At 74.8% G+C, this 49,463-nt stretch carries 44 protein-coding genes; 29 read left to right on the top strand and 15 right to left on the bottom strand.

Annotation, left to right across the window (positions count from 1 at the left end):
- Positions 1-240 precede the first annotated feature (240 nt).
- Both ACGFNF_RS25635 and ACGFNF_RS25630 read left to right on the top strand, forming a co-directional pair.
- Positions 241-861 (top strand): TetR family transcriptional regulator, encoded by a 621-nt coding sequence (locus ACGFNF_RS25635; RefSeq protein ID WP_393171226.1) that lies wholly within the window; start codon positions 241-243, stop codon positions 859-861.
- A 66-nt stretch (positions 862-927) separates the two neighbouring features.
- Positions 928-2,523, top strand: a complete 1,596-nt coding sequence (locus ACGFNF_RS25630) for an MDR family MFS transporter (RefSeq protein ID WP_393171224.1) — start codon at positions 928-930, stop codon at positions 2,521-2,523.
- A 92-nt stretch (positions 2,524-2,615) separates the two neighbouring features.
- Here ACGFNF_RS25630 and ACGFNF_RS25625 read toward each other — a convergent pair whose 3' ends face one another.
- From ACGFNF_RS25625 to ACGFNF_RS25580, 10 genes are all read right to left on the bottom strand, one after another.
- Entirely contained in the window at positions 2,616-3,539 is a 924-nt protein-coding gene (locus tag ACGFNF_RS25625) for an STM4011 family radical SAM protein (RefSeq protein WP_393171222.1), read from the bottom strand.
- Positions 3,536-4,858, bottom strand: a complete 1,323-nt coding sequence (locus ACGFNF_RS25620; RefSeq protein WP_393171220.1) for an STM4012 family radical SAM protein — start codon at positions 4,856-4,858, stop codon at positions 3,536-3,538. Before ACGFNF_RS25620 ends, ACGFNF_RS25625 begins: the two co-directional genes overlap by 4 nt.
- A complete protein-coding gene (locus tag ACGFNF_RS25615) occupies positions 4,855-5,658 on the bottom strand; it encodes an STM4013/SEN3800 family hydrolase (protein WP_357580766.1) in 804 nt (267 codons plus the stop codon). Before ACGFNF_RS25615 ends, ACGFNF_RS25620 begins: the two co-directional genes overlap by 4 nt.
- Positions 5,646-6,785 (bottom strand): STM4014 family protein, encoded by a 1,140-nt coding sequence (locus tag ACGFNF_RS25610; RefSeq protein WP_393171218.1) that lies wholly within the window; start codon positions 6,783-6,785, stop codon positions 5,646-5,648. The genes ACGFNF_RS25615 and ACGFNF_RS25610 overlap by 13 nt, the downstream gene beginning before the upstream one ends.
- A gap of 1 nt (position 6,786) precedes the next feature.
- On the bottom strand, positions 6,787-7,737 hold the full coding sequence (locus tag ACGFNF_RS25605; protein ID WP_393171214.1) for an STM4015 family protein: 951 nt from the start codon (positions 7,735-7,737) through the stop codon (positions 6,787-6,789).
- A 6-nt stretch (positions 7,738-7,743) separates the two neighbouring features.
- Complete coding sequence (locus tag ACGFNF_RS25600) at positions 7,744-8,616, bottom strand: STM4015 family protein (protein ID WP_393171212.1); 873 nt, start codon at positions 8,614-8,616, stop codon at positions 7,744-7,746.
- Between the two features lie 195 nt (positions 8,617-8,811).
- Entirely contained in the window at positions 8,812-9,603 is a 792-nt protein-coding gene (locus ACGFNF_RS25595; RefSeq protein WP_393171210.1) for a shikimate dehydrogenase family protein, read from the bottom strand.
- A gap of 146 nt (positions 9,604-9,749) precedes the next feature.
- A complete protein-coding gene (locus tag ACGFNF_RS25590; RefSeq protein ID WP_393171208.1) occupies positions 9,750-10,223 on the bottom strand; it encodes an aromatic ring-opening dioxygenase LigA in 474 nt (157 codons plus the stop codon).
- A gap of 167 nt (positions 10,224-10,390) precedes the next feature.
- On the bottom strand, positions 10,391-10,975 hold the full coding sequence (locus tag ACGFNF_RS25585) for a hemerythrin domain-containing protein (RefSeq protein ID WP_393171206.1): 585 nt from the start codon (positions 10,973-10,975) through the stop codon (positions 10,391-10,393).
- Positions 10,968-12,182: a hypothetical protein gene (locus ACGFNF_RS25580; protein WP_357580772.1), complete on the bottom strand. Its 1,215-nt coding sequence runs from the start codon at positions 12,180-12,182 to the stop codon at positions 10,968-10,970. Before ACGFNF_RS25580 ends, ACGFNF_RS25585 begins: the two co-directional genes overlap by 8 nt.
- 174 nt (positions 12,183-12,356) lie before the next feature.
- Between ACGFNF_RS25580 and ACGFNF_RS25575 the strand changes: the two genes are divergently transcribed.
- The 9 genes from ACGFNF_RS25575 (at position 12,357) to ACGFNF_RS25535 (ending at position 22,452) form a co-directional block, all read left to right on the top strand.
- On the top strand, positions 12,357-13,256 hold the full coding sequence (locus tag ACGFNF_RS25575; RefSeq protein ID WP_393171204.1) for an alpha/beta hydrolase family protein: 900 nt from the start codon (positions 12,357-12,359) through the stop codon (positions 13,254-13,256).
- 194 nt (positions 13,257-13,450) lie between these two features.
- Entirely contained in the window at positions 13,451-14,236 is a 786-nt protein-coding gene (locus tag ACGFNF_RS25570) for an ATP-binding cassette domain-containing protein (protein ID WP_357579259.1), read from the top strand.
- Positions 14,233-14,955, top strand: a complete 723-nt coding sequence (locus ACGFNF_RS25565; protein WP_357579260.1) for an ABC transporter ATP-binding protein — start codon at positions 14,233-14,235, stop codon at positions 14,953-14,955. Before ACGFNF_RS25570 ends, ACGFNF_RS25565 begins: the two co-directional genes overlap by 4 nt.
- 28 nt (positions 14,956-14,983) lie before the next feature.
- A complete protein-coding gene (locus ACGFNF_RS25560; protein WP_357579261.1) occupies positions 14,984-15,862 on the top strand; it encodes a branched-chain amino acid ABC transporter permease in 879 nt (292 codons plus the stop codon).
- The gene (locus ACGFNF_RS25555; protein WP_393171201.1) at positions 15,859-16,974 is read left to right on the top strand and encodes a branched-chain amino acid ABC transporter permease; all 1,116 of its coding nucleotides are present in this window, start codon (positions 15,859-15,861) and stop codon (positions 16,972-16,974) included. The genes ACGFNF_RS25560 and ACGFNF_RS25555 overlap by 4 nt, the downstream gene beginning before the upstream one ends.
- Positions 16,975-17,128: 154 nt before the next feature.
- Entirely contained in the window at positions 17,129-18,409 is a 1,281-nt protein-coding gene (locus ACGFNF_RS25550) for an ABC transporter substrate-binding protein (protein ID WP_393171199.1), read from the top strand.
- A 213-nt stretch (positions 18,410-18,622) separates the two neighbouring features.
- Positions 18,623-18,850 (top strand): hypothetical protein, encoded by a 228-nt coding sequence (locus tag ACGFNF_RS25545; protein WP_357579263.1) that lies wholly within the window; start codon positions 18,623-18,625, stop codon positions 18,848-18,850.
- A 103-nt stretch (positions 18,851-18,953) separates the two neighbouring features.
- Positions 18,954-19,565, top strand: a complete 612-nt coding sequence (locus tag ACGFNF_RS25540) for a TetR/AcrR family transcriptional regulator (RefSeq protein ID WP_357579288.1) — start codon at positions 18,954-18,956, stop codon at positions 19,563-19,565.
- A gap of 85 nt (positions 19,566-19,650) precedes the next feature.
- Positions 19,651-22,452, top strand: a complete 2,802-nt coding sequence (locus ACGFNF_RS25535) for a LuxR C-terminal-related transcriptional regulator (RefSeq protein WP_393171196.1) — start codon at positions 19,651-19,653, stop codon at positions 22,450-22,452.
- A 171-nt stretch (positions 22,453-22,623) separates the two neighbouring features.
- Here the strand turns inward: ACGFNF_RS25535 and ACGFNF_RS25530 are convergent, their stop codons facing one another.
- From ACGFNF_RS25530 to ACGFNF_RS25520, 3 genes are read right to left on the bottom strand one after another with little or no spacing between them, the layout of a single operon-like run.
- Positions 22,624-23,703 carry a Zn-dependent alcohol dehydrogenase gene (locus ACGFNF_RS25530; protein ID WP_357579265.1) on the bottom strand — a complete coding sequence of 360 codons (1,080 nt, stop codon included), beginning with the start codon at positions 23,701-23,703 and terminating at the stop codon, positions 22,624-22,626.
- On the bottom strand, positions 23,700-25,118 hold the full coding sequence (locus ACGFNF_RS25525; RefSeq protein WP_357579266.1) for an aldehyde dehydrogenase family protein: 1,419 nt from the start codon (positions 25,116-25,118) through the stop codon (positions 23,700-23,702). Before ACGFNF_RS25525 ends, ACGFNF_RS25530 begins: the two co-directional genes overlap by 4 nt.
- 48 nt (positions 25,119-25,166) lie before the next feature.
- On the bottom strand, positions 25,167-25,832 hold the full coding sequence (locus tag ACGFNF_RS25520) for a TetR/AcrR family transcriptional regulator C-terminal domain-containing protein (protein ID WP_357579267.1): 666 nt from the start codon (positions 25,830-25,832) through the stop codon (positions 25,167-25,169).
- 89 nt (positions 25,833-25,921) lie between these two features.
- Between ACGFNF_RS25520 and ACGFNF_RS25515 the strand changes: the two genes are divergently transcribed.
- The 15 genes from ACGFNF_RS25515 (at position 25,922) to tpx (ending at position 41,960) form a co-directional block, all read left to right on the top strand.
- Entirely contained in the window at positions 25,922-27,070 is a 1,149-nt protein-coding gene (locus tag ACGFNF_RS25515) for an acyl-CoA dehydrogenase family protein (RefSeq protein ID WP_357579268.1), read from the top strand.
- A gap of 14 nt (positions 27,071-27,084) precedes the next feature.
- Positions 27,085-27,843, top strand: a complete 759-nt coding sequence (gene fabG, locus ACGFNF_RS25510) for a 3-oxoacyl-ACP reductase FabG (RefSeq protein ID WP_357579269.1) — start codon at positions 27,085-27,087, stop codon at positions 27,841-27,843.
- A 34-nt stretch (positions 27,844-27,877) separates the two neighbouring features.
- Positions 27,878-29,050 carry an acyl-CoA dehydrogenase family protein gene (locus ACGFNF_RS25505; protein WP_393171192.1) on the top strand — a complete coding sequence of 391 codons (1,173 nt, stop codon included), beginning with the start codon at positions 27,878-27,880 and terminating at the stop codon, positions 29,048-29,050.
- The gene (locus ACGFNF_RS25500) at positions 29,047-29,514 is read left to right on the top strand and encodes a MaoC family dehydratase (protein WP_151456678.1); all 468 of its coding nucleotides are present in this window, start codon (positions 29,047-29,049) and stop codon (positions 29,512-29,514) included. The genes ACGFNF_RS25505 and ACGFNF_RS25500 overlap by 4 nt, the downstream gene beginning before the upstream one ends.
- 180 nt (positions 29,515-29,694) lie before the next feature.
- The gene (locus ACGFNF_RS25495) at positions 29,695-30,507 is read left to right on the top strand and encodes a SigB/SigF/SigG family RNA polymerase sigma factor (RefSeq protein ID WP_357579271.1); all 813 of its coding nucleotides are present in this window, start codon (positions 29,695-29,697) and stop codon (positions 30,505-30,507) included.
- A gap of 240 nt (positions 30,508-30,747) precedes the next feature.
- The gene (locus tag ACGFNF_RS25490; RefSeq protein ID WP_357579272.1) at positions 30,748-31,944 is read left to right on the top strand and encodes a M20/M25/M40 family metallo-hydrolase; all 1,197 of its coding nucleotides are present in this window, start codon (positions 30,748-30,750) and stop codon (positions 31,942-31,944) included.
- A 192-nt stretch (positions 31,945-32,136) separates the two neighbouring features.
- A complete protein-coding gene (locus ACGFNF_RS25485; RefSeq protein WP_311413408.1) occupies positions 32,137-32,736 on the top strand; it encodes a nitroreductase family protein in 600 nt (199 codons plus the stop codon).
- A gap of 279 nt (positions 32,737-33,015) precedes the next feature.
- The gene (locus tag ACGFNF_RS25480; RefSeq protein ID WP_357579273.1) at positions 33,016-33,789 is read left to right on the top strand and encodes a thiamine biosynthesis protein ThiG; all 774 of its coding nucleotides are present in this window, start codon (positions 33,016-33,018) and stop codon (positions 33,787-33,789) included.
- A 14-nt stretch (positions 33,790-33,803) separates the two neighbouring features.
- Positions 33,804-34,079: a MoaD/ThiS family protein gene (locus tag ACGFNF_RS25475; protein WP_357579274.1), complete on the top strand. Its 276-nt coding sequence runs from the start codon at positions 33,804-33,806 to the stop codon at positions 34,077-34,079.
- Positions 34,079-34,813: an HAD family hydrolase gene (locus tag ACGFNF_RS25470; protein ID WP_393171188.1), complete on the top strand. Its 735-nt coding sequence runs from the start codon at positions 34,079-34,081 to the stop codon at positions 34,811-34,813. The genes ACGFNF_RS25475 and ACGFNF_RS25470 overlap by 1 nt, the downstream gene beginning before the upstream one ends.
- Positions 34,810-36,219, top strand: coding sequence for a glycogen synthase (locus ACGFNF_RS25465; RefSeq protein WP_393171186.1), 1,410 nt, complete (start codon positions 34,810-34,812; stop codon positions 36,217-36,219). The genes ACGFNF_RS25470 and ACGFNF_RS25465 overlap by 4 nt, the downstream gene beginning before the upstream one ends.
- Positions 36,200-37,702 carry a 4-alpha-glucanotransferase gene (gene malQ / locus ACGFNF_RS25460; protein WP_393171184.1) on the top strand — a complete coding sequence of 501 codons (1,503 nt, stop codon included), beginning with the start codon at positions 36,200-36,202 and terminating at the stop codon, positions 37,700-37,702. The genes ACGFNF_RS25465 and malQ overlap by 20 nt, the downstream gene beginning before the upstream one ends.
- On the top strand, positions 37,702-40,023 hold the full coding sequence (gene treY, locus ACGFNF_RS25455; RefSeq protein WP_393171182.1) for a malto-oligosyltrehalose synthase: 2,322 nt from the start codon (positions 37,702-37,704) through the stop codon (positions 40,021-40,023). The genes malQ and treY overlap by 1 nt, the downstream gene beginning before the upstream one ends.
- Positions 40,020-41,255 carry an MFS transporter gene (locus tag ACGFNF_RS25450; protein ID WP_393171180.1) on the top strand — a complete coding sequence of 412 codons (1,236 nt, stop codon included), beginning with the start codon at positions 40,020-40,022 and terminating at the stop codon, positions 41,253-41,255. Before treY ends, ACGFNF_RS25450 begins: the two co-directional genes overlap by 4 nt.
- 177 nt (positions 41,256-41,432) lie before the next feature.
- Positions 41,433-41,960 carry a thiol peroxidase gene (tpx, locus tag ACGFNF_RS25445; protein WP_357579280.1) on the top strand — a complete coding sequence of 176 codons (528 nt, stop codon included), beginning with the start codon at positions 41,433-41,435 and terminating at the stop codon, positions 41,958-41,960.
- A gap of 300 nt (positions 41,961-42,260) precedes the next feature.
- On the opposite strand, the gene ACGFNF_RS25440 is transcribed toward tpx, so the two are convergent.
- The gene (locus tag ACGFNF_RS25440) at positions 42,261-43,649 is read right to left on the bottom strand and encodes an FAD-dependent oxidoreductase (RefSeq protein ID WP_357579281.1); all 1,389 of its coding nucleotides are present in this window, start codon (positions 43,647-43,649) and stop codon (positions 42,261-42,263) included.
- Between the two features lie 73 nt (positions 43,650-43,722).
- Positions 43,723-45,072, bottom strand: coding sequence for an acyltransferase (locus ACGFNF_RS25435; protein WP_357579282.1), 1,350 nt, complete (start codon positions 45,070-45,072; stop codon positions 43,723-43,725).
- Between the two features lie 346 nt (positions 45,073-45,418).
- Between ACGFNF_RS25435 and ACGFNF_RS25430 the strand changes: the two genes are divergently transcribed.
- From ACGFNF_RS25430 to ACGFNF_RS25420, 3 genes are all read left to right on the top strand, one after another.
- On the top strand, positions 45,419-48,418 hold the full coding sequence (locus tag ACGFNF_RS25430; protein ID WP_393171177.1) for a hypothetical protein: 3,000 nt from the start codon (positions 45,419-45,421) through the stop codon (positions 48,416-48,418).
- Positions 48,419-48,501: 83 nt separating this feature from the next.
- Positions 48,502-48,894: a hypothetical protein gene (locus tag ACGFNF_RS25425; protein ID WP_311413386.1), complete on the top strand. Its 393-nt coding sequence runs from the start codon at positions 48,502-48,504 to the stop codon at positions 48,892-48,894.
- 66 nt (positions 48,895-48,960) lie between these two features.
- Complete coding sequence (locus tag ACGFNF_RS25420) at positions 48,961-49,374, top strand: SgcJ/EcaC family oxidoreductase (RefSeq protein ID WP_132238240.1); 414 nt, start codon at positions 48,961-48,963, stop codon at positions 49,372-49,374.
- The last annotated feature ends 89 nt before the right edge of the window (positions 49,375-49,463 follow it).

The following is a 49,463-nucleotide window of genomic DNA, read 5'->3' as shown; positions in this document are numbered from 1 at the left end:
GGGGGGGGGTTTGCCACAACAACGGGGTTGTAAACCGGCCCGGCGCCCCCCCCCACCACCCCAACCCCGGGGTTGCCCCCCCCCCACTCCCGGCCCCCCGGGGGGGGGGGGGGCCGGGCGGGCCCCGCCGCCGTTTCCGGTTGCCGCCCGGCGACCCCGGACCTGCCCCGGGAGATGGCCGGCGTCACTTCACACAATAAAACATTGCAGTACCTGCAAGATCGATAGTACTGTCGCCGCGTGACATCCGCCGGCACCGAACCCGCTCCCGGGCGGCGCGACCGCAAGAAGCGCCAGACCCGGGCCGCGCTGACCGAGGCGGCCCTGCGCCTGGTCGCCGAGCGCGGCCTGGCCCAGGTGACGGTGGAGGAGATCAGCGAGGCGGCCGACGTCTCCCCGCGCACCTTCTTCAACTACTTCGCCTGCAAGGACGACGCCCTGGTCGGCGACCAGGCGGGCGACGCGGCGCGCCTGGTGGCCCGGCTGGCCGCCGTGCCGCCCGAGGTGCCGGTGCTGACCGCGCTGCGGACGGCCCTCGACGAGGTGATCGACGAGGTACGCGCCGAGCGCGAGCTGTGGTGCCTGCGGATGGACGTGGTGGCGCAAAACCCCGCGCTGCTGCCCCGCCTGGTGGCCGGCAACGCCGAGACGGAGCGCGCCATCGTCGAGGTCGTCGCGGCGCGGGTGGGCGTCGAACCCGACCACGGCTACCCGGCGCTGGTCACCGCCGTGACGGGCGCAGCGCTGCGCCACGCCATGACCCGGTGGGCCGCCCACCCCGACCGGCCGGACCTGGCCGACCTCGTCGACGAGGCGTTCGCCGCCCTCGCCGCGGGGCTGCCGCAACCCGACCGGCTCTGACCCGCAAGCCCCTTCCGGGAAAGGTGCCCGGGAGGCCGTGAAACCCGTACCCGGTAAGGAAGGTCAATGACCGCCACCGTGCCCGCCGAGCCCCTGAAGGTCGGCGCCGGCCGCATGTCCCGCCGCGAGGTGCTCCAGGCACTCTCCGGCCTGATGGTCGGCATGTTCGTGTCGATCCTCGCCTCCACGGTCGTGGCGAACGCGCTGCCGCGCATCATCGCCGACCTGAACGGCACCCAGACCGTCTACACGTGGATCGTCACCACCGAGCTGCTGGCCATGACGGCGACCGTGCCGCTTTGGGGCAAGATGGCCGACCTCTACAACAAGAAGCTGCTGATCCAGCTCTCCCTCGGCCTCTTCGTGATCGGCTCGCTGATCGCCGGGCTCACCCCGAACGTCGAGGTGCTCCTGGTCAGCCGGGTCGTGCAGGGCATCGGCGCCGGCGGCATGACCGCCCTGGCCACCATCGTGATGGCGGCCATGATCCCGCCCCGCGAGCTGGGCCGCTACGCCGGCATCTTCGGCGCGGTGTTCGGCGTCGGCACCATCGCCGGGCCGCTGATCGGCGGCGTGCTGGTGGACACCTCCTGGCTCGGCTGGCGCTGGTGCTTCCTGATCGGCGTCCCGTTCACCCTGCTCTCGATCTTCCTGCTCCAGCGCACCCTGCACCTGCCGGTGGTCCCCCGCCGCAAGGTGAAGATCGACTGGCTGGGCGCGCTGCTCATCACCTCCGGCGTCTCCACCGTGCTGGTCTGGTCGTCGCTGGCCGGCAACAAGTTCGCCTGGGCCTCGGGCTGGACGGCGCTGATGGTCGGCGGCGGTCTCGCCCTGCTGGCGCTGGCGATCTGGGTGGAGTCCCGCGCGGACGAGCCGATCGTGCCGCTGGACATCTTCCGCAACCGGACGGTCTCGCTGACCACCATCGCCAGCATCCTGGTCGGCGTGGCGATGTTCGGCGGCACCGTGTTCCTGTCCCAGTACTTCCAGCTCTCGCTCGGCAAGTCGCCGACCGTGGCGGGGCTGATGAGCCTGCCGATGATCCTGGGTCTGCTGGTCTCGTCGACGGTCGCCGGTCAGCTGATCACCAAGTACGGCCGCTGGAAGCGTTACCTGGTGGCCGGCGCCGCCGTGATGGTCGTCGGCATGCTGCTGCTGGCCACCATCGACGCCGAGACCAGCATCCTGCTGCTCAGCGTCTACATGGCGGTGCTCGGCATCGGCGTCGGCATGCTCATGCAGAACCTCGTGCTCGCGGCGCAGAACGACGTCCCGGCCCACGAGCTGGGCGCGGCCACCTCCGTGCTGACCTTCTTCCGCAGCATGGGCGGCACGATCGGCGTCAGCGCGCTCGGCGCGGTGCTGGCCAACCGGGTCGCCTCGCTGAGCGCGGAGAAGCTCGGCCCGCTGGCCGGCGGCGCCCCGGGCGGGGAGGGCTCCACCGAGGTGCCCGACCTGTCCGCCCTGCCCGAGCCGGTGCTGAGGATCATCCAGGACGTGTACGGCACCGCGACCGGCGAGCTGTTCCTGGTGGCCGCCCCGTTCGCGGTGCTCGCCCTGGTGGTGGTGCTGTTCATCCGGGAGAAGCCGCTGCACACCCTCAGCGGTGAGGAGCGGCGGGCCAAGGAGGAGGCGGCTGCCGTCCTGCCCGGCGCACACTGAGCCACCCGTGCGGGGGCGGTCCGGCCTGCGCCGGGCCGCCCCCCCACCACGTCCGGCGGCGTGCGTGCGCCGGTTCGCCGGCCCGCTCCGCGCTACGCCGTCGGCGGCGGCGCGGCAACGGCCACCGTCCCGCGCAACGGCGCGGCCAGCGGCACCGGCCGGCGTACGGGCGGCCAGGCGGCCGGGATGCGTTCCAGGACCCCGCCGGCGAAGACGTCCCGCAGGCCGAGCGGCTTGAGGTGGACGTACCCGATGTGGCAGTCGCAGACCGCGTTGCCGCACGGGCGCGGTCGCAGCGCCGAGCGCCACGACCCGTCGTAGAGGTTGCCGATCGGCTCGTCGATGAAGTGGCAGCGGCGCACGGTGCCGTCGCCGCGCACCGAGATCGCCGTCTCGCCCGCGTGGCACGGACGGTCGAGCGACACGTGCGGGCGGGCGCTGTAGCCGAACAGCGGATCCAGCTCCGTCCAGGTCGCCTCCTCGGCCGCGTCGTAGCGCCGGCCCTCGGCGGCGTTCACCCACAGGTAGACCTCGGCGGGCAGGGCGGCGCGCAGCGCCCGCGCCTCGGCGAGGTGCTCCGGCAGGCCGACCACCCCGACCGAGTAGCGGACGCCCAGCTCGCTCAGCCGGGCGCAGCGGCCCAGGAAGCGGTCCCGGTCGACCTGGCCGGGGTGGTAGGTGGCCCAGAGGGCGGCGGCGCGCGGGTCGGCGTCGGCCAGCCAGTCCACCCGGGCGGCCAGGTTGGTCTGGATGACCACCCGCTCGACGTGCGGCAGGTGCGACAGCGACACCATCGCGTCGCGGTACCAGCGGCGGGTCAGCCCCTCGCCCCACGGGGTGAACAGCACCGACAGCCGCACGTCGGAGGTGGCCGCCACCCAGCCGGCGAAGCGGTCCAGCGCCGCCCGGTCGGCGCGCAGCAGCTCCGGCGGGTCCCGCCGCTTGGCGAACGGGCAGTACGGGCAGTCGTAGTTGCAGCTCGCCAGGGGACCCCGGTAGAGGACCGCGAGGTTCACCTCGGCACGTACCCGGTCATCGCGTCGCGTACCCGGGCCGAGGTCAGCCACGGGCCGATCGCGTCGGAGCGGGCCAGCCCGGCCGGCGTCAGCCGCAGCCCGCCGTCGCCGGCCCAGCCGCGCTCGGCCAGCCGGCCCAGCTCCGGGAAGTCGTCGCCCGGAAGCGCGCCGAAGCGGGCCCGGTAGGCCGCCGCGTCGACGCCCTCGGCGCGCAGCAGCGACTTGAGCAGCCACCGGCGGCGCTGCTCGGCGCCGTCGAGGGCGAACCCGAACTCGGCGAAGCGGAAGTCGTCGGCCGGGCGGGCCAGGTAGTCGTCGAGCACCGCGCGCACCTGCGACACGCCGACCGCGTAGTCGAACGAGTAGTGCAGGGACGTCGTGTAGGAGCGGGCGCCGCAGCCCAGGCCCACCATGCCGTCGTCCTGGCAGCAGTAGTCCGGCCCGTCCGGGGTGGGCGCGTCGGCGCGGCGGAACTGCCGCATCGACTCCTGCCGGTAGCCGGCCGCGCCCAGCGTCGCCACCGCCTGCTCGTAGAGGGCGAGGCGCTGGGCGTCCCAGTCCGCGCGGCCGTGCGCCCGCCGCCCGAGGCCGGTCAGCGGCCGCACGTACAGCGGGTAGAGGTACAGCTCCTCGGGCCGCCACGCCAGGGCCGCGTCGAGGCTCTCCCGCCAGGTGTCGGCGGTCTGCCCGTCGATGCCGTAGATCAGGTCGATGTTGAGCACGGGGATCCGGGCGTCGCGGATCGCGGCCAGGGCCGCCTCCACCTCCGTGCGGCGCTGCGGCCGGCCGGCGGCGCGGGCCTCGGCGTCGAGGAAGCTCTGCACGCCGATGCTCACCCGGGTGGTGCCGTGCGCGGCGAGCACCGCGAGCCGGTCCGGCGTCGCGGTCGCCGGCGAGGTCTCCACCGACAGCGGTACGCCGGGCAGCCGGGCCCCCATCGCGGTGGCGATGCCGAACAGCTCGGTCAGCTCGTCGGCGGTCAGGTAGGTGGGGGTGCCGCCGCCGAGCGCCACGCGGGCGTAGCCGGCGTCGCCGCCCAGCGCGTCGGCGACCCGTCCCGCCTGCCGGCGCAGCTGCCGAAGGTAGTCGGTCACCTGCTCGGCGGGCGCGTTGGCGCGGGTGAACAGGTTGCAGAAGCCGCAGCGCATCTCGCAGAACGGCAGGTGCACGTAGAGGAAGAGCGCCTCGCGCGCCTCGGCCCGCCACACGTCCGCCAGCAGCGGGCGCGGTCGCAGCGGCCGGTAGGAGGTCTTGTGCGGGTACGCGTAGAGGTACTGCTGGTACGGCGAGCCGTCGAGGCCCGTGTCGGTGCTGGTCACCATTCCCCCGGTCGCAGGACGAAGTGGGCGTACGGGACCGTCCACACCACGTCGTGGCCGATCCGGTGGCCGGTGTGGCCGTCCTCCCCGTAGGCGGTGCCGTGGTCGGAGCAGACGATCGCGAACACCGGCCGCTCCCGGCCGGTGAGCAGGGCGAACAGCCGGTCGATCCGGCCGTCGACGTACTCCAGGGCCGCGGCGTGGCTGGCCAGGTCGTCGGCCTGTGCCCCGGGCAGGTGGTGCCGGTTGGGCTGGTGCAGGGCGGCGACGTTGAGGAACGTGAACAGCGGCTGCCGCGCCGGCACCCGCGGCAGCACCTCGGCCAGCCGGTCGAGCTGCGCGTCCAGGCAGGTGGGGGAGGTGACCCCGAACTCCGGCTCCCAGTGCGCCTCGGCGAACAGGCCCGGCAGCACCGCCCCGAGCGGGCTGCGCCGGTTGAAGAAGCCGACCCCGCCCAGGCAGAGCGTGTGGTAGCCGACGGCGGCGAGCGCCGTGGGCAGGTCGGGCGCGTCGAACACCCAGGTGTCGGCGCCGGACGTCTCGCTGCCGGGGAACGCCGCCGCGTACAGCCGCTCGTGCCGGCCCGGGGTGACCGGGGTGGGCAGGAAACCGGCGAAGAACGCGTGGTGCGCGGCGTAGGTGAAGCTGGCGGGGGAGTGCCGTCGCTCCCACCGCCCGCCGGGCAGGGCCCGCGCCAGGTGCGGCGTGCGCCCCCGCGCGGCCAGGTCGGCGGCGACGTCGTGGCGCAGCGTGTCGAGGGTGAGCAGGAGCAGGTCGTGGCTGCCGATCAGACTGCGCACGCGAGCACCTCCCGCCCGACCGCGCCGGCGGGCCGCGTCGCGTCGCCGCCCGGCGGCGTCCGGCCGGCCGCCGCCCGCCAGCGGTCCCACCGGCCGTCGGTCAGGGCGCGGACCTGCTCGGCGTAGGTGTCCCGGCCGTCGGTGAGGACCCCCGGCAGCAGGTCGCCGAAGGCGTTGACCTCGGCCACCGCGTGGCGCCGCCAGCCGAGCAGGAACATCAGGTCGATGCCGACCTGGAGGGTGCGGGGGAAACACGCGGCCGCCCGCTCGCAGGTCTCCATCGCCGCCGCCCACGCCGCCGGCCCGGCCGCCGCGCGCAGCTCGGCGAGGTCGCCGCGCGCGTTGCCCAGGTGCAGGTTGGTCAGCGGCCCCCGGGCGGCGCGCACCACGGCGTGGGTGGGCCGCCCCGCGACCGCCACCACCCGCAGGTCGACCACCCGGTCGCCGAGCCCCGCCTTGGGCAGCCACCGCTCCACGTGCAGGCCGTCGGCGGCGATCCGGTCGACCATGGCGGCGACCTCGGCCTTGTCGGTGTAGCGGCGGGGGCGCAGCGAGTTGAACAGCCCGTCCGGGGTCGCCTCGATCGTGGTGACCGCCTGCACCCGCCTCCGGGCCACGGCCAGCGCGACGACCCCGGCGGCCGACGAGCCGTGTGCGGGCTTGACGAACACGCGGCTCCAGCGGGCCGCCGCCATCGCCGCCCGCAGCTCCTGCCACCCGTGCACCGGGGGCAGCGCGGCCGGCACCGGCACCCCGGCGGCCGACAGCCGGGCGTGGCAGCGCCGCTTGTCGCACAGCACCGCGACGTCCGCCGGGTCGTTGAGCAGCTCCGCGCCGCCGGCGGCGACCCGGTCCAGGCCCCGCAGCAGCCCGGCGTACGTGTCGGCCAGGCCGATCAGCTCACCGTGCCGCGCCGGCGAGGCGGACCGGCGCAGCAGCCGGTCCACCTCGGCGTCCTCGCCGGGCGAGTCGACCCGCACCAGCGCGCCCGCCGCCGGTGGCGCCGCGCCGGTCAGCACGTCGACCCAGGGCAGCACCGCCGGCCGGGGCAGGCCGGCGGCGAGGACCGCCCGGGTGAACAGCTCCACCCGGCGGTTGGCGGGGTTGCCGACGACGGTCAGGCGCATGTCACTCCGACACCGCCGTGTAGCGGTAGCTCTCGCCGTCGTACTCCTCGGGCTCCTGCGGGTCGGACACGTCCACCGCGACGCCCGGCAGCGCGGCGACAAGCGCCGCGGCGGTCTCCTCCGCCAGGTAGTGGTGCGACAGGTCCAGCTCCGCCAGGTGGGTCAGCGGCTGCCCGGCCAGCAGGGCCGTCGCGCCCTCGTCGCCGAGCGTGCCCATCGACAGGTCGAGCCGTCGCAGCCGGGGCACCACCGGCGCGGACGCCAGCGCCCGGGCGAGGTCGTCGGCGATCTCCGAGTTGCACAGGCCGAGCCGGCGCAGCTGCGGGAACCGTTCCCCGGCCAGCAGCGGGGCGAGGTCGGCGACCTGCGCGTCGCCGCCGTAGTCGGAGGTGCCGAGCCACAGCTCCAGGTCGGTCAGCGCGGGCAGATCGGAGTCGAGCACGGCGCCGACGAACGCCCGGGACAGCCCGCCGCTCTCCACCGCCAGCTCCCGCAGCCGCGCGTGCCGCACGGGGGAGAAGGCGAAGTTCTCGCCGCCGCGCACCCGCAGCACCTCCAGCGCCGGGTACGCCGTCAGCAGCGCACTGACGTCGCCCACCCTCATCCAGGAGACCTCGCACTCCTCGGAGGTGATGTCACCGAGGAAGAGCGCGCGCAGGGCGGGCAGGCGCGACGCCGCCGCGCAGAGTTGCGCGATCGGGGCGGGATGGAACGCCGCGTAGCCCCACGAGCCGACGACCAGGGACTCCACGGACGGCCCGGCCTGCGCGACGAACCGGTCGAACGCGTCGCGGAACTCCGCCGAGAGCGAGTTCTCCGTGGTCTCGTCGTCGAAGTGCCAGTGGGCGATCCGCCACGAGACCGGGCCGTCCACCGTGGGCAGCGGCCCGTCGGCGGGGACGTCCACCACCGGACGGCCGGCGAAGTGGCGCGCGTGGGAACCGAAGGCCATCGCCGCTCACTCCCCGACCGCGGTGTAGCGGTAGACGGTGCCGTCGTAGTCCTCGGCGACCTGCGGGTCGGACAGGTCGACCCGCACCCCCGGCAGCGCGGCGACCACCGCGGCGGCCGCCTCCTCGGAGAGGTAGTTATGGTGCAGGTCGAGGTGCGTCAGGTGGGTCAGCGGTTGCCCGGCCAGCAGCGCCTTCGCGCCCTCGTCGGTCAGGGTGCCCATCGACAGGTCGAGCGCCTCCAGCCGGGGGACGACCGGCGCGGTGGCGACCGCCGCCGCGACCGCGTCGGCGATCTCGGCGTTGCACACCGCGAGATGACGCAGGGCCGGCAGGCCGGCGCCGGCGAACACCCCCGCCAGGTCCTCGGCGCTCGCGTCGCCGCCGTAGTCCTTCCTGCCGAGCCACAGGTCCAGCCGGTGCAGGGCCGGCAGCTCGCACGCGCCGACGGCCCGGACCACCTCGGCCGGCAGCCCGCCGGACTCGAAGCGCAGCTCGCGCAGCCCGGTGTGCCGGACCGGCTCCAGCCGCAGGCTCTGCGCCCCGCGCAACCAGAGCACCTCCAGCGACGGGCACGCCGCGAGCAGCGGCGTGATGTCGCCGTGCACGAGCCAGGAGATCTCGCACTGCTCGTAGGTCAGGTCGGCGAGGAAGAGCGCCCGCAGGCCGGTCCACTCCCCGGCGGCCTCGACCAGCGTCTGGACCGGCAGGGGCCGCTCGTACGCCTCGCCCCACTCGCCGATCACCAGGGCGCGCACCGCGTCGGCCGGCACCTGCTCCCGCAGCGCCCGGACGAGACCGAGGAACTCCTCGGGATCCGCGTCGAAGTCCTCGACCTCCAGCCGCCAGGCGACCGCCGACGGATCGTCGGGGAGTGTCATCCCCGGGGTGAAGGGCACTACCGGTAATCCGACGAACGACGACACGTGCGAGCTGATCACGCCTACCTCCGGTCCGACTGGTGCAGCGGCGGCGCGACGGTAACAGGTCCGCCCGACAGGATGATCAGTGCGCCGGCCGGCGGGCGGCGGGGGGCCGGGCGGCGGTCGCCGGGGCTCCCGGCGGACCGCCGGTCGTCACAGCCCGAAGAAGTCGAGGTAGGCGTCGATCTGGTGGGCGAGCATCGGCTCTCCCGGGTGCGCCCGCAGGCCCCGGGCCCGCGCCTGGGCCAGCAGGAGCGTCTCGGCCGGCGTCATGATGATGTCGGCGACCACCGCGTGCGCCGGCAGCTCCGCCACCGCGAACGGCGGCGGGTCGTCGGGGCGCAGCCCCAGGGGCGTGGCGTTGACCGCCAGGTCGGCGTCGGCCAGTCGCGGTCGCGCGGTCGCGCCGACCCGGCCGGGGTACGCGGCGGACAGCCGCCGCCGCAGTGTCTCCAGCCGGCCCGGGTCGGTGTCGCTCAGCCATAGTTCCGCCACGCCGGCGTCGAGCAGCGCCACCGCGATCGCGCTGCCCGCCCCGCCCGCGCCCACCACGCACGCCCGGCGACCCCGGGGGTGGTGTCCGGCCCCGGCCAGCCCGCGGACGAACCCGTCGCCGTCGAAGGTGTCCGCGGTCCACGTCCCGTCGGGCTCGCGCCGCAGGGCGTTGGCGCTGCCGGCCAGGCGGGCGCGGTCGCTGGCCCGGTCGGCGAGTTCCAGCACGGCCGCCTTGTGCGGCACGGTGACCAGCATCCCGTCCAGGTTCGCCACCCGTTGCAGCCCCCGCACCACCTGGGTGAGGTCGGCCGGCGCCGCGTGGACCGGGACGAGCACCGCGTCGGTGCCGCGCCGGGCCAGCACCGGGTTGAGCAGCCCGGGGGCGCGCACCTGGGCGATCGGGTCGCCGAGCAGCGCGTACACCCTCGTGGCGCCGCCTATCTCGGTCATGGGCGTCTCCGCGGGCAGGGGTCGTCCGGCGCGGCCGGACCGGGGCGGTGCCGACCCTACGCGACGGCGGCACCCGCCCCGGCGCGGCCCGTCGCGCCGGCGGTCCGGCCACGCGGTACGGGGCGTGGCCGGACCGCCGGCACCGGTCAGGAGGCGGTGGCGGCCGCCGAGGGGAGGGCGTCGAGCTGGCGGGAGAGCGAGAGCAGCGAGTACCCGATGAGGGCGAGCACCACCCCGAGGCCCATCGCCAGCGCGGCGATGCCGAAGGAGACGACCGAGGTGAACAGGGAGGAGCGCAGGAACGAGCCGGTCATGACGGTCTGCCGGGTGGGGTCCTCCCGGCCGAGTTCGGCGTACGTCTTGCCGCCGCTGGCCTCCAGCGAGTGCTTCTCGATGACCTCGGCCTCCGCGTACGCGGTCAGCGGGCCGTCGATCTTCTCGCCCGCGAACCAGTCCGCGTCGTCGGAGACGGTGATGCGTTCGTCGGCGAGCTGGCTCTGCACGGTGAACCAGGTGGCGGCCCCACCGACCAGCATGATCAGGCCGGCGACGATGACCAGGACGGACAGCAGTCGGACGGTGGAGCCGACCGCCCGGGACTGCGCGGCGGTGTCGGTCATGGTGTCTCCTCTCCCGTGCCCCGGAGCACGGATGTGTCTTCTGTTGAAATGCGACCCAGTATGGGCAATCCGCAGGCGTGCCGCATCCGTCGCGCCGGCGGCGGATGCGCCGCGCCCACCCGCCGGGATCGGTCGGGTGGGCGCGGTGTGCTGGTGCCGGCGGGTGCTCAGCCGCTGGACGACGGCCTGCGGATCGCGTCGCGGACGCGGTCGATGACCGCCAGCGCCGGTCCGGCCGCGAGGTTGCCCTTCGCGGACTGGGCGCTCAGGTGCGGGCGCGTCGGCGCGGTCGCCTCCGCCATCCGTACGGCGCCGGCCATCGTGCGCAGCCGGTCGGCGGGCACGTGCTGGCGCAGCAGCGGGAACTCCTGGCGTTCCTCGTAGCGGGCGTGCGTGAGCACCGCGTCGCGCAGCAGGATGATGCCGGTGTCGAAGCCCTCGGCGTCGACACCGCCGGCGATCAGGGTCTTCAGCGTCTCCTTGGCCTGACGCTCCTCGGCGAGGCGTTCGTCGACCATGGCGTCGCCGCCCCCGCCCGGCAGCGTCCGGGCCAGCGGGTGGACGACCTCCTCCTCGGCGGTCTCGTGCGCGGCGAGGAGCTTCACCAGGTCGTCGAAGGCGTCCCGGCGGGTCTCCCCGGTGCTGCCGATGACCAGCAGGAACAGCTCCTCGATCCGCGCGTGCTGGGCCAGCAGCAGGTCGACGACGTCGTCCTCGGGGCCGCGGGTGGCCGGGGCGCCGGTGTCAGGCATGGCTGCCTCCCCGCGCGCGCAGCGACTCCACCGGGTGGGGCCCCTCGGTCTCGACGCGGTACTCGTCGCCGAAGCGCTCCCGGTGCATGTCGATGACCTGCTCGCTCGGCGGCTTCTGCCCGTCGTGCAGCTGCTGCTGCATCGACTCGAAGCGCTCGTGCGCCTCCCGCACGTACCCCTCGCCGATCTTGTTCAGGTCGACCTGGGTGGCGAGCAGGTGGCGTAGGTACTCCTTGTTCGGCTCGAAGGTCAGCGGCTCGGGTAGGCCCGCGCCGCCCACGATCTCCTCCGGCTCCCGGCCGTCGTGGCGGCGCAGCAGGTCGGCGGCCTGCTGCAGGTGAGCCAGTTCCATCTGCAGGTGCAGCTCCCACACCGCCTTGATGCGGGGGTCGCTCTCCTGCTGCATGAAGGAGTAGTAGAGCCAGCACTCGTTGTACTCGTGGGTGAGCAGCCGCTCCCACCAGTTCTCGCCCGGGTCGAGCAGCGACTCGTAGTGCGTGACGTGCTCCTGCTCGATGAGGCTGATCTCCTGGTAGAGCTGCCGCGCGATCGGCTCCATGTACTGCGGCCCGACGTTCATGTAATAGAACATGACCTGCTGCTCCGCCGACAGGATGGTCAGCGCGTGCAGCTTGGAGCGGGGGTCGACGCTGTTGCGGTCGTACGGGGTGCGCACCTCGTCGAACGGGTGCCGGTGCTCGGCGACGGTGGGCCGGCCGGGCATGACCTCGGTCAGGCCCTGCACGATCTTGTCCGCCTTGCGGCGTTCCACCATCTCGTAGAGGTTGGCGTAGCGGTAGAGGTGGTCGAAGTCCTCCAACACGCCGAACTCGTAGCTCTGCTTCAGGTACGGGTCGGGCTCGTGCCGGGCCACCCACGCGGTCAGGTCGACGGCCACCTGCTCGTAGCCGAGCGTCGTCTCCAGCACGCTCGCGGCGCCGGGCAGCAGCCAGTTCACCACCCGCTGCTGCTGGCTCTCCAGGTAGCGCACGTACGCCAGCTGCCGGCGGACCTCCTGGTCCGGGCAGTTGCGGGCGAACTGGTGCTGGAAGTTGATCGCTTCGACCTCGATGCCGTTCATGGTGATGATGCGGCAGCGGGTGTACGGGTCGACCGCCTCCGGGTCGATCGGCTCCACGTTGAGTTCGCGCCAGTTGCGGATCTGGCTCTCCAGCGGGATTCCTTTGTGCTCCAACGGGTTGAACACGGCGTCTCCTTCTTCGGCCGGGGTACCAAATGCCCTACCCCGACAGTCCGGGCGAAAACGGCTAGCCCGGCTATTCCTCGGCCGGCGGACTGGTGATTTCACCGATGCGGCGCTGCCGGCGCCGTCGAAGACTGATGCATGTCGATATGCCCCGTCCCGTAGGGAGTGCCCGACGTGTCATCACCAACCATCGCCGCCCGTCCCCGTCCCGTCGCCCGCCTCGCCGGCCTGGCCGTGGCCGCCGTCCTGGCCACGGCGGGCGCGCTGGCCGCCCCGCCGGCCGCCCAGGCCGCCGCCAACCCGTACGAGCGCGGTCCCGCCCCGAGCGTCGCCCTGCTGGAGGCCAGCCGCGGCCCGTTCGCCACCGCGTCGCAGAGCGTCTCCTCGCTCAGTGTCACCGGCTTCGGCGGCGGCGTCATCTACTACCCGACCAGCACCGCCGAGGGCACCTTCGGCGCCGTCGCGATCTCGCCCGGCTACACGGCCGCCTGGTCCAGCATCGACTGGCTCGGGCCGCGGATCGCCTCGCACGGCTTCGTGGTGATCGGCATCGAGACCAACACGCGCCTCGACCAGCCGGACAGCCGCGGTCGGCAACTGCTCGCCGCGCTCGACTACCTGACGCAGCGCAGCTCCGTACGCGGCCGGATCGACGCCAGCCGGCTCGCCGTCTCCGGCCACTCGATGGGTGGCGGCGGCAGCCTGGAGGCCGCGGTCTCCCGGCCGTCGTTGCAGGCAGCGGTGCCGCTCGCGCCGTGGAACCTGGACAAGACCTGGTCCGACGTCCGGGTGCCGACGCTGATCATCGGCGGGGAGAGCGACAGCGTCGCGCCGGTCTCGTCGCACTCGGAGCCGTTCTACAACAGCATCCCGGCCTCGTCCGAGAAGGCGTACCTGGAGCTCAACGGGGCCAGCCACTTCTTCCCGCAGACCGTCAACACGCCCACCGCCCGGCAGGCGGTCGCCTGGTTGAAGCGGTTCGTCGACGACGACACCCGCTACGAGCAGTTCCTCTGCCCCGGCCCGAGCGGCTCCGCCATCCAGGAGTACCGCAACACCTGCCCGAGCGCCTGACGCTCCCCGGGGCGGCCGTCACCTCCGGCCGCCCCGCGGCGCATGGCTGCCCGGTCGGTGCAGAAACCGTCGGTCGCCGCCCAGGTCCGGGCGGCGACCGACGAGCGTGCCCGCGAGCGTCGGAGGTATTGACGACCCCCGTCAGAAACGTACACTCCCAGTGTAAATACTGGCGGCTGCCGGGGGGACGGGTGATGGAGCAAGGGCTCGCACTGCACCACATCGGGGTCCGCTTCGGCGGCCTCACCGCCCTCGACGACGTCTCGCTGCGGGTGCCGCCCGGCCGGGTGGTCGGCGTGATCGGTCCCAACGGGGCCGGCAAGACCACGCTGTTCAACGTCGTCTGCGGCTTCGTCCCGCCGGACGAGGGATCCCTGACCCTCGACGGCCGGCCGCTGCGCCCACGCCCGCACCGGCTGACCCGGCTCGGCATCGCCCGCACGTTGCAGGGCACCGGGCTCTTCGCCGGGCTCAGCGTGGTGGAGAACGTGATGACCGGGGCCACCCACACGGCCCGCGCCGGCTTCCTCGCCGCCCTGCTCGGCCTGCCCCGCAGCGACCGCGACGAGCGCCGGCTGCGCCGGCACGCCCTCGACGTCCTCGACACCCTGGGCATCGCCGGGCACGCCGACGCCGCGCCGGGCACGCTGCCCTTCGCCGTACGCCAGCGGGTCGCCCTGGCCCGCGCGCTGGCCGCGCGGCCCCGGCTGCTGCTGCTCGACGAACCCGCCGGGGGCCTGGGCGCCGACGACATCGCCGAGCTGGCGGAGCTGATCCGGGGACTGCCCCGACGCGACACCGACCCCTGTGCGGTGCTGCTGGTGGAGCACCACATGGACCTGGTGATGTCCGTCTGCGACGAGATCGTGGTGCTCGACTTCGGGCGGGTGATCGCCGCCGGCACCCCCGACGAGGTGCGCGACGACCCGGCCGTCGCCGACGCCTACCTCGGCGCGGCGGTCGACGAGGCCGCGGCATGACCGGCGAAGGGCTGCTCGAGGTGCGCGGCCTGGTGGCCGGCTACGGCGGCGCGCCGGTGCTGCACGGGATCGACCTCACCGTGGCGCGGGGCGCCATCGCGGCGGTGGTCGGCGCCAACGGCGCCGGCAAGACCACCCTGCTGCGCGCCCTCTCCGGCATGCTCCGCCCGGCGGCCGGCCGGGTCGCGCTGGCCGGGGAGGACCTGCGCGGCGTCGCGGTCGAGCAGCTCGTGCGCCGCGGCATGGCCCACGTGCCGGAGGGCCGCGGGGTGGTCGGCGAGCTGACGGTCGACGAGAACCTGCGCCTCGGCGGGCTGTGGCGGCGCGACCGGGCCGACGCCGCCCGCGCCCTCGACGAGGTCTACCAGCTTTTCGCGCCGCTGGCCCGGCGGCGGCGACACCTCGGGCACCAGCTCTCCGGCGGCGAGCGGCAGATGCTCGCCCTCGGCCGGGCCCTCGTCGGCCGGCCCCGCCTGCTGCTGCTCGACGAGCCGTCGCTCGGCCTGGCGCCGCGGGTGGTCGCCCAGACCATGGCCCTGCTGCGCCGGCTGCGCGACGACACCGGGCTGACCGTGCTGCTGGTCGAGCAGAACGTGCGCAGCGCGCTCTGGATCGCCGACCAGGGCGTGGTGATGTCCCTGGGCCGGGTCGTCACCACCGCCCCGGCCGCCCGGCTGCGCGACGACGCCGACCTGCGGCACGCCTACCTCGGCTTCTGACCCCCCTCGTCCCCGCAAGGGAGGACCGTTGGACCGCTTCGTCTTCCTCACCCTCGACGGACTGTCCAGGGGCGCGGTCCTCGCCGCGTTCGCCCTGGCCCTGGTGCTCATCTGGCGGGCGGCCCGGATCGTCAACTTCGCCCAGGGCGCGATGGCCGTCGCCACCGCGTACGTCGCCTACAGCGTCTCCGCCGCGACCGGCTCGTACTGGCTGGGGTTCCTGGCCGCGCTGGCCGCCGGGCTGCTGCTCGGCGCGGCGGTGGACGTGGTCGTCATGCGCTTCGTCGACCACGCGTCGCCGCTCAACCCGGTGATCGTCGCGCTCGGGCTGGTGCTGCTGATCCAGGCCGTCCTCGGCATGGTGTACGGCAGCGAGTTCCTGCCCGCCGGCACGCCCTTCTCCCGCAACCCGCTGACCGTGGGCGGCGTCGCCGTCCTGTCGCCGTACGACCTGTTCGTCTTCGCGGCGGTCGCGGTGGTGGTCGTGGGGCTCGCCTGGACCTTCACCCGCACGGCGGTGGGCCTGCGGATGCGCGCGGCGGCGTTCGCGCCCGAGGTGTCGCGGCTGCTCGGGGTGAACGTCGGCGGCATGCTCACCCTCGGCTGGGCGCTGGCCTCCGGGGTCGGCGCGCTTGCCGGCATGCTGGTCATCCCCACCGAGCTGGGCCTGCACCCGCACGCGATGGACCTGGTCTTCGTCTCGGCGTTCACCGCCGCCGTGGTGGGCGGCCTGGACAGTCCACCGGGGGCGGTGGTCGGCGGCCTCGCGGTCGGGCTGCTGCTCTCCTACGTCAGCGGCTACGCCGGCAGCGACGTCACCCCGCTCGCGGTGCTGGTGCTGCTGCTGACCGTGCTGCTGGTCCGTCCCGCCGGGCTGTTCGCCCCGGTCGCGGCGAGGCGGGTGTGAGCGCCACCCGGGCGGTGACCCCGCCGGACACGCAGGCCCGGGTCGACCGCACCGGCCCCGCCGGTCCCCGCCGCGGCTCGACCCTGCTGCGCCACCTCGGCCTCGCGGTCGTCGCCGCGCTGCTGCTGGTGGCCGCCAGCTACGGGCTGGAGCCGTTCCGCAACTTCCAGCTCGCCACCGTGGCCGCCTACCTGTGCGCCACCGCCGGGCTGACCGTCCTCACCGGGCTCAACGGTCAGCTCTCGCTGGGGCACGGCGCGCTGATGGCGACCGGCGCGTACACCGTGGCGCTGTGCCAGAACGCGTTCGCCGACGCCGGCATGACCGGCGGCTGGCTGCTCCCGGTCTCGCTGGGCGCGGCCGTCCTGGCCGCCCTCGCGGTGGGCGCCGTGGTCGGGGTGGCCGCCGCCCGGCTGCGCGGCCCGTACCTGGCCGGCGTCACCCTGGCCGTGGCGGTCGTGGTGCCGGCGCTGACCGTCACCTTCGACGGCGTGTTCAACGGCGAGCAGGGGCTGGCGGTGCCGGTCGAGCCCCCGCCGGCGGCCCTCGGTGTCTACTTCCCCTACGAGCGCTGGCAGCTCTGGGTGACCGCGGCGGCCACCCTGCTGGCCCTGCTGCTGCTGGCCAACCTGGTCCGCAGCCGGTACGGCCGCACCTTCCGGGCGGTCCGCGACGACGAGGTCGCCGCCCGCCTCGCCGGCATCCACGTCGCCCGCACCCAGGTCCTCGCCTTCGTGGTCAGCGCGGCCGGCGCCGGGCTCGGCGGCGCCCTGCTCGCGGTCCTCGCGCAGAGCGTCTCGCCCGGGGCCTTCTCGCTGACGCTGTCGCTGTTCCTGCTGATGGCGGTCGTCATCGGCGGGCTGGGCAGCCTCGCCGGCGCAGCCTGGGGCGCCGTCCTGCTGGTGGCCCTGCCCGACCTGACGCACGCCGTCACCGAGCAACTCACCCTGTCGCCGGCGGTCGCGCAGCGGGTCGAGGGCAACCTTCCGCTGGCGATCTTCGGGCTCACCCTGGTCGTCGTCATGATCGCCGCTCCTGGCGGCGTGCAGGGCCTGCTGTCCCGGCTCGCCCGGGCCTTCTCCGCGCGCCGGCCGGGCCGACGACGGCCCTGAGCCGTCCCGACCGGCCGGCACCCGCATCCGTGCCACACCTCCCGCACCCCACCACCACACCGGATCACCATCGCCACCGCACCCCACCACCACCGCACGGCACCACCGCCGCACCCCACCACCAAACCGGACCGAGGAAAGGTCGGTGTCTGACATGACACGAACGGCACGGCGCGGCCTCGCGCTCGCCACCGCCATCACCCTGCTCGTCGCCTCCGCCAGTTGCGCCGGGGACGACGGCGGCGGCCGGGGGGCGGTCCCCGGCGTCACCGACACCGAGATCGTGGTCGGCACGCACATGCCGCTCACCGGTCCGGCGTCCGCCGGCTACTCCAAGATCGCGCCCGCCACGAAGGCGTACTTCGACCACGTCAACGCCAACGGGGGCGTGCACGGCCGGAAGATCACCTACAAGATCATGGACGACGGCTACAACCCGGCGAACACCCAGCAGGTGGTCCGCCAGCTCGTCCTGCAGGACAAGGTCTTCGCCATCCTCAACGGGCTCGGCACGCCGACGCACACCGGCGTGCTCGACTTCCTCAAGAGCAACCGGGTGCCCGACCTCTTCGTCGCCTCCGGCAGCCGCAGCTGGGACCAGCCCGACCGGTATCCGGGCACGTTCGGCTTCAACCCCGACTACACGGTGGAGGGCAAGATTCTGGCCCAGCACGTGAAGACCAGCCTGCCGGGGCGCAAGGTCTGCTTCCTCGGCCAGGACGACGACTTCGGCCGGGACAGCCTGGTCGGCGTGGAGAAGGTGCTCGGCGCCGGCGCGGTGGCGGCGAAGCAGACGTACGTCACCAGCAACACCAACGTGGCACCCCAGATCGGCGCGTTCAAGGCGGCCGGCTGCCAGGTGGTCGTCCTCGCCACCGTGCCCGGCTTCACCGCCCTCGCCGTCGGCACCGCCGCCCGGCTGAACTTCAGGCCGCAGTGGCTCGTCTCCAACGTCGGCGCCGACCACCCGACGCTGGCCAAGCAGCTCGGTGCCAACGCCGGGCTGTTGGAGGGCATGGTCGGCGCCAACTACCTGCCGATGCAGAACGACGCCGCCGACCCGTGGATCCAGCTCTTCACGAAGGTCAACAAGGAGTACAACGGGGACGCGCCGTTCGACGGCAACACCGTCTACGGCATGGCGGTCGGCTACCTCTTCGTGCAGGTGCTCCTCGCCGCCGGCAAGGACCTCACCCGAGAGGCGGTGACCGAGGCCGTCGCCAAGGGCGGCTACCAGGGGCCCGGCCTGGCCCCGCTGCGCTACTCCGACACCGACCACTCCGGCTACGGCGGGCAGCGGCTGACCCGGGTGAGCGGGGGGACGCAGTCCTACTTCGGGCCGACGTACGAGACGGACGAGGGCGACGGGCCGGTACGCGAGCACACCGTCGCGCCGGTGGCGCCGCCGGCCAACGGGGTGCCCACGGCCTCCTGAGCGGGCGCACCGGGCGTGGCGCGTCGGCTTTCCGGCCCGCCGCGCCCGGTCCCGGTCTCGGGGGAGAGGGCGCTCAGGCTTCGCGTCCTCTCCCGGATACGGAACTGTCCGCACCGACAGTGCTGTTACGCCGGAGGACTGTCGGTGGGATGTGCCCTGTCCGCCGACGTGCCGTCGTTGACGGGTCTCAGCCGCCCTCATAGTATTTGCATCGTGGATGCAGATTCAGGGCGACCCGCAGGCCGGTTGGCGGCGGTGGCAAGGACCTGCTGCGCGGTGGCGCGGCGGGAGGGCCGGGACGGGGCGTACCCCCTGGGAAGCCTCAAGGTGCCGCGGGCCGGGGCGGTCGCCTTCCTCGCCTCCGACGACGCGGCCCGGATCGCCGGGTGGACCCTCCTCGCCGACGGCGGGGCCGCCCTCGCCGACCGGCCCGCCGGATGACCATGCCGGGCCCGGGCCGGGGCCGGGCGGTCGCCGTGTGGCCCGCGGCTAGACTCGGCGCGGCGGTACGGGGGACGTGGCGGCGATGAGGAGGCGGGCGCGGATGGGCGGTGCCGAGGCGCCGGTCCGGGTCGACGGCCGGACCGCCCGGGCCGAACGCACCCGGGCGGCGATCGTCGAGGCGCACCTGGCGCTCATCTCCGAGGGCGACCTGCGGCCGACCGGCGAGCGCATCGCCGAGCGGGCCGGGATCTCGCTGCGGACGCTCTGGACCAACTTCAAGGACATGGAGACGCTGTTCGAGGCCAGCGGCGCGGAGCTGCTCCGGCAGCAGGACGCCGCCCACCGGCCGATCTCGCCGGCGCTGCCGCTGGCCCGACGGGTCGACGCGTACTGCCGGCAGCGGGCCCGGCTGCTCCAGCTCATCGCCCCGTCGGCGCGCGCCGCCCAGATGCGCGAGCCGGTCTCCGGGCAGCTGCGCCGCAACCGCCTCAAGCACATCGCGCGCGTCCGCGACGAGGTCGAGCACCTCTTCGCCGCCGAGCTCGAACAGGCCGGTCCCGACCGCGACCAGCTGGTGCACGCCCTGGTGGCCGCGAGCATGTGGCCGGCCTGGTCGATGCTGCGCGACGGGCTGGGGCTGGGCGTGGACCAGGCCCGCGCGGTGATGACCCGGACGGTCGCCGCCCTGCTGGCCGACGTCGACCCGCGCTGACGCGCGACGTGGGAAGACGGCGCCGTCGGTCTTTCCATCGGGCCACCGATAGGTGACACTCGATTGCATGGTTACTGCATCCTCAGTGCAATTAACCGTGTTGCGCGGCCGGGCCGACGAGTGCGCCGCGATCCGGCGCCTGCTGGGTGACCTGCCCGCCGGCGGGGGAGCGCTGCTGGTCCAGGGCGAGCCCGGATCCGGCCGCAGCGCGCTCGTCGACTACGCCCACCGGCACGCCGGAGGCTGCACCGTCCTGGCCGGCACCGGGCTGCCCGAGGAGGCGGGCCTGCCGTACGCGGGGTTGCAACGGCTGCTGGACCCGGTGCTCGACCGGGCCGGCGCGCTCCCCGGACCGCAGCGGCGGGTGCTGCTGCGGGCGCTGACCGGCGCGGGCTGCCCCGCCCACGGGCGCCTGGCGCTGTCCCTGGCCGTGCTCGGCCTGCTCGCCGCCGCCGCTCGGGACCGCCCGCTGCTGTGCACGATGGACGACGTGGACCGGGGCGACCAGCCCACCGCCGACGTGCTGGCGTTCGTCGCCCGCCGCCTGCGCCGATCGTCGGTGGCCGTCCTGCTCACCACGGCCGCGGACGTCCCCCTCGGCGGGATAGCCCGGCACCGGCTCCGCCCGCTCGACGACCGGGACAGCGCCGCGCTGCTCGCCGACCGGCTGGCCGGCCGGCCACCCGCGCCGCCCGTGGCCGCCGCGCTCGCCGCCGCGGCCGGGGGCAACCCGCAGGCCCTCGTCGACCTGGCCGAGGTGCTCACCCCTGGCCAGTGCCGCGGGGAGGAGCCGGTGCCCGAGACGCCCCCGCCCGACGGCGGGCTGGGCCGCGCCTACCGGGCCCGCCTGGACCGGTTGCCGGCCGTCACCCGCCGGGTCCTGCTGCTCGCCGCGCTCGACGAGGACGGGGAGCCGGCCACCCTGGTCCGGGCCGCCCGGGTCGCCGGCGCGGCGGTCGAGGCGCTCGCGCCGGCCGAACTCGCCGGCCTGGTCCGCGTCGACCCGCGACGGCTCACGTTCCCGCAGCCCCTCGTCCGGACCGTGGTCCGGGCCGCCGCGCCGCTGGCCGAGCGGCGCGCCGCGCACCTGCTGCTCGCCGGCGTGCTCGACGGGGCCGGGCACCGGCTGCGCCGGGCGGGACACCTCGCCGCCGCCGCCCAGGGCCCCGACCCGGCCCTGGCCGCCGAGCTGGAGCAGGCCGTGACCGAGTGCGAGGGCGCGGGCATGGCGGCCTCGGCCGCGCTGCAACGGGCCGCCGAACTCACCGACGATCCGGCGCGCGCCGCCGCCCGGCTGGTGGCCGCCGCCCGGTACGCCTGGTCCGCCGGCCGGGCGCACCGGGCCCGACTGCTGCTGGGCGAGCTGCCGCCGGGCGCGGAAGCCGCCGTGGCGGGCCGGGCCGACCTGCTGCGCGGGGAGCTGGAACTGCGTACCGGCCGGCCCCGGTCCGCGTTCACCACGCTGCTGTCCGCCGCCGGCACCCTGGCCGCCGCCGACCGCGCGGCCACCGGCACGGGTGGCGCAGCGGACCGCGCGGCCACCGGCACGGGTGGCGCAGCCGATCGCGCGCTGGCCCTCGGCGCGCTGGTGCGAGCGGGCGAGGCCGCCTGCTTCACCGGCGACCAGTACCGCTACGCCGACGTGGCCCGGCGGGCGGAGCTGTTGCGCCGCCCCGACGACCCGCCCGCCACCGAGCTGCTGAGCGCCTACGTCGCCGGGACTGCGGCGACCCTGCGCGGCCACCACGAGCAGGCCGGGCCCGCCCTGCGCCGGGCCGTCGTCCTCGGCGGGCAGCTGACCGGGCCGGCGTCGACCCCCGCGGCGCTGACCTGCGCGGCGGCGGCCGGGCTGCTGGTGGCCGTGGACGGCGCGGCGCACCGGCTCGCCGAGCGCGCCGTCGAGCTGGCCCGCGAGCGGGGCGAACTGTCCGCCCTGCCGCGCGCCCTGGAGCTGCGGGCAGCCGCCGAGTACTGGCTGGGCCGGCACGACGCCGCGACGGACACCTCCCGGGAGGGGCTGCGGATCGCCCGGGACGTCGGCCAGGAGAACTGGGCCGGCGTACACCTGGGCATGCTGGCGGTGCTGGCCGCCGTGCGGGCCGACCGCGACACCGCCCTGCGCCGGATCCGGGAGATCGGCGAGGACCCGGGCGCGCACAGCCGGCCCCGCGCCCTCGCGCAGTGGGCCCTGGCGGTGCTCGACCTGGTCGACAACCGGCCGGCCGCCGCCGCCGCGCGACTGGCCGCGCTGGCCTGCCCGGGCACGGGCCGGGGGCAGGTGCTGGTCCTGGTGATGGCCACGCCGTACCTGGCGGAGGCAGCCGCCGCCGTCGCGGACCGGCCGGCGGCAAACGCCGCCCTCGCCGTCTTCGACAGGTGGGCCAGCAGTACGGCGAGCCCGTCGCGCCGGGCCCTCTCCGCGCGCTGCCACGGGCTGCTCGCGCCCCGGGGCAGCGCCGAGGCGGAGCGGGAGCTTCGCACCGCCCTGCGGCTGCACCCGACGGACGCCGGCGCGTTCGAGCGGGCCCGCACCGAGCTTCTCCTGGGCCGGGAACTGCGCCGCAGCCGTCGACCCCGCGCGGCGCGCGAACACCTGCACGCCGCCCGGGAGGCGTTCACCCTGCTCGGGGCGGCCACCTGGGCGGAACAGGCCACCACGGAGCTGCGGGCGGCCGGGGAGTCGGTAGGGCCGCCGGAGGAGTCGGCGGCGCGACTGCTGACGGGCCAGCAGCTCCGGATCGCGCGGCTGGTCGCCGAGGGCGCCACCAACCGGGAGATCGCCGCCCGGATGTTCCTCTCCACCCGTACGGTCGACCATCACCTCCGCAACATCTTCCACCGCCTCAACATCCGCTCCCGCACGCAACTGGCCCGCGCCCTCTCCTGACCAGCCCCGCCCCCGTCCCTCCGGCCCTCACCGGCCCTCACCGGCGTCGATCATGCAGCTGTGGTGCCCCGCGAAAGCCGCGAAGCGGCATCGACCGCCCACCACAAGCCCATGATCGACACAGCGGGGGTGGGGCGCGACGCGGCGGGGCCCGGGGAAGGGGTGGGAGTGTCAGGGGGTGGGGAGGATCACGGTGCGGGCGCCCTCGCCGCGGGACATGCGGGCGAAGGCCTCCGGGGCGCCGTCGAGGGTGGTCCGGTCGGTGATCAGGTAGCCGAGGTCGAGGGTGCCGTCGAGCACGGCCCGGGCGAGCTCGGGCACGTCCCGGTCCGGGTCGGAGGAGCCGTAGACCGAGGAGCGCAGCGTCCGGGCCGAGTGGAAGATGTCCAGCGCGCCCAGCCCGACGATGTCGTCCTTGGCGCCCATGCCGACGACTGTCACCTGACCGCCCCGGCGGGTGGCGCGCCAGGCGGTGCGGATAGTGGCCGACCGCCCGACGCACTCCACCGCGTGGTCGACGCCCCGGCCGCCGGTGCGCTCGCGGACCGCCCGGTTGAGCGAGTCGTCGGCCAGCAGGAAGTCGGTGGCGCCGGCTGCGACGGCCAGCTCCGCCTTGGCGGGGGAGACGTCGACGGCGAGCACCTGACCGGCTCCGGCGGCCCGCGCGGCGGCGACCACCGACAGCCCCACCCCGCCGAGGCCGATCACGGCCACCGACTCGCCGGGGGCCACCTTCGCCGTGCGGCGTACCGCGCCGACGCCGGTGAGCACGGCGCAGCCGAGCAGCGCCGCCGCCTCGAAGGGCAGCTCCGCGGGCACCGGGATGACGGCGGCCTGCGGCACCACCACCTCCTCGGCGAGGGCGCCGAGGCCGAGCGTGACGTGCAGCGCTTCGCCGACCGGCGTGCGCCCCCGGGGGGCCGAGGGCGACCCGGTGCGCTCGCACAGCCACGGCTCGTCCCGCCCGCAGTACCAGCAGCTGCGGCACGGCGGGGCCCAGTTCAGCACCACGTGCGCGCCGGGCGCGACCCGCGTGACGGCGTCGCCGACGGCGAGCACCACCCCGGCCGCCTCGTGCCCCAGCACCAGCGGGTACGGCGGCGCCAGCGTCCCGTCGACCATGGACAGGTCGGAGTGGCAGACGCCAGCGGCGCGGACGCTCACGCGTACCTCGTCCGGGCCGGGGGCGGGCAGCTCGATCTCCTCCACCCGCAGCGGGGCGTCGACGGCCCGTACGACCAGCGCCCTCATCGCTGGATGGCCTTGACCTGGAGGAATTCCTCGAGCCCGTGCCGGCCCAGCTCCCGGCCGAGGCCGGACTGCTTGTAGCCGCCGAACGGGGCGAGCGGGTTGAACGGGGCGCCGTTGACGTCGACGGCGCCGGTACGCAGTCGACGGGCCACCCGCAGCGCCCGCTCCTCGTCTGCGGACCAGACCGCGCCGGCCAGCCCGTAGCGGGAGTTGTTGGCGATGCGCACGGCCTCGTCCTCGTCGTCGAACCCGATGACCGCGAGCACCGGGCCGAAGACCTCCTCCTGGGCCAGGGCGCTGTCGGGGTCGACGTCGGCGATCACCGTCGGGGCGACGAAGTAGCCCCGCTCGGGCAGCGGGGCGTCCGGCCCGCCGGCGACGAGTCGGCCCCCGTCGGCCAGCCCCCGGGCGACGTGCTCGCGGACCCGTTCCCGCTGCGCCGCGGAGACCAGCGGGCCGAGCCGGGTGGCCAGGTCGAACGGGTCGCCGAGCCGGTAGCCCGCCGCAGCCTTGGCGGCCAGGTCGAGGGCCTCGTCGTAGCGGTCGCGGTGCACGAGCAGGCGGGTCCAGGCGGCGCAGGTCTGGCCGGAGTTGAGGAAGGCGTTGCCGACCCCGACCTTGACGGCCGTGGCCAGGTCGGCGTCGTCGAGGACGATGTTTGCCGACTTGCCGCCGAGTTCCAGGGCGACCCGGGCGATCCGGTCGGCGGCGAGGTGGGAGATCCGCCGGCCGGTGGCCGTCGAACCGGTGAAGGAGACCATGTCGACGTCCGGGTGCGCGGCGATGGCCTCGCCGACGACCGGGCCGGTGCCGGTGACCAGGTTGACCACGCCGGGCGGGAAGCCGGCCGAGTGGATGGCGTCGAAGAGCAGGTACGCCGTCAGCGGGGTCAGCTCGCTCGGCTTGAGCACCAGGGTGCAGCCGGCGGCCAGGGCGGGGGCCAGTTTCGCGACGACCTGGTGCAGCGGGTAGTTCCACGGGGTGATCGCCCCGACCACGCCGACCGGCTCCCGGACCACCAGCGAGTTGCCGATCGTCTCGTCGGCCGGGGGACGGGCGGCCAGCTCGACGTAGCTGTGCAGGACCGTCAGCGGCAGGCCGGTCTGGACCCGGGTGGCCACCTTCAGCGGGGTGCCGAGTTCCAGGGCGACGGTGCGGGCGATCTCGTCGGCCCGGGCGGAGAGCGCGGCGTGCAGCCGGTCCAGGCGGGCGGCCCGCTCGGCGGGTGCGGCGTCGGCCCAGCCGGGGAACGCGGCCCGGGCCGCCGCGACGGCGCGGTCGACGTCGGCCGCGGTGCCCGCCGGCACGGTCGCGATGACGTCCTCGGTCGCCGGGTTGCGCACCGCGACGGTGTCCCGGGAGTCGGCGGCGGACCACCGCCCGTCGAGGTAGAAGTCGGTACGTGCGAGATCCATCGCGCCCCTCACCTACGTCGGCCGAAACTAGCAGCGCAAGTTTTGACTCTAGTACGCCTCGTCGGCCGGCGGGAGGGGCGGCAGTGGCCCGATGTGCTCCTCGTAGGTGCGCGACAGCCCGTGGATCAGCGCGTCGAGGCCCAGCGCGAAGGCGCCCTCGTCCACCCGCTGCTGGTGCTCGGCCAGCCGGTGGGCCTGGGTCAGGTGCGGGTACTGCTCCGCGTACAGCCCGGGGTCCTCGACGAAGCCCCGGGCGAACGAGCCCAGCGCCGAGCCGGCCACGAAGTAGCGCATGAGCGCGCCGACGTGGGTCGCCCGGGCCGGCGGCCACCCGGCGGCGACCAGCCCGCCGTAGACGGCGTCGGCCATGGCCAGCGCTGCCGGCCGGCGCCCCGGCCCCCGGGCCAGGTACGGCACGATGTTCGGGTGCGCGGCCAGCGCCGCCCGGTAGGAGTGCCCCCACCGGCGCAGCGCCTCGCGCCAGTCGACGCTGCCGAAGAACGACACGTCCACCTGGCCGGTGACGCTGTCGGCGACCGCGTCGAGGATCTCGTCCTTGGTGGCGAAGTGGTTGTAGAGCGACGGCCCGCGTACCCCGAGCTCGGCGGCGAGCCGGCGGGTGGAGAAGCCCTCCAGCCCTTCGGCGTCGATCAGCGCGGCGGCGGTCTCGACGATCCGCTGCCGGCTGAGCAGCGCCTGCCGCGGCCGGGGCATCCGGTCCTCCTTCGCTCGGGTCCTGCGCCGCAAACTCTGCCACAACCGGGTCTGGACGGAATTAAACTTGCACCGCTAGTTTAAGCCTCATGGATCTGGAACTCTCCGCCGAGCAGGCGGCGGTCCGTCGGCTCGCCGCGGACTTCGTCGACCGTGAGGTGGTGCCGCACGCGGCCACCTGGGACCGCCGCGAGTCCGTCGACCCCGACATCGTCGGCAAGCTCGGCGACCTCGGCTTCCTGGGGCTCACCATCGGCGAGGACGACGGCGGTTCGGGCGGCGACCACCTCTCCTACTGCCTCGTGCTGGAGGAGCTGGGCCGGGGCGACTCCGCCGTGCGCGGCATCGTCTCGGTCTCCCTCGGCCTGGTCGCCAAGTCGATCGCCGCGCACGGCTCGGCCGGGCAGCGGGAGCAGTGGTTGCCCCGGCTCTGCTCCGGCGCGGCGCTCGGCTGCTTCGCGCTGACCGAGCCGGACAGCGGCTCCGACGCGGCCGCGCTGACCACCCGGGCGGTCCGCGACGGCGCCGACTGGCTGATCACCGGCGCGAAGATGTTCATCACCAACGGCACCACGGCCGACGTCGCGCTGGTCTTCGCCCGCACCGGCGGCCCGGGACACCGGGGCATCAGCGCGTTCCTGGTGCCCACCGACGCGCCGGGCCTGACCCGGCGGGAGATCCACGGCAAGCTGGGCCTGCGCGGGCAGGCCACCGGGGAGCTGCGCTTCGACGGCGTACGGGTGCCGGCATCCGCGCTCCTCGGCGAGGAGGGCGCCGGCTTCCGGCTCGCCCTCGCCACCCTGGCCAAGGGCCGGATGTCCGTGGCCGCCGGCTGCGTCGGCATCGCCCAGGGCTGCCTGGACGCGGCCGTCGGCTACGCCGGGCAGCGCACCCAGTTCGGCAAGTCCATCGCCGGCCACCAGCTCGTGCAGCAACTGCTCGCGGCCATCGCCGTCGACACCGACGCCGCGCGCCTGCTGGTGTGGCGGGTGGCCGACCTGATCGACCGGGGCGAGCCGTTCGCCACCGAGGCGTCGATGGCCAAGCTCTTCGCCAGCGAGGCCGCCGTGCGCGCGGCCAACAACGCGGTGCAGGTCTTCGGCGGCTACGGCTACATCGACGAGTACCCCGTCGGCAAGTACCTGCGCGACGCCCGCGTCGCCACCCTCTACGAGGGCACCAGCCAGATCCAGCAGCTGCTCATCGGACGCGCGCTCACCGGCGTCAACGCCTTCTAGAGCCAGGAGGAACCGTGACCAGATTCGCCGACCGGGTCGCCGTCGTCACCGGCGCCGCGCAGGGCATCGGCGCGGCCACCGCGCACCGGCTCGCCGCCGAGGGCGCGGCCGTCGCGGTGGTGGACCTCGACGCCGCGCGCGCCCGGGCCGTCGCCGACGAGATCGCCGCCGCCGGTGGCCGGGCCGTCGGCATCGGCTGCGACGTGACCGACGCCGGAGCGGTCGCCGCCATGACCGACCAGGTGGTCCAGGCGTACGGGGGGCTGCACGTGCTCGTCAACAACGCCGGGATCACCCGCGACAACCTGCTGTTCAGGATGGCGCTGCCCGAGTGGGAGGCGGTGCTGACCACCAACCTGACGAGCATGTTCCTCTGCTGCCAGGCGGCGCAGCAGCACATGGTGGCGGCCCGCTACGGCCGGATCGTCAACCTCAGCAGCCGCTCCGCGCTGGGCAACCGGGGTCAGGTCAACTACGCGGCGGCCAAGGCCGGCGTGCAGGGCCTGACCGCCACGCTGGCCGTCGAGCTGGGCCCGTTCAACGTGACCGTGAACGCGGTCGCCCCCGGCTACGTGGCGACCGCGATGACCGCGGCCACCGCCGAGCGGGTGGGCAGCAGCCCCGAGGAGCACCAGCGGGCGGTCGCCGAGCACACCCCGCTGCGCCGGGTCGCCCAGCCCGCCGAGATCGCCTCGGTGATCGCCTTCCTGGCCAGCGACGACGCCTCGTACGTCAGCGGCCAGACCCTGTACGTCAACGGCGGCGCGCGCTGAGCCGCGCGTAGCACCGCACCGACCCGGAGGGGACATGGACTTCGCGCTCTCGGACACCGAACGGGCCATCCGCGACACGGCCCGCGACTTCATCACCAGGGAGGTCATGCCGCTGGAGCCGGAGCTGCTGCGGCGCGAACGCGCCCACCGGCCCGGGCTGGAGCCCGACGAGTTGCGCGAGTTGCAGCTCAAGGCGCGGGCGTTCGGCTTCTGGGGGCTGGCCACCCCCGAGGCGTACGGCGGCATGGACCTGCCGGCCGTCACCCAGTCGCTGATCTGGACCGAGATCGGCCGCTCGTACGTGCCGTTCCGCTTCGGCGGCGAGGCCGACAACATCCTGTTCCGGGCCAACGACGAGCAGAAGAGGGAGTTCCTGGTCCCGACGATCGAGGGGGAGCGGCGCAGCTGCTTCGCGATCACCGAGCCGGGCGCCGGGAGCGACGCCGCCAACATCCGGCTCAGCGCCCGCCGCGACGGCGGCGACTGGGTGCTCAACGGCGAGAAGACCTTCATCACCGGCGGCAACGAGGCCGACTTCGCCATCGTCATCGCGGTCACCGACCGAGAGAAGGGCGCCCGCAACGGCGGCGCCACGGCCTTCCTGGTGGACCGGGCGATGGGCTGGCGCTCGGAGTTCATCCAGACCATGGGCGAGGGTGGGCCGGCCGCGCTGGTCTTCGACGACGTACGGGTGCCGGAGCGCAACATCCTCGGCGCGCCCGGCCAGGGCTTCGCCCTCGCGATGGAGTGGATCGGCAAGGGCCGCTACACCATCCCCTCGCACGCGGTCGGCATCGCCGAGCGGGCGCTGCGGATGGCGATCGACCACGCCACCACCCGGCAGACGTTCGGCCGGCCCATCGGCGACAACCAGGCGATCCAGTGGATGATCGCCGACTCCGAGACCGAGCTGGAGGCGGCCCGCTGGCTCATCCTGCGGGCGGCCTGGACGGTGGACCAGGGCATGGACCCCCGGCACGCCTCGTCGATGGCGAAGCTCTACGGCGCCGGCATGGTCAACCGGGTGGTCGACCGGGTGCTGCAGATCCACGGCGGCATGGGCTACACCCGGGAGCTGCCCGTCGAGCGGTGGTACCGGCAGGTCCGGCTCTACCGGATCTTCGAGGGCACCGACGAGATGCAGCGGCTCATCATCGCCCGGGACCTGCTGCGCGGCTACACCCGACTGGGAGGGCACCTGGCATGAGGACCTTCGACTCCGTCGACGAGCTGGCCGCCGCGGTCGGGGAGACCCTCGGCCCGGGGCCGTGGCAGCGCATCGAGCAGGGGCGCGTCGACCTGTTCGCCGACGCCACCGACGACCACCAGTGGATCCACCTCGACCCGGAGCGGGCCGCCGCCGGCCCGTACGGGGGCACGATCGCGCACGGCTTCCTGACCCTGTCGCTGCTGCCGGCGCTGGTAGGGCGGCTCTACCGGGTGCGGGGCGTGCGGATGGGGGTCAACTACGGGCTGAACCGGGTGCGGTTCCCCGCCCCGTTGCGGGTCGGCACGGCGGTCCGGGCCGTCGCCACCATCGCGGAGGTGTCGCCGGTGGCCGGCGGGGTGCAGCTGGTCACCGCCGCGACCGTGGAGTGCGACGCCGGCGGCAAGCCGGTCTGCGTCGCCGAGACGGTGAGCCGGCTCCACGTGGGGCCGGCGGCCTCCTGAACCACGGGCGGCACCAGCCGCGCGTGGCGGGGACCACATGGTTAGCGCCTTGTTCGGGAGTTTGTGTCGCTTTTATCCATCGGCCGTTCGGTTGATATGGCGACGGCCGTTGGTCTAGGGTGGTGGCACTGCGGTCGCCGGTTCCCGGCGTCGCGGCATCTGTAGGACAGGAAGGGCAGCATGATCACCACGACGACCGCGCCGACCACCACCACCGACGCCACCACCACGGCCCCCGGTGACGAGACCCGCGCGAGTGAGCTGACCGCCGCCCTCGCCGCCCTGCCGGAGGGGCACCCCGACCGGCCGGCGCTGCGGGCGCGGGTGATCGAGGCGTGGCTGCCGCTGGCCCACCACCTCGCCTTCCGCTACAGCGGGCGCGGCGAGCCCAACGGTGACCTGGCCCAGACCGCCGCCCTCGGGCTGATCAAGGCCGTGGACCGCTTCGACGCCTCCCGGGGCGTGGACTTCGCCGGCTTCGCCATCCCGACGATCCTCGGTGAGATCAAGCGTCACTTCCGCGACCGCACCTGGAACATCCGCGTGCCGCGCCGCCTGCAGGAGCTGCGGCTGCGCATCTCCGAGGCCAACGGCACCCTCACCCAGACGCTCAACCGCGCGCCTACGGTCGCCGACATCGCCGTCCACCTCGGCGTCACCGAGGAAGAGGTCCTGGAGGGGCTCGAAGGCGCCCGCGCCTACAACGCCGTCTCCCTGTCCACCCCCATCGGCGACGGCGACAGCGCCACCGAGCTGGGCGACACCCTCGGCGCCGAGGACAACGAGTTCGAGCTGGCCGAGCTGCGGGTCGCCCTCGGCCCGGCGCTGGCCACGCTCGACGAGCGGGAGCAGAAGATCCTCACCCTCCGCTTCTACGGCAACCTCACCCAGAGCGAGATCGCCACGCAGGTCGGCGTCTCCCAGATGCACGTCTCCCGCCTGCTCGCCCGCGCGCTGGGCAAGCTGCGCGGCCAGCTCGAGGGCAGCCGCTGACGACACCCTCGCGGCGGGCGGCCACGTAGCCGTCCGGCAACCCGCCTCGACGTACCGTCCTCGTCCGCCCCGCCGTACCCGGCGGGGCGGACGAGTCCGTTTCCGGTGCGGGTGGCCGGCCGGCCCCGCCTCGTGGCCCTGTCTTCCAGGTTGCCGTGTTGGGCGCCGCACCCACCGCATCCGTGCGGTGTCGGCGTCGTGCCCTGTGGTCGCCGGGGATGGCGATGCCACCATCAGACCATGGTGGATGTCGATGTATTTCGGCGTGGGGCGCAGGCCCGGGCAGCGGTGATGACGGCGCGGTTGCGCCGGTTGGTGACCTGCGAGTCGCCGCCGGGGCGGGGTCGGGAACTGGCCGCCTGCGCCGACCTGCTCGAGGCGTGGGGCGACGCCGCGCTGGGCCGGCGGGGGCGTCGTGTGGTCCTCGACGGGCTGCCGCACCTGCTCTGGGCGGCCCCCGACCAACGCGTGCTGCTACTGGGCCACTACGACACGGTCTGGCCGGCGGGCACCATCCGGGACTGGCCGTTCACGATCACCGGAAGCACCGCGACGGGGCCCGGGGTCTGCGACATGAAGGCCGGGATCGTGCAGATGCTCACCGCGCTGGAACTGCTGCCGGACACCTCGCGGGTGGGGCTGCTGCTCACCTGTGACGAGGAGAGCGGGTCGGCCACCTCCCGGCCGCTGATCGAGGAGCAGGCCCGGCGCTCGGGGGCGGTGCTGGTCGGCGAGCCGAGCACCGAGGGCGGCGACCTGAAGGTCGCGCGCAAGGGCGGCTCCGTCTACCGGATCACGGTGCGGGGCCGGGCGGCGCACGCCGGCGTCGAACCGCACCGGGGCGTCAACGCCGGGGTCGAACTCGCGCACCACGTCCTCGCCGTGCAGGCCTTCGCCGCGGGGGAGACGAGCGTGACCCCGACGGCCCTCACCGCCGGCACGATGACGAACGTGGTGCCGGAGTCCGCGGTCCTCTGCGTCGACGTGCGCGCCTGGACCCGCGAGGAACTGCACCGGGTGGACCGGCTGGTCCGCGAGCTGACCCCCCGACTGCCCGACGCGCGGTTGGCCGTCAGCGGCGGGATCAACCGGTACCCGCTGCCGGCCTCCGTGTCGACGCCGCTGCTGCGGGTCGCGCAGTCGGTGGCGGTGGACCTCGGGCTGCCGGCCGTCCGCGGCGTCGCCGCCCCGGGCGCCTCCGACGCCAACTTCACCGGCGCCCTCGGCGTACCCACCCTGGACGGTCTGGGTGGGGTGGGGGGCCTGCCGCACGCGCGTGGCGAGTACGTCGACGTCGCGCGGATGCCGGAGCGCAGCGCCCTGCTGGCCGCCCTGACGGCCCGCCTCCTCGCCACGCCCGGCCCGGCCGAAGCCGCCGAGGAGCACCGGCCGCTCGGCGCGGTACCCGCCGGGCAGGGCTCGTCGACGGACGGGTGAGCCGCCCACCCGCCCGCGCGGCGTCGCGCCCACCCGCCCCGGGCGGCGGCCGGCGGTCGAAGTTCCGCACGGTTGCGAAAACGCGCCCGGCACCGTTGGGCGATGCTGGATCCGTCGATCACGCGGGAGGCGTTCATGGCTGGAATGACCGGTGACCCCGGACCCGACTCGCTGCTGGCGGCGGCCGGGGACATGGTGCACAACGCGCGTACCTTCGCCGACCGGATGGCCGCCAGGCGCTCCATCCGGCACTTCTCGCCGCAGCCGGTGCCGATGGAGGTGATCGAGGAGGCGATCCGCGCGGCGGCGACCGCGCCGAGCGGCGCGAACCTGCAACCGTGGCGGTTCGTCGTGGTCACCGACGCGGCCCGCAAGCGCCGGCTGCGGGAGGCCGCCGAGGCCGAGGAGCGCGAGTTCTACGCCCGGCGCGCGTCGGCGCAGTGGCTGGAGGCGATCGCCCCGATCGGTACGGACTGGCACAAGCCCTTCCTGGAGGTGGCGCCGGTCGTGATCGTGGTTTTCGAGGTGCACCAGGGCCCCCGGTCCCCGAAGCCCTACTACGTCAAGGAGTCCGTCGGCATCGCGGTCGGCGTGCTGATCACGGCGCTGCACCACGCCGGCCTGGCCACCCTGACGCACACGCCGAGCCCGATGCGCTTCCTCAACGAGGTGTGCGAACGGCCGCCGGAGGAGCGCCCGTACCTGGTCATGCCGGTCGGCTATCCGGCGCCGGACGCGACGGTGCCGGACCTGGTCCGCAAGCCGCTGCCGGAGGTCCTGATCCGGCGGTGACGGCCCTTCTCCGCGCCGACGCGGGCCGGCCGAATATCACCGTTGTCGTAAACAATCAATGATCCGCGTGTCATGAAGTGCCGCACGTTGGAAGATGCCGCGCTGCGCCGTGGCAACCAAGATTCTTTTCGCAACTCCTGTGACGGACCGATCGGTGATTCGCCGGCCGGCGGTGCGTCCGGGTCTTGGCGGGCTTCGGGGGCCCCGCCCCCGCCCCACCCTGGCCCGGGCTGACGCTTCCGCCGCCGGTCGTGCCCGGCTCGACCAGAAAGGGTGTACATGTCCGTGGATTCGATGGAGGTCGCTGGCCTCCGGGACGCGTGGGTCAGGCTCGGCGACACGGAGCTGACCTCGCGCCTGCTCGTCGGTATCGAGCAGTACACGTCGCCGTCGGTGATCCGCCAGGTGCTCGAGGCGACCGGTTCGCAGGTCTTCATCACCACCGTGGACCCCGACAACAACCGTTCTAGTCTCCTGCTGTCCGACCTGGCCGACGAGATCCCCATCGAGCAGTACCTGTGGATCGGAACGACCTCGTTCGCCCGGTCGGCCGACAGCGCGTGGAAGACCGTCAACATCCTGCACGACGCCTACGGCATCACCGTGTTCAAGCTGGACGTCCGCGGCCGGACCAACGAGCCGGACAACCGGGCCACCGTCGAGGTCGCCGCCCAGCTGCGCGAGCAGGGCTGGGAGGTCATGCCGTTCATCCTGCCCGACCTCGCGACCGCCAAGGAGCTGGCGGCGCTCGGCTGCTCGGCGCTGCGCGTGATGAGCGCCCCCGTGGCCTCCGGTCACGGCATCCCCGACCCCGGCCCGATCCGCCAGATCATCGACACGGTCGACATCCCGGTGGTCGTCGAGGGCGGCCTGGGCAGCGCCCGGCACGCCACCCTGGCGATGGAGCTCGGGGCGGCGGCGGTACTGGTCAACACCGCCCTGGTGAAGGCCCGGGAGCCGATGCTGATGGCGCAGGCGATGAAGCACGCCGTGGACGCCGGTCGGCTGTCGTACCTGGCCGGCGCCATGCCCGGCGACGAGATTCCCTACTGACCGAGGAGCCGACCATGGCCGTCGAGGTGTGCATCCCGACCGTGTTCCGCAACTACACCAGTGGCAGCAAGTACGTGACCGCGGACGGCTCGACCGTCGCCGAGGTGCTGGCCGACCTCGAGGCCCGGCACCCGGGGCTGGGCAGCCGCGTGATGGGGGAGGACGGGCAGCTGCGCCGCTTCGTCAACCTCTACATCAACGACGTCGACGTGCGCACCAGTGGGATGCTCGACTCCCGCCTGAGCGACGGCGACTCGCTGACCATCCTGCCCGCCGTGGCGGGGGGCTGATGGCGTCCGGACCGGTCCCCGTCTTCGCCGGTGTGCTGTTCGACCTGGACGGCGTCCTGATCGACTCGACCGAGGCCATCCTGTCGCTCTGGCGGGGCCTGGCCGCCGAGCACGATCGGGCGCTGTCCGCGTCGGCGATCCGCGACGACGTGCTCGGCTGTTCCCCGGAACACTCGGTCTCGGCGCTCTTCGGCGACCTCGACCCCGACACGCGGGAGGAGATTCTGCGCCGGGTGCGGGTCGCCGAGACCGACCTCGCGTTCGTCGAGGTGCCGGGCGCCCGGGAGATCCTGGCGACGCTCGGCGGCGCCGGTGTCCGGCTGGCGCTGGTCACCGGCGCCTCCGCGCGCCGGGCCCGGCGGGTGGTGGCGCACCTGGGCGTCGCCGCGGCCTTCGACGCCATGGTCACCTGGGGCGAGACGGCGCGCGGCAAGCCGGCACCGGACTGCTACCTGCTCGCGGCGCGCCGGCTCGGGCTGGCCCCGGCGGACTGCCTGGTCGTCGAGGACGCCCCCAGCGGCGTTCGCGCGGCCTCGTCCGCCGGGGCGGTGACCGTCGGCGTCGGCGACGCGCCGGCCCTGCGGGCCGCCGGGGCGACCTGGACCGCGCCGGACCTCGCCGCGCTGAGCGTCGCCCCGGCCGCCGGCGCGGTCGAGCTGCGCCTGGCCGGCGCCCCGATCGCGGGCCTGTCCACGGTCGCGGGGCCGGCCACGCTGTCGGGGACGCGGGCGTGAGCGCCGGCCGCCCGCTGCGGGTCTTCTTCGCCACCTCCGAGGTGGCGCCCCTGGTCAAGGTGGGTGGTCTCGGGGACGTCGCCCGGGCCCTGCCCCGGGCGTTGGCCGGCCGGGGGCACGACGTACGGCTGTTCCTGCCCGGCTACGCGGGGCTGCCGGACGGCCGCCGGGTCGGCACGGTGGCCGTCGCGGCGGGCTCGGCGCGCGCCGAGTTCACCGTCGACGACCTCGGCGACCACGACGGCGTCCGGTACCTCACCCTGCGGACGCCGCAGCATCCCGACTGGCAGCGGCCCGAGGGGTACGTGGAGAAGCACCTGTCGTCCTTCGTGCTGTTCTCCCGGGCGGTCGCCGAGCTGGCGGCCCGGTCGGCGAGCCCGCCCGACGCGGTGCACTGCAACGACTGGCACGTCGGGCACGTCCCGGCGTACCTGCGCGCCCTCGACGCGTCGCCGCGGACCGTGATGACCATCCACAACCTCGCCTACCAGGGGTTGTTCCCGCACGACAAGGCCGACGAGCTGGACCTGACCCGCTACGGCACCGGCAACCTGCTGGCCCAGGGCATCCGGTACGCCGACGCGGTCACCACGGTCAGCGCCCGCTACCGGGACGAGACCCTCGCCCCCGGGCACGGGGTCGGGCTGCAAGGGCTGCTGCGGGCCCGGGGCGGGGACTACCACGGGATCCGCAACGGGGTCGACTACGACGACTTCGACCCCGCCACGGACCCGCACCTGCCGGCCCGCTTCGACGTGCACGACCTCGCGGGCAAGGCGGTGGCGAAGCGCGCGCTCCAGCAGCGCAGCGGCCTGGCGACGGATCCGGAGGTACCGCTGTTCGCCTTCGTCGGCCGGTTGGTCGACCAGAAGGGCGTCGACCTGCTGCTGGAGGGCATCGACGAGATCGCGGCCCTCGGCCTGCAACTCGTCGTCGTCGGCGTCGGGGCCGAGTACGAGCGGTCGTTCCGCCGCGCCGCCCGCTACTACCCGCACGTCGCCTACCACCCGGACAGCGGGGAGGCGATCGCCCGGCTGGCGTACGCCGGCTCGGACGCCTTCCTGGCGCCCTCCCGGTTCGAGCCGTGCGGGCTGGCGCCGCTGATCGCGCTGCGCTACGGGTCGGTGCCCGTGGTGCGGCGGGTCGGCGGCATGGCGGAGACGGTCGCCGCGACGGGGCTCGGTTTCTCGTTCGACGGCTACCGCGCGCCGGACCTGGTCGACCTGATCGCGCAGGTGGTCGCGCGTTGGGCCGACCGGCAGGCGTGGGCGCGGTTGCGGGAGCGCGGCATGCGGGCCCGGTTCTCGTGGGACGAGGCCGCCGAGCGGTACGAGCAGTTGTACGTGCGCGCGCCGGCGCACGGGACAGGACGGGAGGACGACTCGGGTGCCGGTCAACCGACGTAGCGGGATCCTGCTGCATCCCAGCTCACTACCGGGCCGGTTCGGGGTGGGTGAGTTCGGGCCGGCCGCGATCGAGTGGCTGGACTTCCTCGCGGCCGCCGAGCAGAGCGTGTGGCAGATGCTGCCGCTCAACCCCGTCGGCGCGGACGGCTGCCCGTACCAGGCCAGCTCCACGCTGGCCGGCAGCCCGCTCTACGTCAGCGTCGAGCGGCTGCGCGACGAGGGCCTGCTCACCGCCGCCGACCTCGCGGACGTGCCGGCGCTGCCGCCGGACACCGTGGACTACCCGGCGGCGGCCGCCGTCAAGGCCGACCTGCTGGCCCGGGCGTACGCCGCCTTCACGCCGACCGCCGACAGCGAGGCGTTCGCCCGGGAACAGGCGTGGTGGCTGGACGACTACGCCCGCTACATGACCCTGCGGGAGCGGCACGGCGGGCCGTGGACGAGCTGGCCGGCGCCGCTGGCCCGGCGGGACCCGGACGCGCTGGCCCGGCTCGACGACACCGAGCGGGACCGCCTCGACTACTACCGGTTCGAGCAGTACCTGTTCGCCTCGCACTTCACCGCCGTCCGCGACCACGCCCGCCGGCTCGGCATCGAGCTGATCGGCGACGTGGCCATGTTCGCCGGCACGGACAGCTGCGAGACGTGGGCGGCGCCGGAGCTGTTTCAACTGGACGCGGCGGGCCGCCCGACCGCCGTGGCCGGGTTCCCGCCCGACGAGTTCAGCGCCGACGGCCAGGTCTGGGGCAACGCGCTCTACCGCTGGGAGCTGATGGCGCAGGACCAGTACGCCTGGTGGGTCGACCGGATCCGCCGGATGACCCAGCTGTACGACATGATCCGGCTCGACCACTTCCGGGGCTTCCTGCGCTACTGGGCGGTGCCGGTGGGCCGCCCGGCGAGTGCGGGGCGCTGGCGCGACGGGCCGGGCCCGTCGCTGTTCCAGGCCATCCGCAAGGAACTCGGCGAGGTGGTGATGCTGGCCGAGGACCTGGGGCCCGCCTCGGCGGAGGTGCAGCAACTGCGCATCGACGCCGGCATCCCGGGCATGCGGCTGCTCCAGTTCGCCTTCGCCGGCGACGAGAACCAGCATCTGCCGCACCACTACCCGACCGACTGCGTGGCCTACACGGGAACCCACGACAACGACACCACACTGGGCTGGTGGGAGGAGTCGAGCGCCGACCAGCGGCTGCGGGTGGAGCGCTACCTCGGGGGCGTGCCGGACGGCATCTGCCGGTCGATGGCGCGGGCGGTCTTCGCGTCGGTGGCCGAGCTCGCCGTCCTGCCGTTGCAGGACGTGCTGGAGCTGGGCCCGGCGGCCCGGATGAACGTCCCGGGGCAGGCGGAGGGGAGCTGGCGGTGGCGGTTCCGGGCGGAGGCGCTGACCCCGGGCCTGGAGTTCCGGTTGCGCCGGCTGACCGAGACGTACGGCCGGGACCGGCGGGCGTCCACGCGACGGGCCAGGGGGTTCACCGGCTGATGGCGGCACCGACCTCCACGTACCGGCTCCAGTTCGGCCCCCATCTCGGCCTCTCCGACGCCGTCGCGCTGACCGACTACCTGGTCGACCTCGGTGCCGGCGCGCTCTACGCCTCCCCGCTGCTCGCCGCGGCGCCGGGCTCGACGCACGGCTACGACCTGGTCGACCCCACGCGCGCCGACCCGGACCGGGGCGGCGAGCGGGCGCGCCTCGCGCTCGCCCGCCGGCTCGCCGAGGCCGGGCTCGGCTTCGTGGTCGACGTGGTCTGCAACCACATGGGCGTCGCCGACGCGGCGGCCAACCCCTGGTGGTCCGACGTGCTGCGGCACGGGCCGGAGTCCCGCTACGCCCGGTTCTTCGACGTCGACTGGTCGGCGGGGCCGCTGTTGCTGCCCGTGCTGGGCGACGACGGCGACGGCGGCGCGGCGGCCGAGGGGGAGCTGAAGCTCGCCGACGACTCGCTGGTCTACCACGAGCACCGCTTCCCGCTGGCGCCCGGCACCGGGCACGGCACGGTGGCGCAGGTGCACGGCCAGCAGCACTACCGGCTGGTGTCCTGGCGCCGGGGGGCGGCCGACCTGACGTACCGCCGGTTCTTCAACATCGACACGCTGGCCTGCCTGCGCACGGAGGACCCGGAGGTGTTCGGGGCGCTGCACGCCGAGACGCTGCGCTGGGTGCGGGAGGGGCAGGTCACCGGGCTGCGCGTCGACCATCCGGACGGCCTGGCGGATCCCTCGGGCTACCTGCGACGGCTGCGGGCGGCGGCGCCCGGAGCGTGGATCGTCGTGGAGAAGGTGCTGGGCGCCGGCGAGGAGCTGCCGGCGGGCTGGCCGGTGGACGGCACCACGGGCTACGACGCGCTGGCCGAGATCTCGGGCGTCTTCGTGGCCCCGGCGGGCCGGCAGCGGCTGACCGAGGCGGCCGGCCTGACCGGCACCGCGCTGGCCGACGTCGTGCGCGAGGCGCGCGAGCAGGTCGTCGCGACGATGCTGGTCGCCGAGGCGCGACGGGTGGAGGCGCTCGTCGCGGCGCTGCTGCCCCGCTGCCCGGCGGCCGAGCGCGCGGACGCCGTCCGGGCCCTGCTGGTGGAGTTTCCCGTCTACCGGTCCTATCTCCCGCAGCACCGCTGGGCGCTGGACGAGGCGGTCGAGCGGGCCGCCCGGCGTCGGCCGGCGCTGCGGGGGATCCTCACCGCCGTCCGGGACGAGATGGTCGCCCGGCCGACCGGCCCGCTCGCGGTGCGGGTGCAGCAGGCGACCGGCCCGGTGATGGCCAAGGGCGTCGAGGACACCGCGATCTACCGGCACAACAGCCTGGTCGCGGTCAACGAGGTGGGCGTCGACCCGGGCCGGTTCGGGGTGTCGCCGGGTGAGCTGCACGCGGCGAACGCGGCCCGGGAGGCCGGCTGGCCCGCCACCATGACCACGCTGTCCACCCACGACACCAAGCGCTCGGAGGACGTACGGGCCCGCCTGGCGGTGCTCAGCGAGCTGCCGGAGGCGTACGCCGAGCGCTTCCGCCGCTGGTCCGCCCGGCAGCCGCTGGGCGACCCCCTGCTCGAACCGCTGGCGTGGCAGACCCTGCTCGGCGCCTGGCCGATCGGCCCCGAGCGGCTCTCCGCCTACCTGCTCAAGGTCGCCCGCGAGACGCGGGTGCGCACGAACTGGCACGATCCCGACCTCGACTACGAGGACGGCGTCACGAGCTGGCCCGCCCGGGTGCTCGCCGACGCGGCCCTCACGGCGGAGGTCCGTGCCTTCGTCGACCGGATCGCCCCGCCCGGCTGGTCGAACTCGCTGGGCCAGAAGCTGCTGCAGCTCGCCGGTCCCGGGGTGCCCGACGTCTACCAGGGCACCGAGCTGTGGGACTACTCGCTTGTCGACCCGGACAACCGCCGTCCGGTCGACTTCGCGGCCCGCCGGCGGTTGCTGGCGGAGATCGACGCGGGGCGGACGCCGCGGGTCGACGACACGGGGGCGGCCAAGCTGCTGGTCACCTCCCGGGTGCTGCGGCTGCGCCGGGACAGTCCGGGGCTGTTCCGCGGCTACCGCCCGGTCCGTGCGGAGGGTGGCGCGGCGGAGCACCTCATCGGCTTCTCGCGCGGCGGTGACGACGGCGTCGTGGCGCTGGCCACCCGGCTGCCGGTGGGGCTCGCCGAACGGGGCGGCTGGGCCGACACCGTGGTGCCCCTGCCCGGTGACGCCGACGGCTGGGTGGACGTGCTCACCGGCGCGCCGGTCCGTACGCCGGCGCCCCGCGTCGAGGACCTGTTCGGCCGCCTGCCGGTGGCACTGCTCGTCAAGAAAAGAGGATCATGAGCGTCGACGTGGAAACCACCGGCCGGCGACGGTCGATGGCGGCCCTGCTCGGTGGGGTGGCCGCCACCAACACCTCCATGGTGGGGGCCAGCACGGCGTCCACGCTGATCGGCGCGGAGGAACTGACCGAGCTCTGGAGCGGCGTGCCGAACGCGGCCGGCGTGCTGGGCACCGCCGCCGGCACGCTCTGGCTGGCCGCGCTGATGGCGCGTCGGGGCACCCGTTCCGCGCTGTCGCTGGGCTACCTGGTCGCGATCGTGGGCGCGGCGGTGGCCGGCGCCGCCGTGGCCTCCGGGCAGGTGCTGCTGCTGATCTTCGGCATGGTGCTGCTCGGGGTGGGCAACGGCGGGGCGCAGCTGTCGCGGTACTGCGCGGCGGACCTGTACCCGCCCCGCCGGCAGGGGCTGGCCGTCGGGATCATCGTCTGGGCGGGCACCGTCGGGGCGGTCTTCGGGCCCAACCTGATGGATCCGAGCGCCGACGTCGCCGACCGGCTGGGGCTGCCGGACCTGGCCGGGCCGTTCCTCGTGGCCCTGCTGGCGGCCGGCGTCTGCGTGCTCGCCTCCGCCGCCATGCCCCGGTCGCGGACGGCGGCCCGGCAGGGCGCCAACGATCCGACCCCGGCGCAGGTGTGGCGGCACCCGGTGGTGTCCGTCGCGTTGGTGTCCATGATCGCCGGGCAGTTGGCCATGGTCGCCCTGATGACCATGACGCCGCTGCACATGAGCAGCAACCACCACGGCCTCACGGCGGTGGGCGTGGTGCTCAGCGGCCACATGATCGGCATGTTCGCGCTGGCGCCGCTCTCCGGCTACCTCTCGGACCGGTTCGGCGGCCGGGCCGCGATCCTGATGGGCATCGGCCTGCTGGTCACCTCCGTCGTGGTGGCGTCGTGGCCGGCGGCCCACGGCAGCGGCCTCACCCGCCTGGTGGTCTCGCTCTTCCTGCTCGGTTGGGGCTGGAACCTCACCTTCGTCGGCGGTAGCGCCCTGCTCACCCAGGCGCTGACCCCGGCCGCGCGCCGGGCGGTGCAGGGCCGGGTGGACGCCCTCGTGTGGGCCGCCTCGGCCGTGGCCAGCGTGGTGGCCGGGGTGGTGCTGGCGACCACCAACTACGTGGTGCTGTCGGTCGCCGCCGGGGTCGTCTCGCTGATCCCGGTGCCGATGCTGCGCCGCCGGCCGCCGGCCGAAGCGTCGGCCACCGCCCCCGAGCACGCCGACGCGGTGCGCTGACCCGGCGCGAGGCGGCACGTGCGAAGGTGCGGCCGTCGGGCGCGGCGGACGATGCTGGGTGCGGCGCGGGCCGGCGTACCGCCCGGTACCGGCCGCGCCCCTGGGGCCGCCGGTGCCCGCTGGGTCACGCCGGTGCCGGCCGACCCGCCACCTCCCGCTGGACGCTAGGAGAACCTGATGACAGTCGCGTTGGAACGTGCCGGCGTCACGACGTTCCGGGGTCGCCCGGTCACGCTGCTCGGGCCGGAGGTGCGCGTGGGCGATCCCGCGCCGGCCTTCACCGCGCTGGCCAACGACTTCTCGCCGGTCGACCTGGCCTCGTCGGCCGGTACGGTGCGGATCCTGTCCGTGGTGCCGTCGCTCGACACCGGCGTCTGCGACCAGCAGACGCGGCGGTTCAACGAGGAGGCCGCCGCCCTGCCGGGGGTGAGCGTGCTGACCGTCTCCGTGGACCTGCCCTTCGCGCAGGCCAGGTGGTGCGGCAACGCCGGCATCGAGGGGGTCCGGACGGCCTCGGACCACCGCGACCTGTCCTTCGGGCTTGCCTACGGCGTGGTGATCGCGGAGTTCCGGCTGCTCGCCCGGGCGGTCTTCGTGGTCGACGCCGAGGACCGCGTCGTGCACGTCGAGTACGTGCGCGAGGTCGGCGAGCACCCGCGCTACGAGGAGGCGGTCGCCGCGGCGAGGAAGGCGTCGTCCCGCTGACCCGCCCCGGGGTCGCCACCCGCCAGCACGCGAACGCGGTGACCACGACGTCGATGCGTCGTGGTCACCGCGTGACCCTGTCCGCCACCAGGCCTGCGCCCGCTCGCGGCCATGTGCGCGTGCCCGCGCCGGGCCCTGCTCTCGCGCTTCCCGGCACGTGCGCGCGCCGGCTGCGTCCCCGTCAGGTGCGCCACCGGCGGCGTCCCCACCTCCGTCCACCGGATGCGGCCCGTCGTGCGTGCATGGCACGACGGGCCGTAGTGCGTGTGGGGGAGCGGCCTCCGCGGGCGCGGACCCGCCTCAGCCGCGGTCGCGCGCCGGGGGACGGGCCACCGGGCCGGACGGGGTGGCGACGGAGCCGGCCGGCTGCCCGCCCGCCCGCAGCACGCGCAGCATCACCGAGGGACGCATGATCGCCTGTGGCGGGTCGATCAGCCCGGCCACCCGCAGGAAGGCGTCCGTGACCCGGCTGTCCCGGGTGGCGGCGGCGTGCACCCGGGCGATGTAGGCGTTGGCCATCCGCACCTTGAACGGGCGCGGACCCTCCACCCGCGGGTGCGCCAGGTCGCCGCCGGCCGCGACCTCCCACGGCGCGTCGAGCTGCCGGGAGATGTCGGCGAAGAAGGCCCGAGGCCGGGGCGCCCCACCGCCGGCGAGGTGCCGGCGCAGGATCAGCGCCTCCAGGGCGGCGACGGTCATGCCCTGGCCGTACACCGGGTTGAACGTGCAGACCGCGTCGCCGACCACGAGCAGCCCCTCCGGCAGCCGGGACACCCGCTCGTAGCGGCGCCGGACGCTGGCCGGGAACCGGAACGAGGCCGGCTCATCGAGGAATTCGGCGTCCCGGATGGCGTCGATGATGTCGGGCACGGGCAGCGAAGCCGCGTACGCCAGGAAGCCCTCCCGGTCGGTCGGCGGCTCGTCGCCGAGGATGCCGGTGAGCGAGAGCAGCCCGGTGTCGCCGCCCAGCGTGGCGAGGAACGCGCCGCGCGGGTGGGCGGGGGTGGCCACCGGATTGATCGAGACGTCGCCGTGGAACGGGTCGTGGGAGAAGCGGAAGCGCGCGCTGGTGTAGGTGAGCCCGATCTTGATCCGCTCCTCCGGCACCGGGCCGTGGCCGAGCTCGGTCAGCCAGGTGGGCGTCCGGGAGCCGCGGCCGGTGGCGTCCACCACCAGGTCGGCGTCGATCACCTCGGCGGCGTCGGCGCCGCGGTGGTGGATCCGTACGCCGGTGATCCGGCTGCCGTCGGCGGTGGCGACCGGGGCGACGACGTCGGCGTCCTCGACGAGCCGCACCCCCGACAGGGCCAGCACCCGGCGCCGCACCAGCGCCTCGATGCCCGGCCGGTAACCCCCGACCACCAGCAGGCCGGTCTCCGCCGGCTTCAGCCGGTGGCCGTTGAAGTACCAGCGGATCCGGGTGCCGAGGTCGCCCGAGCGCAGGCCGGCCGCGGTCGCCTCGTCGGTGAAGCCGGGCAGCAGCTCCTCGATGGCCTGCTGACCCCGGGCGAGCAGGCCGTGCAGGTGCCGCCCCTGCGGTGCCCCGCGGCGCACCTCGGTCGCGTCGGCGAGCCGGTCCCGGTCCACCAGGACCACCTCCCGGTACGCCTCGGCGAGCACCTTGGCGGCGAACAGCCCGGCCATGCTCGCGCCGAGGACGACGGCCCGGCCTCTCGCGGTGTCGCTCATCGTGTGGTTCCTCTCGGTTCGCCGCCGGGCGGACCTCCCGCCCGGTACAGGGGGTGCCGGTCTGCGGTCGCTCTCACTCGGCCGCTACTGCGGGGGCGGCCGGCTCGGTGCCGCGCGGCTCCCGCTGCGCCGCCTCGCGGCCGGCCGGGAGCTGCTCGCGTACCGTGCTCGGCGCCTGGGCCCCCGGGTCCACGGGCGCCCGACCCAACCACGGCCGCAGCCCCATCGCCGGGCGCTCCAACAGGTAGAAGCTCAGCGTCGCCGTCACCACGCTGGCACCGGCCACCGCCGCGGTGACGAGCCAGAAGTTGCCGGTGCCCAGCGGCGTGCCGGTCGTTCCGAAGTAGATCCACAGGTAGAACACGTGCCAGAGGAAGACCCCGTAGGAGATCCGGCCGAGGAAGCGCAGCACGGGGTTGGACAGGGCCGCCCGCATGTAGCCGGGACGGCCCGCCGGCAGGGTCAGCGGCGCCACCAGCAGCAGGGCGATGGCCAGGTAGAGGACGTGGTCGACCATCGCCGAGCCCAGCGGCGGGTAGTTCATCTCGTTCGGGCCGCCCAGGGGGGAGCAGGCCGCCGCGTACGCCAGCGCCGCGCCGATCCACGCGGCGCCCGGGTGCCGGATGAGGAACCGGTACGCGGCCGGCGTCCGCTCGGGCGCCACCTCGGCGACGGCGGAGAGGATCGCCAGGATCATGCCGACCGCCAGGTAGCCCACGTACTCGGTCGGCCAGAGGTGCTGAATCGGGAAGGCACCCATCGAGGGCAGGTGGTGGTACGCGGCGAAGCCGGCGCCGGTCAGCACCAGGGCGCCCAGCGGCACCAGCAGCCGCCTCGCGCGGGCCCCCGGGTCGGCGGCGCGTACCGCCCAGCGGCGCAACGCCCAGGCCAGCAGCGGCAGGGTGACGTAGAACGCGACCTCGGTCGCGAGGCTCCACGTCTGCTCCATGCCCGTGGGCATCGCGTTCGGCTGGTAGACGTGCAGCACGAGCAGCGAGCGCAGCACGTGCCACAGCCCGGTGACGGCGTCGGCGTTGAGCACGAGCAGCGCCGTCACGGTCAGCACCCAGTACGCCGGCAGGATCCGCAGGGCCCGCCGCCAGAAGTACGGCTTCAGCGCCATCGGCGGCCGGTCGGTGAGGGTGGCCAGCGCGAAGGGCCGGTACAGCACCAGTCCGGAGAGGACGAAGAAGATCGGCACGCTGACGTCCATGGTGTTGAAGATCGGTCCGACGACCGGGTTGCCGGCCGCGCCGTACATGTCGGAGGCGATCAAGCCCGTGGTCAGCGCGATGTGGGTCAGCATGACCATCACGGCGGCGACCCCGCGCATGCCCTCCAGCTCGGGGAAGAAGATCCTCGGTCGGGCCCGCTCGCCGGTGGCGGATGTCGCCCCCGGCGCGTCCCCTCGCACTGATGTCATCGTCCGCTCCTCACGCGCCCGTACTGTCCGAAAAGGATCTGTTGAGCCTTGCCTCGGCAGAACCGGGCGCCCCGGCGCGTCCGTCCGCTCCACTGTCGGATCGTGCTGCTCCGCCGGACCCGGCGCACCTTCCACCGTGCGCAACCCCGCGCCCGGCGACGGGATGAGCGCACGACGGGAGATGCGGGGCCCGGAGGGGCCGGACGACGATCCCTGATGACCAGGCACCACCGATGACCGCCGCACGTGCGGCGGACCGAAGCGGCGGAGGGGACACAGGGTGGGCGAGAAACGTGCGGCAACCGGTAGCGGAGGGCGCGGCCGAAGGGCCGTCGCGGTCGGGGGCGTGGCGGCCCTGGCGGCAGTACTGGTGATCACCGGGCAGCAGACCCCCGCGGTCGCGGGCGGAGACGCGGAACCCGCGCCGGCGCCCGCCAGCCAGTCCGACCATCGGGTCACCCTGATCACCGGTGACCGGGTCACCGTCTCCCCGGACGGCGCGCGGGTCACCGTGACCGCCGCCCCGGGCCGCGCCGGCACCCGTTTCACAAGCCACCGCGCCGGCGGGCACCGCACGGTCCTCCCGGAGGACGCCCGCCCGCTGGTCTCCGCCGGGCTGCTGGACCGGCGCCTGTTCGACGTCACGGCGCTGGTCCGGGCCGGCTACGACGACGCCCGCAGCCCCGGGCTGCCGCTGATCGTGTCGCGACGCGGCGCCGATCCCGCGGCCGGTCTGACCGGGCCGGGGCTGCGCACGACCGGCCGGTTCGCCGTAGCCGGGATGAGCGCGGTGACCGTGGCCAAGACGGACGCCGCCTCGGCCTGGTCGGCGATTCGCGAGCAGCGGGCAGGCATCGAGAGGATCTGGCTGGACAGGCCGTTGACCCCGGCGCCCGTGCCGGCGCCGCCCACCGACCTGCCCCCGGCTCTGTCGGCGGGTGGCGCCGCGCCGACCGTGGCCGTGCTGAGCACCGGCGTCGACGCCGAGCGGGCCAGACCGGCCGCCCGGGTGGCGCGTCGGCAGGTCTTCGCCGGCGCGAGCACCGGTGACCGGCACGGACACGGCACCCGCACCGCCGCCGCCGTGCCCGGTGCGACGCTGCTCGACGGCAAGGTCTGTGACGACGACGGCCGGTGCCCGGAGTCGGCGATCCTGGCCGGCCTGGAGTGGGCTGCCGGCCGGGCCGACGTCGTCGACCTCGGCGTCGGTGGCGCGGAGCAGTTCGGCACCGGCCCGCTCGGCCGGGCGATCGAACGGATCGGCGACCGCACCGGGGCCCTCGTGCTGGCCCCCGCAGCGGACGGGGCTGCCGGAGCGACCGCCACCCACGACAGGGCCGCCGGGCGTGCGACCGGGCTGCCGGCCGGCACGGTGACGGGCGCGGCACTGCTCGCCCAGCGTCACCCGGACTGGTCCGTGGACCGGCTCCGCGCCGCCCTCGCCGCCTCCGCGGTGGACGGTGCGCTCGACGCGGCGGCGCTGGCCCGGCGCAACGTGCTCCCGGCCACGGCCTCGCTCGCCTTCGGGGTCCAGCAGTGGCCACACGCCGACGACCGCCCGCAACAGCGGACGCTCACCTGGCACAACCACGGCGACCGGCCCGTCGAGCTGCGGCTCGACGTCGCGCTGACCGGCCCCGACGGCGCGCCCGCCCCCGCCGGGGCGCTGCGGCTCGACGCGACCACGGTGACCGTGCCGGCGGGCGGGTCGGCCGGCGTCACCGTCACCGCCGACACCCGCCACGACGGGCCCGACGGCCGCTACACGGGCACCGTCACCGCCACCCCGGCGGGCGCGCCCGACCTGGCCGTGCGCTCGCGCGTCGAGGTGGAGAAGGAGGTCGAGAGCCACACGCTCACCGTCCGGCACCTCGGGCCGGACGGGCGGCCCACCGGCCGGGCCGAGACGATGGTGCTGGACCTCACCGGCGAGCTGAGGGCGTTGCTGTACGGCGAGGACGGCACCGCCACCGCCCGGCTGCCGAAGGGCAGCTACGTCCTCGTCGGCGACGTGGTCGACTTCGGCGACACCGGCTCGACCTGGCACCGCCTGGTCCAGCCGGAACTGGCCCTCGACGCCGACGCCACGGTGACCGTGGACGCCCGGCGGACCGCCCCGGTACGCACCACCGTGCCCCGCCCCGAGGCGCGGACAGCCGTGGTCGACCTCGGCTTCGACCGGCGCGCCGAGGACGGCACCGGGTTCGCCCTCGCCCTGGCCCTCAACGGCTTCGACGGCCTGCGCTCCGGGCAGATCGGCCCCGACCTGCCCGCCGAGCGGATGACCGGCTACCTGCACTCCACCTGGGCCGTGCCCGGCCCGGCGGGCGACTTCCGTGACACCCCGTACACCTACGGGCTGCTCGACACCCGCCCGGGGGGCTTCTTCACCGGCTTCCAGCGCAAGGTGGCCGATCGCGACCTGGCGACGGTGGACAGCCGGATGGTCGCCCAGGTGACCGGCCGCGCGGCGACCAAGGCCATGTTCCCCACCGTGCCCGGCGTCGTCGGCGTGCTGACTCCGCTGCTGCCGTACCGGCTGCCGGCGCGCACGACGCACCTGCTGGACGGCGGTGCCACCGTGTGGAGCGCCGCCTTCGGCGAGAACGTCCCGGGCGAGGACGGGCTACCGAAGGAGATCACGGCCTTCGGCCAGGCGAACCAGTCGTACCAGGTCGGGCAGCGGCACGCCGACCGGTGGAACGCGTCGGTGCTCGGGCCGATGTTCGACTTCGCCGGTCACGCCGGCCGGCGCGGCGACACCGTCTGGTTCGGCGTCCCCATGTACTCCGACCAGGACGGGCACCGGGCCGGCTCCCTGACCGACGCGGCGACGACCCGGATGTACCGCGACGGCCGGCTGGTGGCTTCCTCCGGCGCCGGGAACCTGGAGGGCGAGGTGCCGCCGGGGCCCGCGACGTTCCGCGTGGAGAAGCGGACCAGCCGTCCGTCGTACTCCCCCCTGTCGACGCGGGTGGACGCGACGTGGACGTTCCGGTCGGACACCGCCGACGAGATCTTCCCGCTGTGGCTCGTCCGGTACAAGCCGACGGTCGACGACCACAACGTCGCCCGCTGGGCGCCGGTGACCCTGCTGCCGGTGTCCGTGATGTCCCAGCCGGAGGCCCGCGTGGGTCGCGTCCGGCAGCTCACCGTGCGGATCTCCGTCGACGGGGGCCGCACCTGGCGCAAGGCCCCGGTGGTGCCGGCGCGTGACGGCGGCTACCGCGCGGTGGTGCACACGCCCAAGGGGACCCGGACGGTGTCGCTGCGCGCCACCCTGGTCGACTCGCACGGCAACCGGCTGGACCAGACCATCGTCGACGCGTACCGGTTCAGTAGGTGATCCGGTACGACACGGGCAGGCCGGCCGCCGCTCCCGCGCCCCGGTGCGGGAGCCGGCCGGCCGGCCGGACAGGAGGAGGAAACATGGCAACGATATCGAGATGGCTGTCGCTGACGCTGGCCGTCGTCCTCGCGGTCGGCGCGGTCGGCTCGGCCCCGGCCGCCGCCGCGGCGGCGGCTGCGGAACCGCCGAGCTGCATCAGCGCGCCGAGCACCCCGGAGAAGAGCCCCAGCGGCGTGATGGTCCGGAGCGTCGCGACCAACGACTGCGTGGTCCTGGCGGTCTTCTGGCTGATGCGCTACGAATCCACCGACACCGGCTGGCGGACGGTGCTGGACCGCTACATGGAACCCGGGTCGGTGACCCGGCTCGAACTTCCGTGCCACGGCAGCGGCACCCGGAGCTACCGGTCCGTCGTCTGGGACCCGAACATGATGGCCTACGTGACCTCTCCCGAGGTCCGCATCACCTGCTGACCCGCCCACGCGGCCCGCACGTCCGGACGCCCGCGGCGTACCGGTGACACGAGGAGGAGGAACGACATGTCCGCAGGCAATGCCGCTGTCGTGAGCGACGAGACGGCCGTACGGGACGTCGCGCGGCGCATCGTGACGGCCTGGGCGGCCAACGACGCCGACGCGTTCGCGGCGATCTTCGTCGAGGACGGCACGCTCATCGGTGACGCCTACATGAAGGGCCGGGAGGAGATCCGCTCCTACATGGCCGCCGGGTTCGCCGGGCCGTACGGGGGGACCCACGTCCTCGTCGAGCCGCTCGACGTCCGCTTCCTGACCGACGACATCGCGCTGCTGGTGACCCAGGGCAGCGTGCTCCTGGAGGGGGAGACCGAGTTCGTCGCCGAGCGCGCCTTCCTCGCCACCTCCACGGTGGTCCGGGTGGACGGGGGGTGGAGCATCGCCGCCTACCAGAACTCCAAGGGCACGGCCAACCGCTGACGACGCGTACGCGGCGGCGGGTCGCCTGACGTCCGACCGCACCCCGCACCGCCCCCGGGCGGTGCGGGGTGCGTCGGGTGCGTCCGGGT

This window comes from Micromonospora sp. NPDC048868, assembly GCF_043198195.1.
Classification (GTDB): Bacteria; Actinomycetota; Actinomycetes; order Mycobacteriales; family Micromonosporaceae; genus Micromonospora; species Micromonospora reichwaldensis.
Note: the sequence above shows the minus strand (reverse complement) of the source record. Positions and strands in the feature narration are given on the sequence as shown.

Bases quoted from the DNA above. Each gene is read 5' to 3' on its own strand.
- ACGFNF_RS25420 (WP_132238240.1), top strand. From the start codon at position 48,961: ATGTCCGCAGGCAATGCCGCTGTCGTGAGCGACGAGACGGCCGTACGG.
- ACGFNF_RS25540 (WP_357579288.1), top strand. From the start codon at position 18,954: ATGGGCGGTGCCGAGGCGCCGGTCCGGGTCGACGGCCGGACCGCCCGG.
- ACGFNF_RS25570 (WP_357579259.1), top strand. From the start codon at position 13,451: ATGGAGCAAGGGCTCGCACTGCACCACATCGGGGTCCGCTTCGGCGGC.
- ACGFNF_RS25485 (WP_311413408.1), top strand. From the start codon at position 32,137: ATGGTGCACAACGCGCGTACCTTCGCCGACCGGATGGCCGCCAGGCGC.
- ACGFNF_RS25585 (WP_393171206.1), bottom strand. From the start codon at position 10,975: ATGCCTGACACCGGCGCCCCGGCCACCCGCGGCCCCGAGGACGACGTC.
- ACGFNF_RS25440 (WP_357579281.1), bottom strand. From the start codon at position 43,649: ATGAGCGACACCGCGAGAGGCCGGGCCGTCGTCCTCGGCGCGAGCATG.
- ACGFNF_RS25495 (WP_357579271.1), top strand. From the start codon at position 29,695: ATGATCACCACGACGACCGCGCCGACCACCACCACCGACGCCACCACC.
- ACGFNF_RS25515 (WP_357579268.1), top strand. From the start codon at position 25,922: ATGGATCTGGAACTCTCCGCCGAGCAGGCGGCGGTCCGTCGGCTCGCC.
- ACGFNF_RS25565 (WP_357579260.1), top strand. From the start codon at position 14,233: ATGACCGGCGAAGGGCTGCTCGAGGTGCGCGGCCTGGTGGCCGGCTAC.
- ACGFNF_RS25605 (WP_393171214.1), bottom strand. From the start codon at position 7,737: ATGGCCTTCGGTTCCCACGCGCGCCACTTCGCCGGCCGTCCGGTGGTG.
- ACGFNF_RS25630 (WP_393171224.1), top strand. From the start codon at position 928: ATGACCGCCACCGTGCCCGCCGAGCCCCTGAAGGTCGGCGCCGGCCGC.
- ACGFNF_RS25610 (WP_393171218.1), bottom strand. From the start codon at position 6,785: ATGCGCCTGACCGTCGTCGGCAACCCCGCCAACCGCCGGGTGGAGCTG.
- ACGFNF_RS25600 (WP_393171212.1), bottom strand. From the start codon at position 8,616: ATGACACTCCCCGACGATCCGTCGGCGGTCGCCTGGCGGCTGGAGGTC.
- ACGFNF_RS25520 (WP_357579267.1), bottom strand. From the start codon at position 25,832: ATGCCCCGGCCGCGGCAGGCGCTGCTCAGCCGGCAGCGGATCGTCGAG.
- ACGFNF_RS25480 (WP_357579273.1), top strand. From the start codon at position 33,016: ATGTCCGTGGATTCGATGGAGGTCGCTGGCCTCCGGGACGCGTGGGTC.
- ACGFNF_RS25550 (WP_393171199.1), top strand. From the start codon at position 17,129: ATGACACGAACGGCACGGCGCGGCCTCGCGCTCGCCACCGCCATCACC.
- ACGFNF_RS25530 (WP_357579265.1), bottom strand. From the start codon at position 23,703: ATGAGGGCGCTGGTCGTACGGGCCGTCGACGCCCCGCTGCGGGTGGAG.
- ACGFNF_RS25590 (WP_393171208.1), bottom strand. From the start codon at position 10,223: ATGACCGACACCGCCGCGCAGTCCCGGGCGGTCGGCTCCACCGTCCGA.
- ACGFNF_RS25470 (WP_393171188.1), top strand. From the start codon at position 34,079: ATGGCGTCCGGACCGGTCCCCGTCTTCGCCGGTGTGCTGTTCGACCTG.
- ACGFNF_RS25490 (WP_357579272.1), top strand. From the start codon at position 30,748: ATGGTGGATGTCGATGTATTTCGGCGTGGGGCGCAGGCCCGGGCAGCG.
- ACGFNF_RS25450 (WP_393171180.1), top strand. From the start codon at position 40,020: ATGAGCGTCGACGTGGAAACCACCGGCCGGCGACGGTCGATGGCGGCC.
- ACGFNF_RS25435 (WP_357579282.1), bottom strand. From the start codon at position 45,072: ATGACATCAGTGCGAGGGGACGCGCCGGGGGCGACATCCGCCACCGGC.
- ACGFNF_RS25475 (WP_357579274.1), top strand. From the start codon at position 33,804: ATGGCCGTCGAGGTGTGCATCCCGACCGTGTTCCGCAACTACACCAGT.
- treY (WP_393171182.1), top strand. From the start codon at position 37,702: ATGGCGGCACCGACCTCCACGTACCGGCTCCAGTTCGGCCCCCATCTC.
- ACGFNF_RS25425 (WP_311413386.1), top strand. From the start codon at position 48,502: ATGGCAACGATATCGAGATGGCTGTCGCTGACGCTGGCCGTCGTCCTC.
- ACGFNF_RS25595 (WP_393171210.1), bottom strand. From the start codon at position 9,603: ATGACCGAGATAGGCGGCGCCACGAGGGTGTACGCGCTGCTCGGCGAC.
- tpx (WP_357579280.1), top strand. From the start codon at position 41,433: ATGACAGTCGCGTTGGAACGTGCCGGCGTCACGACGTTCCGGGGTCGC.
- ACGFNF_RS25505 (WP_393171192.1), top strand. From the start codon at position 27,878: ATGGACTTCGCGCTCTCGGACACCGAACGGGCCATCCGCGACACGGCC.
- ACGFNF_RS25500 (WP_151456678.1), top strand. From the start codon at position 29,047: ATGAGGACCTTCGACTCCGTCGACGAGCTGGCCGCCGCGGTCGGGGAG.
- ACGFNF_RS25525 (WP_357579266.1), bottom strand. From the start codon at position 25,118: ATGGATCTCGCACGTACCGACTTCTACCTCGACGGGCGGTGGTCCGCC.